This window comes from Marinobacterium zhoushanense, assembly GCF_014641945.1.
Taxonomy (GTDB): domain Bacteria; phylum Pseudomonadota; class Gammaproteobacteria; order Pseudomonadales; family Balneatricaceae; genus Marinobacterium_D; species Marinobacterium_D zhoushanense.
On record NZ_BMIJ01000004.1, the window covers coordinates 374,174 to 431,844 of the forward strand.

The window sequence follows — 57,671 nt, forward strand, 5'->3', positions numbered from 1 at the left end:
GGGCGATGCCCGGGTCGGCCAGATGCTCACCGCCCACCCCGGCATCGCCAAGGTCTCCTTCACCGGCGAATGCGGCACCGGCAAGAAGGTAATGGAAGCCAGTGCGAAAACCCTGAAGTCGGTGACCATGGAGCTGGGCGGCAAATCACCGCTGATCGTGTTCGACGATGCCGACCTGACCAACGCCGTGTCCGGCGCCATGCTGGCCAACTTCTATACCCAGGGCGAGGTGTGCACCAACGGCACCCGGGTGTTCGTGCATGAGTCGCTCTACGACGCCTTCCTTGAGCAGCTGGCCGAACGCACCGCGAAACTGAAGATCGGCGACCCGATGGATATGCAGACCCAGGTCGGCGCGCTGATCTCCGAAGCCCACCTGGACAAGGTGCTCGGCTATATCGACGCGGCCAAGGCCGCCGGCGCCCGCCTGCTCTGCGGTGGCCAGCGCGTGACCGAGGGCGACCTGGGCAAGGGCAACTTCGTCGCCCCCACTGTGTTCGCCGACTGCACCGACGACATGCCGCAGGTGCGCGAGGAGATCTTCGGTCCGGTGATGTCGGTGCTGAAGTTCAGCTCCGAGGAGGAGGTACTCAAGCGCGCCAATGATACCGACTACGGTCTGGCCGCGGGCCTGTTTACCCGCGACCTGAGCCGGGCACACCGGGTGATCGCCCAGCTGCAGGCGGGGATCTGCTGGATCAACACCTGGGGCGCCTCCCCCGCCGAGATGCCGGTAGGCGGCTACAAGCTGTCCGGTATCGGCCGTGAGAACGGCGCCGAGACCCTAGCCCACTACACCCAGACCAAGGCGGTGTATGTGGAACTCGGCGACATCGAGTCGCCCTACGATTAACCCTTAAAGCCGATCAGAGCAATGCAACAGAGTTTTGACTACATCATCGTTGGCGCCGGTTCCGCCGGTTGTGTGTTGGCGGATCGCCTGAGTGCCGATGGACACAACAGCGTGCTATTGCTGGAAGCGGGCGGCTCCGATCGCAACATTTTGATCCAGATGCCGACAGCCCTCTCCTACCCGATGAGCATGCCGCGCTATGCCTGGCAGTTCGAATCCGAGCCGGAGCCCGGCCTGGATAACCGCCGCCTGCATTGTCCGCGCGGCAAGGTGCTTGGCGGCAGCTCCTCAATCAATGGCATGGTCTACGTGCGCGGCCACGGCTGCGACTTCAACGAATGGGCCGAACAGGGCGCCGACGGCTGGAGTTACAAAAACTGCCTGCCCTACTTCAGGCGCGCCGAGACCTGGTCCGGCGGTGCCGACGCCTATCGTGGCGGCGATGGCCCTCTGGCCACCTGCAACGGCAACGAGATGTCGCTGAACCCGCTGTACCAGGCGTTCATCGATGCCGGTGAGCAGGCCGGTTATCCGAAAACCTGGGATTACAACGGTTTCCAGCAGGAGGGTTTCGGCCCGATGCATATGACCGTCGATGACGGGGTACGCGCCTCCACCAGCCATGCTTACCTGCGCCGAGCACTTAAACGCGACAACCTGAGCCTGATAAAAGGCGTGATGACCCGTCGTGTGCTGCTGGATGACGGCCGCGCTACCGCCGTCGAGTTCGACCACAAAGGTCATCGTTTGACGGTAACCGCCAACAAGGAGGTGATCCTCAGTGCCGGCTCCATCGGCTCGCCGCAGTTGCTGCAGCTCTCCGGCATCGGACCGGCCGAGGTTCTGAACCAGGCGGGTGTCGAGATCAAGCATGAGCTGCCCGGCGTGGGCGAGAACCTGCAGGATCACCTGGAGGTTTATTTCCAGTACCGCTGCCAACAGCCGATCACGCTGAACGGCAAACTGGACCTGATCAGCAAGGGGCTGATCGGCACCCGCTGGATCCTGCGCCGGGATGGCCTGGGCGCCACCAATCACTTCGAGTCCTGCGGCTTCATCCGCTCCCGGGCCGGGCTGAAGTGGCCCAATATCCAGTACCACTTCCTGCCTGCGGCGATGCGTTACGACGGCAAGAAGGCGTTCGACGGTCACGGTTTCCAGGTCCATGTGGGCCCGAACAAACCGGAGAGCCGCGGTACGGTGCACATCACCAGCGCCAACCCCAATACACCACCGGAGATCCGTTTCAACTACCTGAGCACCGAGCAGGATGTGCAGGACTGGCGCGACTGCATCCGCCTGACCCGCGAGATTCTCAATCAACCGGCGCTGGATGGCTACCGTGGCGAGGAGATCCAGCCCGGCGCCAGCATACAAACGGACGAGGAGATCGACGCCTGGGTACGCCAGAACGTGGAGAGCGCCTACCACCCCTCCTGCTCCTGCAAGATGGGCGCGGCTGACGACCCGATGGCGGTGGTCGATCCTGAGTGCAGGGTGCGCGGACTTGAGGGCCTACGCGTGGTGGATTCGTCGATCTTCCCCACTATCACCAATGGCAACCTGAACGCACCGACGATCATGGTCGCGGAGCGGGCAGCCGATCTGATCCTCGGCCGCACACCGGAGGTCAGTGAAAGTGCCGAGATCTGGATCGATCCGCAGTGGCAGACCCGCCAACGTCCAGAGCAACCGAAAAGAATTTACGACAATGAGTAGCGCCGCTCCCCGCATGAAAAAAACGCATCCATGCGCCCGCGGCACCGCGTACAAGCTTTACATGAAAGCGCCTGAAGCTGGCACGCCTTACAAACCCAGGCAGTGACAGCGTCTTCCGCCCGCTCAGCCGAGCCGCGCTAGCCCGGCTGACCAGGCGGTGACTGGCCCCATGAAAACGGGCTTCGCTACGAGCAGAAGCCCTACCAGTAACCCAAGGAGAATGGATAGATGAACACCAAGAACCTGAGCCGAATCACCCTAAGCACCCTGCTGGGTGCCAGCCTGAGCTTCTCTGCGCTGAGCCAGGCAGACGAGTGCTCCACCGTACGCTTCTCCGATGTCGGCTGGACCGACATCACGGCCACTACCGCGATCACCAGCGAAGTCCTTCAGGGACTGGGCTACAAAACCAAGACCCAACTGCTCTCCGTACCGGTCACCTATAGTTCCCTGGCCAATGGCGATATCGACATATTCCTCGGCAACTGGATGCCGACCATGGAGGGCGATATTGCCAAATACCGCGACAACGGCACCGTGGAAACACTGGGGGCAAACCTTGAGGGCGCCAAATACACTCTGGCGGTGCCCAAGTATGTCTACGACGCCGGCGTCCACTCCTTTGCCGATATTGCCAAGCATGCCGACGAGTTTGCCGGAAAGATCTACGGCATCGAGCCGGGTAACGATGGCAACCGTCTGATCCAGGATATGATCGACACCGATGCCTTCGGCCTGAAGGCGTTCGAAATCGTCGAGTCCAGCGAAGCGGGTATGATGTCACAGGTAAAGCGCGCCGTGCGCCGCGACCAGTGGATAGTGTTCCTCGGCTGGGAACCACATCCGATGAATGCCAACTTCGAACTTGCCTATCTGGAGGGCGGTGACGACTACTTCGGCCCCAACTACGGTGGCGCCACCGTATACACCAACGTGCGCAAGGGCTACACCGATGCCTGCCCGAACGTGGGCACGCTGCTCAACAACCTGAAATTCAGCCTGGCAATGGAGAATCAGGTGATGGGGGCCATTCTGGACGATGGCAAACAGCCGGACGCCGCCGCCAAAGAGTGGCTGCAAGCCAACCCCGCGGTACTCGACGCCTGGCTTGAAGGGGTCACTACCATCGACGGCAAGAGCGGCCTGACGGCGGTGAAAAGCCACCTGAATCTCTAATCCCAAAAAGGTAGTTATATTATGGATTGGTTAACCGACCATAAGATACCGCTGGGCAGATGGATGGAGTCGTTTGTCGATTGGTTGACGCTGAATGCGGCCGGGTTCTTCGACGCGATCTCCTTTTCACTGGAGTGGGTGATTCTGTCACTGGTCGATCTGTTTCTCTGGTTCCCTGCCTGGTTCATTATCGCCTTCGTTGCGGCACTGGCCTGGGGGCTGCACCGGAAAGTCCCGTTGGCGGTGTTCAGCGCGGTTGCCCTGCTGCTGATCCTGAACCTGGGTTACTGGACCGAGATGATCGAAACGCTGGTACTGGTACTCACCGCCACGGCGCTATCGATCCTGTTCGGCATACCGCTGGGGATCCTCGCCGCCCATCGGCGCTGGGTCTATACCTTGCTGCGGCCGATCCTGGACCTGATGCAGACCATCCCCACCTTCGTCTACCTGATCCCGACGCTAGTGCTGTTCGGCCTCGGTGTGGTACCGGGGCTGATCTCCACCATCATCTTTGCCATCGCTGCGCCGATCCGCCTGACCTATCTGGGTATCAGCCGGGTACCGGAGGAGCTGATCGAGGCTGGCAAAGCGTTCGGCGCCAGCCCTGGCAAACTGCTGTTCAAGGTGGAGCTTCCAGCTGCGATGCCCAGCATCATGGCCGGCGTCACCCAGTGCATCATGCTGTCGCTGTCGATGGTGGTAATCGCCGCACTGGTCGGTGCCGACGGCCTCGGCAAACCGGTAATACGCGCTCTGAACACCGTCAACATCTCTCAGGGCTTCGAAGCGGGCCTGGCAATCGTCCTGGTGGCGATCATTTTGGACCGCATATGCAAGAAACCGGGCAGCTCGGAGGAGGTCTGACATGGCAGCAGTCGACATCAAAAACCTGGACGTGGTATTCGGCCGGAACCAGAAACAAACACTGGCTCTGATGGACAGGGGGCTGTCGCGGCAGGAGATTCTGGACCAGACCGGAGACGTGGTCGGCGTTCAGGGCGCCTCGCTGAGCGTAAAACAGGGCGAGATATGCGTTCTGATGGGCCTCTCCGGTTCCGGAAAATCTAGCCTGCTACGCGCCGTCAACGGCCTAAACCGGATCTCGCGCGGCAGCCTCGAGGTGCAGGATGGCGAGCGCATGGTTGACCTGGCTCACTGCGATGCAGCAACGCTGCGCCACCTGCGCAGTCAGCGTATCTCCATGGTGTTCCAGAAGTTCGCACTGATGCCCTGGCTCAGCGTGCTCGATAACGTGGCCTTCGGGCTTGAGATGCAAAACGTGGGTAAGCGCGAGCGGCGCCAGCGCGCCATAGAGAAGCTGGAGATGGTGGGCCTCGCCGACTGGCACGACAAGCAGCCCCATGAGCTCTCCGGCGGCATGCAGCAGCGCGTGGGCCTGGCCCGCGCCTTCGCCATGGACAGCGACATCCTGCTGATGGACGAGCCGTTCTCGGCGCTGGACCCGTTGATCCGTTCCCAGCTCCAGGATGAGCTGATCGCGCTGCAGCGCAAGCTCAACAAGACGATCCTGTTCGTCAGCCACGACCTGGACGAAGCGCTGAAGATCGGCACCCATATCGCGATCATGGAGTCGGCGCGCATCATCCAGCACGGCAAGCCGGAGGATATCGTGCTCAACCCCAGCACCGCGTACGTGCAGGATTTTGTCGCCCATACCAACCCGCTCAACGTACTGCGCGGACGCTCACTGATGACCGGCATCGGCGCGCTGCAACTGGAGGGGGCAAGCCTGTTGCTTAACGCCCATGACCAGAGCCGTATCGAGCTGGACAACGGCAAACCGGTGTCGGCGCACCGCGGTGGACAGCGACTCGATCTGCTGGAGTGGCAGGAGGGACAGCCTTTGGACGCGGTGGGCGACAACATGGTGGTGATCACCAGCCCCGAGGTCTCGATGCGCAGCGCCATCGAGCTGCGCTATCGCAGCGGCCTGCCGGTGCTGCTGCGCGAAGGTGGACAGCTGGTCGGCATTCTGTCGGACCGGGACTTCTACCACGCCCTGCTGGGCAAACACTTCACCCAGGAACCGGCACACGCCGAAGTCGCCTGAGCCAGCTCATTTCCGAGCAGAAGAAGCAAAAAAGGCCGATCCAGTAATGGATCGGCCTTTTTTGCTGGCAGTGTAAACCGGCAATAGCTTCCGCCTACGTCAGCCCCTCCCAGTACTATAAACACACTACTTCCTCCTAGAGACAGCGCCTTAAGCACAGGCAAGGTCGCTGACAGCAAATCCCCCAAAGCGCTTTACCTATATACCTTGGTGTTGCGCCAGCTGTTCGAAAGCGACGCAGCGCCGGAGTATGAAAATCCCTGAGCAGCAGCCAGCAACTTCCACTGCTTGCCGGGCGGATTACAAACGATCCTGTACGATCCGGCCACATAATAATCACAACAAGGAGTTTGCCTATATGCGCACCCGACTAACCCCGCTATGCAAACAGGTGTACACGCTGACGACTATCGCCACGATCACGACAGCAACTCTGGCTGCCAGTGTTCAGGCCGAGACCCTGCCCGGCAACGGCAACGGCAACAGGGTCACCCCAATCTTCTCGAATGTTGCCGAAGAGCGCTTCCGCGGCGAAGTGGCGATCGCTGGCCTGACAGAACTGGGTTACGACGTAACTGACCCCAAAGAGACCGACTATGCCAACATGATGGCATCGCTCTCCTCCGGTGCAGCCGACTTCAACGTACATCTCTGGGACAGACTGCACGATAACTTCTACCAGCAAGCGGGTGGCGAGGGTACGCTACTCAAGGCCGGCAGCGTTATTCCCGGGGTACTGCAGGGCTACCTGATCGACAAGAAAACCGCCGAGCAATATGGCATCAGCTCTCTGCAAGACCTCAAGCAACCCGAGATCGCTAAGCTGTTCGACAATGATGGCGATGGCAAGGCGGACCTGACCGGATGCAACCCCGGCTGGGGATGCGAGCAGGTGATCAATCACCACCTCAAGGCGTACGGTCTCGAGGATAGCGTCACCCACCACCGTGGCCCCTACTTCGAACTGATGGCCGACACCATTGCGCGCTATCACGAAGGCCAACCGGTGCTCTACTACACCTGGGTACCGCAATGGATCGCCGGCGTGCTGGTTGAAGGCAAAGATGTCCTGTGGCTTGAGGTTCCATTCACCAGTCTGCCGGATGGCAACAATGATGTGCTGACCAGCTACAAGGGCAAAAACCTCGGCTTTGCGGTCGATGAAGTGATGTCCGTGGTAAACCTGAACTTCGCCAAAACGCACTCACCAGCGATGATCTTCCTGTCCCAGCTTCAGATCTCGGCCGGCGACGAAAGCAGCCAGAACCTGAAGATGAAAAATGGCGAGGATTCGATCGACGATATCAAGCGCCATGCCCAGGAGTGGGTCTCGGCACACCGTGACCAGTTTGACGCCTGGCTGAACCGGGCACGCGCCGGAAAGTAACGTAAGTGCTGAAACAAAAAAGCCGATCCTCACGGATCGGCTTTTTTATCTCTGCAATCTGCAGCTGGAATCAGAACTCTACCACCACATTGCCCTTGGGCACGCTGCAGCAGGAGAGAAAGTAACCTTCCGCTTCATCCTCTTCGGTGATACCGCCGTTATGCGATGTCTCCACCTCACCCTCAAGGCGCTTCACCTTGCAGGTACCGCAGATACCCATACCACAAGCCTTGGGAATGTGCAGCCCCAGTTTGGCGGCTGCGGCGTGAACAGTCTCGCCCGGAGCGATACGCACACTTTTGCCGGTAAGCGCGAACTCGACGTTCATCATATCGGCAACTTCCAGCGCTTCCGCCTCTTCCGCCGCAGTCTCCGCATCCTGCATCGCCTGCTCTTCGTCCGCCACCGGAGTAGCGCCGAACGACTCCTCGTGGTAACGACTCATATCGAAGCCCGCATCCTTAAGGATGTGCTTGACCGCATTCATGTACGGCGTCGGGCCACAGCAGAAGATCTCACGCTCCATGAAGTCCGGCGCCATAAGATCAAGCATGGTACGGTTCAGATATCCCCGGAAACCTGCCCAGACCTCACCCAGATCATCACTGTGCTCGCAGACGATATGCATCTTGAACTCAGGTATCCGAGAGAAGATATGCTCCAACTCGCGGTGGTAGATAATGTCTTTTGGCGAACGAGCACTGTGGACAAACTCCACATCCACAGCAGCATTGGTGTCGAACAGCCAGCGAACCATGGACATCACCGGTGTGATCCCCACGCCGCCGGACAGCATCAGCACTTTGTCGGAGGGATGATCGGTGATGTTGAACTGCCCAACCGGTCCATGCACCGCCAGCTCAGCCCCCTCGACCATATTGTCGTGCAGCCAGTTGGACACAACACCGCCCGGTGCGCGCTTGACGGTAATAGAGAAGCTGTAGGGCACCGAGGGTGAACTGGATATGGTATAGGAGCGGAAGATCTGCTCGCCTTCGATCTCCAACTCCAGAGTCACGAACTGACCGGGTTTGAAGAAGAACATGATCGGCTGCTCGGCCATGAAGCAGAAGGTCTTAACGTCCCAGGTCTCCTGAATCGCCTTGACGCAACGCACCATATGGCGACCATTACGCCAGACCTGGGTGGTCACCGGTACTGATGTCTCGCTACCGACTGTAGAAACGCTCTGATTGTTCATGGCTGGCACTTCCAAAAAACGTATGTTGGGTTTGTGATCCTCGGGTGGGATCTCGTTAGGGCGAATTGTCAGTTCAACCCTCTGCAACCACTTACCTATTCGCGACTCCGAATTGTCTTAAAATAACCAAAATTGACTATATTTGGCATACCTAGTCTTAAACAGAATTGGTCGATGTCGTGAATAGAAAAACCGATAACCCTACTCGAAGGCAGGATTAGCTCCAGACACCACCCCGACCCCAAACAGCCAAAGGGTCAAGGGTATCGGGTCGTTAAGGAAAGCAGCGCCCATAGCGGGCGTAAACCCCACATCTTTTTCGAGATACACAGATGACACAGAACGATCTGCTTAACCTCAACTACTCCAGCCTAGAACAGGCTCGCGAGGAGATGACCGGATTGCTGAAGGAGCGCAACCGCGATTACTCACTGCCGCAGCCTCTCTATAACGACCCGCACATGTTCCGTCTCGATATGGAAGAGATCTTCCAGAAAGAGTGGCTGTTCGTCGGCATGTCCAGCGAAATCCCCTCCAAGGGTGACTACTTCACCGTCGAGGTCGGCCAGAACCCGGTCCTGGTGGTACGTGGTGCCGACGGCAGCATCAACGCCTTCCACAACAGCTGCCGCCACCGCGGTTCGCGTATCTGCTCAGAGCACCGCGGCAAAGTCGCCAACCTGGTTTGCCCGTACCATCAGTGGACCTACGACACCAAGGGTAACCTGCTGTTCGCCGGTACCGAGATGGGCGACGGCTTCGACAAGCAGCAACACGGCCTGAAAAAGGCACACTGCAAGGTCGGCGGCGGTTTCATCTATGTCTGCCTGGCCAAAGAGGTGCCGGAAGGCGACTTCGACGAGTTCCTGGCGACCCTGGACGAGTACATGGAGCCGTATGACGTTGAGAACACCAAGCTCGCCGTCGAATCCAACATGTACGAGAAAGCCAACTGGAAACTGGTAATCGAGAACAACCGCGAGTGCTACCACTGCGAAGGCAACCACCCGGAGCTGCTCAACACCCTGCTGGAGTGGGACGATACCAACGACCCGCGTGCACCGCAGTCCTTCCTCGACTACTACGCCCGTCAGGCTGCCGAGTGGGATGCTGAAGGGATTCCGCACAAGCACAAGAGCTTCGGCGTGCGTAACCGCATTGTGCGTATGCCGCTGAAGGAAGGCACCCAGGTGATGACCATCGACGGCGAGCAGGGCTGCAACAAGCTGCTGGGTCGTATCAAGAACCGCCACCTCGGTTCCATGCGTATCCTGCACCTGCCGAACTCCTGGAACCACATGCAGAGCGATCACTTCATCGTGTTCCGCGTACTGCCGATCTCCGCTCAGGAGTCCCTGGTGACCACCAAGTGGTTTGTACACAAGGATGCCGTTGAAGGCGTGGACTACAACCCTGAGCGGCTGCGCCAGGTGTGGGACGCCACCAACGATCAGGACCGCGTACTGGGCGAAGAAAACCAGCTCGGCATCAACTCCGTCGCTTACGAGCCGGGCCCCTACTCCAAGACCTATGAGTTCGGGGTTATCAACTTCCTGGATTGGTACACCGATACCGCTCTGAAGAACCTGGGTTAATCGCCAGTGAACTGAAAAAGGCTGCCGAAAGGCGGCCTTTTTTTTATTCAATCCCGTTCGCTTACGAAGCCGTCGCTGGAAAAATTCCGTCAAGCAACTGGTGGTCTGCGGTAACATATCTATTCGGTTAATATGAAGAGCGACGCGCTTTCCGTCGATCGGCAATACTGACTATATCGGGGCTGCAATCGATCCATGATTCCAAATCAGCTGCAAACCTTTCTCGCAGTCGTCAAGAACGGCAACTTTTCCGCGGCTGCGCGACAGCTCGGCGTCTCATCGGCTGCGGTCAGCAAGTCGGTCGCTCAACTCGAGAAAAACCTTGAGGTGCGCCTGTTTCATCGCACCACACATTCGTTGACGCTGACGGAAGATGGCCACGACCTGCACAAACGCACCGGCCCTCTCGTCGAGCAACTCGAGGACCAGATCCGCCTAAGTACCGATAAGCAGAAATCACCTCGTGGCCGCCTGAGGGTGAACCTGCCGGAGACCTTCGGTCGTTCAGTCGTGCTACCGCTGCTCCCATCGTTCATTGAGAAGTATCCCGATATCCAACTGGATCTGAGCTTTGAAGACCGACTCGGAGACCTCGTCAAGGAGGGCGCGGACGTTGGCATTGGGGTCATGCTGAGCCCGGACAGCACGGTAATCGCACGCGAATTTTACCGGATTCAGCCCATGCTGGTGGCCAGCAAGAGCTATATTGAGCGCCACGGCGCTCCTAATACACCGGAAGAGCTGTCACAGTACAACTGTATCGCTTTTCGCTCCTCTACCACCGGGCGAATCAAGCCCTGGAACTTCAAGATCGGCGGTGAGCATATACAGGTCGAGCCGCAAGGCAACCTGATTGTGAATGACCTTTCGGCGGGCATGCGAGCGGTCGAGATGGACCTGGGGATCGCGATGATCGGTGCCGGCCACGCTCAGACGCTGAGAGATACCGGCAATATCAAGCGCATGCTGCAAGCGTACGAGCCGGACCCCATACAGGTATTGATCTATTACTCGTCACGCTATTATCTGCCCGCAAAAACACGGCTCTTCATCGATCACCTGATGGAGCACGCTCATGATGACCGAACCCTCAACCTGGATGAGTGGACCCGCAGTCTATAAAGAAGCCCGCCAGATGGCGGGCCACTCAAGGGGCACAGCTGCTACCTCAAGACTGCTTCAGGGCATCGACCCAGTTGCCGGGAAACGCTCCATACACCTCGGCATAGGCATTAAGCCATTCGGTTTGTACACCGACCAGCGCATCCTCAGATTCAAGCAGATCCCGTTGTGCATCGAGGAATTCGATATAGGGCAACACACCCTCCTCGTATCGGGCCTGCGCCTGTTCGAACGCCTGCCGGGCAAACTGATGGCGGCGACCTGTCTGCTCCAGCCGTTGAGTCCTGGCAGCCCAGGTCTGAATTGAGCGGTCGGCCTGGTTCAGTACCGTCAGAAGTGTCTGCTCATACTCGGCCAGTACCGCCTGCTCCTCGAACTGCGCGGCGTTCAGCCCGGCTTTAAGAGCTGACAGGTTCAGCAGCGACCACTGCAGACGCGGTGCAACGCCCAGCTGTTCGCGGGCATCGCCAAGATCGAGACTGGATGCGCTCAGCCAGCCGATGACGCCCGACACACTGATATCGGGATAGAGCGCGGCCTTGGCCCCGTCCGACAGCGCCATCGCCTGTTCAACGCGCGCCTGGGCCTGGAGTAGCTCGGGTGAGCGCATCAATGCATGGGAGGGATCATTGAAAACAGGTGACAGAGAATCAGCCGTTGGCAGTGCCACACTCAGCAACTGCAGCTGCAGCTGATCCGAGGTCAGCCCTACCAGGGTGGCCAGTGTTTCCCGGTAACCCGCCGCGGCCTCCTCCAGCAGCGGCCGTCTGGCCAGATACTCATGTTGCAGCGCCTGAGCGCGGTACAGCTCCAGCGGCGTCGCCACGCCCTCTTCATACCTGAGCCTCAACGTGGCGACAGACTCCTGCAGCGAACTCAACTGTTGCTCGAGTACACCCAGTTGGCGTTGGGTACCGGAAAGCTGGGTATAGGTTTTAACCACGCCGTTCACCACTTCGGCCAGCACTGCCTCGTGACTGTACTGCTGGTAGTTCAACTGCGCCTCCGCCCGAGCGATGGCGGCTCGGATACGGCCGAACAGATCGAGCTGCCAATCGGCAGAGAGGCCCAGCGAGACACTCTCCTGTCGCCTAACCTCTAGACCCGAGCCGGCAGTCTGCTCTCGCGACAGGTTCAGGTTGCCGCTGAGACCGCCTTGAGGACGACGCTGGTCACGCGCCACATCCAGCCGCGCCATCTGGGCATCCAGCCGCAATGCGGCCGCCGCCAAATCCTGGTTGCTTTGCAGGGCACGCTCGACCAGACGGTCGAGCTGGGCATCGTTCAGCGCTTCCCACCAGCGCAGCTCGGCATGAGCGCCCTGAGCGCCGGGTTGAATAGCGACCGAACTCAGTCGATTCAGCGTATCGCTATCCGGTTGCGGAAGGGCACCATGAGGTGCCGTCACGGAACATCCCGCCAGCACCACCAGCAGCATTGCCACACCGGCGCTTTTTAACGCACCGCGCTTTCCGTTACGTTCAGACACGAATGCCCTCCTCCTCAATCAACTCCGCTTCCATTGAGGAATGCGGTTTACGTTCCAGCGCGGTCATCGCCATATAGAACACCGGCGTGAATAGTAGACCAAACAGCGTGACGCCGATCATGCCTGAGAACACCGCGATCCCCATGGCGTGGCGCATCTCGGCGCCGGCGCCGGTCGCCAGCACCAGCGGTACGACACCGGCGGTAAAAGCGATGGAGGTCATCAGTATCGGACGTAATCTCAGGCGACAGGCCTGGAGAATGGCGTCTAGCCTCGAGGTGCCGCTATGCCGCCGATCGCGGGCGAACTCGACCATCAAAATAGCGTTTTTACTCGCCAGGGCGACCAATACGATAAGGGCGATGCGGGTGAAGATGTTGTTATCACCCGATGTCAGCCAGACCCCGGCCAGCGCCGACAGGATGGTCATCGGCACGATCAGGATGATCGCCAGTGGCAGCGTCAGACTTTCGTACTGGGCAGCCAGCACCATGAACACCAATAGCACCACCAGCGGGAAGATGTAGACCATGGTGTTGCCGGCCAGGATCTGCTGGTAGGTCACCTCGGTCCACTCGAACGCCATGCCGTCATCCAGCTGTTCATTGAGTATTCGCTCAATCGCTTCCCGCGCCTGATCGGAGCTGTACCCGGGTGCAGGGGTACCGTTCAGCTCGGCACTGGGATAGGCGTTATAGTGCATGACGCGGTCCGGTCCGATGGTTGGCTCCACCGTCAGCACTGAGCCCAGCGGCACCATATCACCAGCGGCATTACGTACTTTGAGTCGCAGGATCTGCTCCGGGTCGACACGGTAGTTGGCGTCGGCCTGGGCGTTGACCTGGTAGGTCTTGCCGAACAGGTTAAAGTCGTTGACATAGAGCGAGCCCAGATAGATCTGCAGCGTCTCGAACACCTGATCCAGCGGGATCCCCTGGATCATCGCCTGCTCCCGGTCGATATCGATATCCATCTGCGGCACCTGGATGCGGAAGCTGGAGTAGAGTCCGACCAGAGCAGGATCCTGCTGTGCAGCCCCGATTACCTTCTGCAGATTGTCGAACAGCGCATTGAATCCAAGGCTGCCACGATCTTCGATCTGCAATTTGAAACCGCCGGTGGTGCCCAGCCCAAGGATCGGTGGCGGCGGAAAGACGGCGACAAATGCCTCATCGATACCGGCAAAACGGCCATTCAACTGGCCGGCTATCGCATTGGCGGACAGCGCCGGATCCTTACGCTGATCAAAGCTGTCCAACGTCACAAACACGATGCCGCTGTTGGAGCTGTTAGTGAAACCGTTCACGGACAGACCTGGGAAAGACACGGTCTGGTTCACCCCCGGTGTGTCGAGTGCGATCTGCTCCATCTCGCGTACCACCGCCTCGGTACGATCCAGGCTCGATGCATCCGGCAACTGCGCGATAGCCACCAGATACTGCTTATCCTGCAGCGGAATAAAGCCACCGGGGACCGCATCGAACAGCTTTACGGTGCTGCCCAACAGCCCCAGGTAGACGATACCAACCACGAAGCCGAGGCGAATCAGGCGTTTTACCACCTTCTCATACAGCACCCCGCTGCGATCGAACAGGCGGTTGAAGGGTTTGAACAGCCACCGACCGAACAGCGCATTCATCAGCCGTGTCGGCAGGTCCGGCTTGGCGTCGTGCCCCCGCAGCAGCAGGGCCGATAGTGCCGGCGAGAGCGTCAACGAGTTGAACGCCGAGATCAGTGTCGAGATGGTGATGGTCAGCGCAAATTGCTTATAGAACTGACCGCTCAGGCCCTGAATAAAGGCGGTCGGGATGAATACTGCACAGAGCACCAGCGCAATGGCGATAATCGGACCGGTAACCTCGGTCATCGCCTGCTTTGTCGCCGCCATCGGTGACAGGCCGTTACCGATGTTGCGTTCTACGTTCTCCACCACAACGATGGCATCATCCACGACAATACCGATCGCCAGTACCAGTCCGAACAGCGACAGGGTATTGATCGATACGCCTAGCCACTGCATCACGGCAAAGGTACCGATCAGTGACACGGGCACAGCGATCAGCGGGATGATCGATGCGCGCCAGGTCTGCAGAAACAGAATCACCACGATGACGACCAGGGCGATCGCCTCAAGCAGGGTATCGATTACCGCTTCAATGGAGCCGCGCACAAACACGGTGGGATCGTACGCGATCTCGTAGGATACACCTTCCGGGAAGCGCTGCGACAGCTCTTCCATGGTGGCACGCACCTGGTTGGACAGTTCGATGGCATTGGCACCGGGACGCTGGAAGATCGGGATCGCCACCGCAGTGCTTCCGTTCAACAAGGCGCGCAACGAGTAGCTGTCCTCGCCCAGATCGATTCGTGCCACATCACGCAGGCGCGTGATGGCGCCATTGGAATCCACCTGCACCACGATATTGCCGAACTCGTCCGGACTTTGCAGGCGGCCTTTCACGTTGAGCAGAATCTGGAACTGGCTGTCGCTGCCGACCGGCTGAGCGCCCAGGCTGCCGGCCGCAACCTGCCGGTTTTGCGAGCGTACTGCACTCACCACATCGCCGGGGGTCAGATGGCGCGAGGCCAGCGCATCGGGTTGCAGCCATAGGCGCATGGAGTACTTACCGCCGCCAAACAGGCGCACGTCGCCCACGCCGGGCAGGCGCGCCAGCTGGTCCTTGATATAGATATCGGCGTAGTTAGACAGGTAGCTGATCTCACGATCGCCTTTCGGCGAGTACAGATGCACCACCATGGTCAAGTTGGGCGAGGATTTCTCCGCCACCACGCCTAGGCGCTGCACATCCTCCGGCAGACGCGGCAAGGCACTGGCAACCCGGTTCTGCACTTGCACCTGGGCCCGATCCAGATCGGTACCCAGGGCAAAGGTCAGGGTCAGCGTCATGCGCCCATCCGTGGTGGCCTGGGAGAACATGTACAGCATGTTCTCGATGCCGTTCATCTCCTGTTCGAGCGGCGCCGCGACGGTCTGCGCGATGACGTCGGGGTTGGCCCCGGGATAATTGGCGGTCACCACGACTGTCGGCGGCACCACCTCGGGGTACTCGCTGACCGGCAGCTGGAACAGGGATATGGCGCCCCCCACCAGGATCAGCAGTGACAGCATCGCGGCAAAGATCGGACGCTGGATAAAGAAATGACTGAGTTTCATCTGTGTCGATACCTGCTTATGCCGACGGCTCCGCCGCCTGCACTGCCTCAAGAAGGGTCAGGCCCTGTTGTTCAATAACCACATCCCGCGGTGTCACCGGCATCCCCGGCCCAACCCGGGCCGGTCCGTTTACGGCGATACGGTCCCCCGGGTTCAGGCCGGACTCAATCACCCGCAACGCTCCGGCCCGATCCCCCAGCTCGACCCGACGATACTCGAGCACGCTGTCGGCGTTGACGACGAGGACGAAGCGGTTTTTCAGATCGGTACCCACGGCTCGGTCCGGCACCATGACGCGAGGCCGTGCCTCACTTGCGGTCAGGGAGATACGGGCAAACGCGCCTGGTCGCAGAATGCGACCATCGGCATCGAAGGCCGCGCGCACGCGCAAAGTACCGGTCTGGGCGCTGATCCGATTGTCGATGAAATCGATCCGTCCCGAGTAGCTCTGATCGTCATTCCCGGCCAGCTGCAGCCGAGCCTGGGTGTGCCCTGATGCATCCACCCCGTTGAAGGCGCTGTTCCAGGTACGTTCGTCCACATCGAAGTAGGCATAGAGCCGGTCGGTAGCGACCAGCCTGGTCAGCACGCTCTGCCCCGCCTGTACATTGTTACCGGCAGTGATGAACGCATTCGAGGCGGTACCGGTGATTGGCGCGCGGACATCGGTAAACTCCAGATTCAGGCGTGCCGCTTCCAGGGCCGCCCCTACCGACGCCAGTTCCGCCTGACGCTGGCTGGCCAGGAAAATCCGCGACTCCGCCTGCTCCTCGGACATGGCATTACGCCCCTGCAGACGGCGCGCCCTTTGGGCTTCGGACTGTGCCTGCTGCAGTGCCGCCCGTGCTCGAGTCAACTCAGCCTCAAGACGGCGAACCTCGGCATCGAAGGGGCGCGGGTCGATACGGAACAGAATATCGTCCTGCTCGACCACGCTGCCCTCGGTGAATTCGACCGACTCGATCACACCGGAGACACGTGGCCTCAGCTCGATCTGCTGCGGCGATTCCAGGCGGGTGGTAAAGGTGTACTCCGGGCTATACCGGGCATAGAGCACCTGCGCCACATCGACGGGCTGGGCGCTGGGTGGTGGTGCTGCGGCAGCGGTGGAATCGGCTTCCGCCGTGCAGCCCGCTAACGCTGCTGAAAAAAGCAAGAAAAAGAGTATACGAAGGTGCATACGCCTCACTCCGGTGTTGGGTAATGGATGGATATTGTTAGAATTCGAGGGGGATATGCGACGTAGTATCTAACTGCGGGCTTAAACCTTGTACTGGGTAACAGGTTTAATCGGTTTCAAATATTAGTTAACACCAGAAGGGAGGGGGAACAGCGGTGTAATGATCAGCCCTTGTCAGATCGCCTTTCCAGCTCATAGTTACCGATACGGGCCTCGGGGTGATGTCCCTCGATCAGCTGGAGAATCTCCTCTTCGCGCTCGCGGCTGACATCGATCATCATCAGCAGCTGACCGGATTCGATCTCCTGCGCTAACTCATCGAGTTGCGGAGTGCCCGCGGACACGCCGATCATCGCGCTGGCCCAGGCACCAAAACCCGCACCGAACAGCCCCAGGCCCAGCAGTGCGCCGCCGCCAAGCGCCAGCCCCGCCGGCGGGAAGGTGACCGCAAGTACGCCCGCCAACAGACCGGCCGACCCGCCGAGAATGGCACCGCGTTCAAGTGCCGGAATCAGATCGGACGATTGCGCCAGACCTGCTTCATGCAGGTGAGCCTCCTCCAGCAAGTGGTGGTCCTTACCCACAACGTAGATCTGTTTTTCTTCGATGTTCGCATCCCTGAGCTCATTGACGATCTTGCTGGCACTTTCGATCCCCGGTACCAGAAAAAAGAGACGTTTCATAATCGGCTCGCGTTGCTTTCGGGCGTACTCGCCCAGTGTCTAAAGTATAGGCAGCGTGCAAGAACGCGATCATGAATATCCTTCTGCTAGAGAGGCCGAGGTCATCTCCTGCCAGAACGCCCGTGCCAGTTCACTCAGCGGTATATCGCGCAACCGGATCAGATAGATCGGCACCCGGCTGCGAGAGTTGAAGTTGTCCACCTCCAGCGCCACCAGTTGACCGTTGTTCAGCTCCGCCTCGACCATATGCTCCGGCATCCGTGCCCAGCCCAGGCCCGCTACCAGCAGTGCCCTCTTCATCTGATAATCGCCAACATACCAACGCTGCCCAGCGGGAAGCACGTTGATATGATCGAACGGCGCCAGCGATCCAGTATCGCTGATCAGGATATGCGGCCGGTTGCGCAGCTCGGCCTGGGGAATGATCCGCTCGCCACAATCAAGCAGAGAGCCCGGCAGAAAGTCCGGCGCCGCAACAGTCACCATGCCGATATCGCCGATACCGACCAGCTCGAACCGCTCATCGAGACCAACACGGGGGCCGATGGCCAGGTCCGTCTTCTCCCGGAGCAGCCGCTCAGGCAGGCCGGACAGGTGCTGGGTATCGATCTTCAGGCGCATCTGCGGATAGCGGTTGCAGAAACGCCTGACCGCATCGAGCCAGAGCGGATCGGCACACATGGCACTGAGCGTAAGGCTCAAGACCGGCGCTTCGCCAAGGGCCAACCTGTGACCCAGGTTCTCCAACTCCTGCACCTCACCCAGCAACCGCCTGGCCTGACGATAGAACGCCCTGCCCTCGTCTGTCAGCGTCGGGCGATACCTCTCCCGGTTGAACAGCCGAAAGCCGAACGTCTCCTCCAGCGCCCGCACCGCGGCACTCACCGTCGACTGGGTCTTGAACACCCTCTCCGCCGCACCTCTGAAACTGCCCTGCTCCACCACGGCAACAAAGGCCCGCAGCTGTTCATTGGTCATGAGCGCTCTCCACATGATCGATTTAAACGATCATTATAGAGCAAATATATCATTATCTTACGATCAGCCACCGGAGTAACCTTGCCGCATCGGTCAACAGTGTCGGGCGGGAAGCACCCTCCCCCCGCCAGGAACAACCCCGTACAACCGCATGACGTAAGGAAAACCCGCTTTGGATCCAACACTCTGGTGTGTTCTTGCGGCCGGACTGGTAACCGGCTTTTCTAAATTTTCAGTGGGAGGCATGGGCCTGCTGATCCTGCCGCTGCTGATGATCGCCCTGCCCGGCCCCGAGGCGCTGGGCGTGCTCATCCCGATGTACATCGTCACCGACCTGATGGCGGTCGCGCTTTATCGCCACAACATCAACTGGAAAGTGGTCGTCGAGCTGCTGCCCGCTTCACTAGTCGGCCTCCTGCTCGGCACCTGGCTGCTGTCCGGTATCGACACCCGTATCTTTACGCCACTGCTTGGCGGTCTGATCCTGTTCATACTCGGCCTCGGTCTCTGGCTCGACCACCGCCCCGCCGAGCTGATGCGCCACCCCCTGGCCACCAGCTTGACCGGCCTGGCAGGTGGCTTCATCAGCCTGATCGCCAACGCTGCAGGGCCGCTGTTCAGCCTCTACCTGCTGCAGCAGCGACTGCCGAAAGCGGCCTACATCAGCACCCGCGCCTGGACCTTTATGCTGATCAACGCCGCCAAGCTGCCGCTGGTCGGCTCCATCGGCCTGATCACATCCGACAGCCTGCGTCTGAGCCTGTATGGCCTGCCCGCGATGGCCCTGGGCGCCGCCATTGGATACTGGCTGCTGCGTCGGCTGCAACTGGCCCAGTTCAAGTGGCTGATCCGTTTCATGGCCGGTATCGCGGCGATCAAGCTGTTCGCGTTCAGCTGAGCGGTCGCGGGAGTCATGGCGCTACTGCCGATGCGTTTCCTACCCAAGGCCGGTCGTGTCCAACCTCTCCTGTCCGAACGCCTTGCGCCAGGCGCTTGGGCTGATGCGATGATGTTGCCTGAAATGCTGTCGGAACGAGGTCGCGGTCTGAAATCCCACCCGCTCCGCGATCTGCTCGACGGAAAGAGAGGTGGTTTCCAGCAGTTCGCGGCTGCGCTGTATACGCTCGTTCACCAGCCATTTGACCAGTGTCGTGCCGGTCGCCTTGTGAAATTGGCGCGTGAAGGTGCGTCTGCTCATGCCCGCGCGGGCGGCAAGCGTGTCGATGCGATGCAACTGCGACAAGTGTTCACGCATATAATCTAGCAGGCGGCTGATATGCGCATCCTGAGTGGAGACAGCCACTGGCTGCTCGATAAACTGCGCCTGTCCCCCTTCCCGGTGCGGCGGAATCACCATGATGCGGGCCACCTTGTTGGCAATCTGCGCACCGTAATACTCACGCACCAGATGCAGACAACAGTCCATTCCCGCTCCGGTGCCCGCCGAGGTGATCAGGCGATCCTCCTCCATATACAGCGCATTGGTGTCCAGCTTGACCCGGGGAAAGCGGCGGCCGAAATCCTGTTCGGCCAGCCAGTGCGTGGAGGCTCGCCTGCCATCCAGCAGACCTGAATAGGCCAGAGCATAGGCGCCGTAACAGAGCCCCACCACATGTGCTCCGCGTCGGTGCGCGCGTACCAGCGCCTCGGACAGCTCAGGCGTCGGAGGCTCGTCCAGATCGTGCCAACCCGACACCACCAGAATATCCGCGCTGTCCAGCAGCTCCAGCCCGCCGTCGGGGTTGACCGTTATCGCCCGTTCGGCCTCGACCGCCTCGCCCTCGGCGGTCACGATCAGCAGCTCGAACAGTCGCCGACCGGGCAAGCCGATATTGAACACCATGTACGGAACCGAGAAGTGAAAGGGGCTGAATCCGGGGAACAGCACCAAACCGACTATCGGCACGGCCATCACGATTCTCCTGCACGCGTTTTCCGCCATTCTGGCATGATGGCCCGATTATTTCGAATAATGTCATTCAGGCCAATTTCTCGCCTCCCGCTGCTCCTCTAAAGTGTCACTCAAATCAACCGGCACACAACACGAGGCACACGATATGAAAGCGGCACTGCTCGTAATCGATATCCAGAACGACTACTTTCCCGGAGGAGCTTTCGAGCTGGAGAACGCCGAATCCGCTCTGCGGGGAGCAGTGGAGGCGATCAGGCAGGCGAAGCAGGAGGACTGGCTGGTTATCGGCATTCAACACCTCAGCCCGGCGGGCGCTGCGTTCTTTGCGCCTGATACCGAGGGCGCTAAGGTGCACCCGGAGATAGACGCCGCGCTCGACCGCGCGCCGCTGGTGATCAAACACCAGGCCGACAGCTTCTTTGAAACCGATCTTGAGCAGATGCTGCGCGAAGCCGGTGTTACCGACCTCTACCTCACCGGCATGATGACCCAGCACTGCATCACACACACCGCCCTGTCACCACAAGCTGGTGGTATAAACATGCACATAATCGCCAAAGGCTGCGCCGCCCCCACCCAGGGGCTGAGCGACCTGGCGCTACGAGGGCTGAGCACGCGCTGCACAGTCGTTTAATGCTGGCGACTATCCAGAGCCACCCCCATCGCCTTCAACTGGTTCGCCAGCGCCGGGTTTCGGGTCTGACGCCAGCGCTGGTACAGCGCCATGATTTCGGTGGCGCTGTATTGCCGATACCGGCGACAGATACGGGCGACCAGTTCGAGCATCTGGGCAAAGCTGTCGGCCAGTTCGGCAAACACATGACGAAGCTCCAGTGCATGGCTGGCCAGGTAGTCGTACGCGCCGCCGCCCATGCCGACAAAGTAGTCGCGCTGGATCCCTTTACGTGCGTAATGCTCCGGAAACAGTGCCCCCAAAAACAGCGCCTGATCGCCAAGCTGACGCAGTAACAGGCAGCGCTCCCGCTCATGGGCACACTCCTGCGCATCGCCATACAGCAGCGCCAGAGGGCGGATCCCCAAGTCACCGTCCTGATAACTGAACAGCGCATCGTTGCGGCTGAACCGTCCCAGCAGGTTTCCCAGGTACCAACGGGTTTCTTCATTGGGGTGGGAAGCGGATTCTTCGAGAAGTTGTTCGCGAAAGTACTCTTCCAGTCCGTTCAGACCGGCTCTTTGCACCCTGGGCATAGGTCGACTCTCCTGTGTCCAATCACCTCTTTAACCTAGCAAAAAAATGCCGTTCAGGCAGATCTCTTGAACGTTGAAAAAAATTCTAGTTGCCCCCCTTGAAAGCGGTTCACCGTGCACATATTTGATAGCTGCGGACGCGATAAGGCGTTCCTTTATTTCTTTTTATTACCTGTATATCAGTAGGTTACATAAGGAGGAAATTTTCGTATGAGCATTCGACCTCTTCATGATCGTTTAGTGGTCAAGCGCCTGGCGGCCGAGACCACCACCAAGGGAGGCATCGTGATACCCGATAGCTCTGCGGAAAAGCCGAGCCAGGGCGAAGTGGTCGCCGTTGGCGAGGGCGCTCTGCTGGAAAATGGCGAACGTCGTCAACTGGATGTCAAAGTCGGTGATCGTGTGCTGTTCACCAAGTATTCGGGTACCGAAGTCAAACTCGATGGCGAGACGCTGCTGGTGATGCGTGAGTCAGACGTACTCGCCGTGATCGAAAACACCCAGTCAGAGGAGAAAGCAGCATGAGTGCCAAAGCGGTTAAATTTTCCAACAACGCCCGTGAGCGGATGCTCGCCGGGGTCAATATTCTGGCCGATGCGGTGAAAGTCACCCTGGGACCCAAGGGGCGCAACGTGGTACTCGACAAGAGCTTCGGTGCCCCACGCGTGACCAAGGACGGGGTATCGGTCGCCAAGGAGATCACGCTGAAGGACAAGTTCGAGAACATGGGCGCGCAGATGGTGAAGGAGGTGGCCTCCAAGACCGCCGATATCGCCGGTGACGGCACCACCACTGCCACTGTACTGGCCCAGGCGATCGTCCGCGAAGGCCACACGGCGATCGCCGCCGGCATGAACCCGATGGACCTCAAGCGCGGTATCGACGCCACGCTCAAGGCCGCGGTCGAGGAGCTGCAAGCACTGGCGACCCCCTGTGCCGACAGCAAGTCGATCGGCCAGGTGGCCACGGTATCCGCCAACTGGAACGAGGATATCGGCGAGATTCTGGCCAAGGCAATGGACAGGGTCGGCCGTGACGGCGTGATCACCGTCGAAGAGGGCAAGTCGCTGGAGAATGAGCTGGAAGTGGTCGAAGGTATGCAGTTCGACCGCGGCTACCTCTCCCCCTACTTCGTCACCAGCCAGGAGAAGATGCAGGTCGAGTTCGAGAGCCCCTACATCCTGCTGTTCGACAAGAAGATCTCCAACATCCGCGAGTTGCTGCCCACCCTGGAGGCCGTGGCCAAGGCCGGCAAGCCGCTGCTGATCATCGCCGAGGATATCGAAGGCGAAGCCCTCGCCACGCTGGTGGTGAACAACCTGCGCGGCATTCTGAAAGCTGCTGCGGTCAAGGCACCGGGTTTCGGCGACCGCCGCAAGGCGATGCTGGAGGATATCGCCATCCTGACCGGCGGCACCGTGATCTCCGAAGAGGTCGGCCTGTCGCTGGAGAGCGTAACCCTGGATCAACTCGGTAGCGCCAAACGCGTAGTGATCAGCAAGGAGAACACCACCATCGTCGATGGCGCCGGAGCCAAGGACGCGATCGACGGCCGCGTACAGCAGATCCGTCAACAGATCGAGACCACCACATCCGACTACGACCGCGAGAAACTGCAGGAGCGCGTCGCCAAACTGGCCGGCGGCGTGGCCGTAATAAAGGTCGGCGCCGCCACCGAAGTCGAGATGAAGGAGAAGAAGGACCTGGTGGACGACGCCCTGCACGCCACCCGCGCCGCCGTCGAAGAGGGTATCGTTGCCGGAGGCGGTGTGGCCCTGGTGCGCACCGCCGCCAAGCTGGCCGAGAAGAAGGTGGCCACCGCCAACAGCGATCAGGAGGTCGGTGTCCGCATCGCCCTGCGCGCCATGGAGGAGCCACTGCGCCAGATCGTCAGCAACGCGGGCGGCGAAGCCAGCGTTGTGCTCAACAAGGTGCGCTGCGGCGAGGGCAACTACGGCTACAACGCCCAGACCGGAGAATACGGCGACATGCTCGAGATGGGTATCATCGACCCGGCCAAGGTGACCCGCTCTGCCCTGCAGAACGCGGTTTCCATTGCCGGCCTGATGCTGACCACCGAAGCGATGGTCGCCGAGTTGCCGGAAGACAATAAAGCAGCCGCACCCGGCGCAGGCATGGAGGACTGGGGTTAATTCCCCTTCAACCATTGGGCCGGGAGGTTCGCCTCCCTGCCCTCAAAACCGACGCCGATCAGTGCACGCTGCGATCGCCCCAGATCTCTTTCAACCGGCTGTCACGACCACAGTTCCAGCGATAGAACTTATAGCGAAGCGGGCTCTTCTTGTAGAAGTCCTGGTGGTAACTCTCATCCCCCTTGATCGGGTAGAAGGTCGACGCTTCCACAATGGGCGTCACGACTCTCTGATCGGGAAACCGCTGCTCCACCTCCCGCTTGGACCGCTCGGCGATGGTCCGCTCCTGCTCGTTGGCCACGAAGATCGCAGTTCGATAACTCGGCCCCTTGTCACAGAACTGACCGCGATCATCGAAGGGATCGATATTGACCCAGAAATGATCCAACAGCTCGGCATAACTGATCTTGTTCGGATCATAGGTGATCTCGACCGCTTCGACATGTCCCTCATGGTTGCCGTTATAGGTCGGATTCTTCAGACTGCCGCCGGTAAAGCCTGAGACCACATCCGTCACCCCCTCCAGTTTCTCGAAATCGGCTTCCATACACCAGAAACAGCCTCCGGCCAAAACCGCCTTATCCGCCAAAAGACCAGGGGATCCGAACAGAAAGCCAATTAATATCAAAAAGTTGAGAAAATACTTCATAACCTTTCCTCCGCTATTAGACGGTATAGCGCATCATGGGGACGCTGTCAGACGATAGGCAGGGAATTAGCCAGGTGCAGTTTCAAGGGCCCAGCCCGCCACTGAAAGAAAGAGTTTCGGCTCGGCTGAGACTTGCCAATGCGCCTGTTTTGCCACAGTCTACTCCGTACTCCCCAGGGTCAACCAAGCCCCAATATAAAAGAGACAGGCCTGAACGGGAGATCACGAAAGGTATAATCGGCACAAACATCAAAACACTAATATTGTCGGAATAAAGCTTTGTTTATAGGAAAACTTTCCCGTTTAACCGCTGCCACCCCTAGAGCAATACGGTTATATGAATCCTTGGGGTTAATTAAGGTAGGACGTAGTGGAAAATACCGCTTTTATGATGAAAGCCATGTGGAGTTCATTCAGATAATTAAAGATGCCCAGAGCCTGGGCATCACGCTGTCTGAGCTGAAAGAGCTTAAGCGAGGCAAAAACGAGCTCGACTGGGTGGCCGTGAGTCAGCTGCTGGCAGAGAAACGCTCACAAGTTCTGCGTGATATCGGTACCCTGAAGCAGCATCTGGCTCGTATTGAGCGTTATCAAACTATCATCTCTGACTGCGCTGATCGGGGCTCCTCTAACTGTAGATAGCCGATTGACTCTTACCCTTAGGTAAGGGTTTACATTGCGGGCGTACCAGTTATGGAGTCCACAGGATGAAGCGAATTCTTATCATTAACGCCAACCCAAAGTCCGCCAGCCTTGGTAAGGTCATGGCAGAGCGGTATGCCAACAGAGCGAGGGAGAAGCATCAGATTGAGCTGATCAATATCGGTGATATGCAGTTCAATCTTAATTTAGAAGAGGGTTACGATAAAACAACTGAACTAGAGGACGATCTTCAGGATTTCCAGCAAAAACTTAAATGGTCGCAGCATATCGTCATTATCACGCCAGTATGGTGGGGTGGCATGCCAGCCAAGCTTAAGGGCGTATTTGATCGAGTACTACTGCCGGGATATGCTTTTAAATACCATGAAGGCAAATCCATCCCAGAAAAACTGCTTACCGGCCGTACGTCAGAACTTATCATTACTCTCGACACCCCCACGATCTGGTATCGCTGGATTCAGGGCAATCCAATATATCACCAGCTAAAACGTACAATCTTCGATTTCATTGGCATCAAAAACAAAGCAACCCACTATTTCGGGCCGGTCATAAGCGCGGATGAAAAGCAAAGAGAACGTTGGCTGAACAGGGTGGAAAAACTGGCAAATTGAAAGGGAAAAGCCCAGGATCTACCAGCTACCGCAGCTTTGATACGAGCTCTGCTTTGGACAACATGAGACAGCCATCGTATCGCCGATAGCAGCCACAGCAAAGAACCCAACCAAGCCCCGAGTATCCGGGGCTTGTCACCTTAATGCACGCCAGCCTGCAACTGTTTTCCTGCCAGTCTCGCCGCAGGATGCAGCTCCTCGCCCCCCTGTTCGAGGTAGTCGAACAACTGGTCCTTCATGCGGCGGGACCAAAACTTTTTCACATGGCTGGCGACCACGGAGGCCACTTCAGATTCGTCGCCGGCACTGATGTTGTTGAGGGCGATCTGGTTGATCATTTTGATCAGATGTTCCTGTTCACTCTGAAACATGCTTGCTCTCACTAAACTTGAGTTCTTGTTCTGCTTCGCTACGGGTGTAGATCACATGGCGACCGGGGCGGGCAAAGCCGATCAGGTTCATACCCGAACTTGAGGCATGCTCTACCGCCAGTGCCGTGGGTGCGGATACGGCTACCAGAGTCGAGATACCCGCGGAGTTACATTTATTGACCATCTCGTAGCTGGCACGGCTGGAGATCAACACGAAGCTTTCGCTGTTGTCCGGATAGCTTTCTCGGTCGGCAGCACGGGCGCCGATCAGCTTATCCAGCGCGTTGTGTCGGCCCACATCCTCTCGCAACAACAGGATATGACCTTCAAGATCGCACAGTGCCGCACCATGCACCGCGCCGGTTACCGACTGCAGCGGCTGGTTCGCTTTCAGTTGGCCGAGCGCGGTTTCGATCGCCTGGCCATCGGGCAGCGCCACTGCCGCTACCGGCTTGGGCATATCCACCGCCTGCTGCAGGGATTCGGCGCCGCACAAACCACAGCCGGTACGACCGACCAAGTTGCGGCGATGCTCCTTGAGCTTGACGAAGCATTCGCTGGCGATCTCGATATGCAGTTCGATCCCCAACGTTCGATGTTCCGCCTCTATGCCGTATAGCTGCTCCGGGCGCTCGATGATCCCTTCGGTCAGACTGAAGCCGAGAGCAAAATCCTCTAGGTCCGTAGGGCTGGCCATCATCACTACGTGAGAGAGCCCGTTGTAGACCAGTGCCACCGCAACCTCTTCCGCGAGCTGGTCCCGGGCCGTTTCCGGCCCGGACTCCGCTTCGCCGTCGTGACGACGCTGTACCTGAAAGACCTTATGGCCCCTCTGCCCGCTCACTAGCGATCTTCCGCAACCGGGTTGGCTTCGTTGAGGAACTTCTGCTGACGACGGTTGTTGTCCTGGAAGCTCTTCTGCCACTCGGAGGGTTGGCTCACCTTCTCCACCTGCACCGCGGTCACCTTGTACTCCGGACAGTTGGTCGCCCAGTCGGAGTTGTCCGTGGTGATCACGTTGGCACCACTGCCCGGATGGTGGAAGGTGGTATACACCACACCCGGCTGCATACGCTCGCTGACACGGGCACGCAGTACGGTCTGGCCAGCGCGGCTGGTAACGCCGAGCCAGTCGCCATCACTGATACCGCGCTCTTCAGCATCGTGCGGGTGGACTTCCAGTATGTCTTCGTCATGCCAGACCTGGTTGTCGGTACGACGCGTCTGAGCACCAACGTTGTACTGGCTGAGAATACGACCTGTAGTCAGCAACAACGGGAAGCGGCGGTTTGCACGCTCGGTAGTAGCCACAAACTCGGTGATGGCGAACTGTGCCTTGCCGATCGGGAAGCTCTCTACATGCATGATCGGCATACCGACCGGGTTCTCGGCGTTGCAGGGCCACTGCAGGCTGCCATGCTGCTCCAGCTTGTCGTAGCTGACACCAGCAAAGCTTGGAGTCAGGGCAGCGATCTCATCCATGATCTCGGACGGATGGCTGTAGGTCATCGGATAACCCAGAGCGTTGGACAGCTCGACGGTGACCTCCCAATCCTCCTTGCCGGCGATCGGCGGCATCACCTTACGCACGCGGTTGATACGGCGCTCGGCGTTGGTGAAGGTGCCGTTCTTCTCCAGGAAGGTGGAACCCGGCAGCAGCACGTGGGCGAACTTGGCCGTCTCGTTGAGGAAGATATCCTGCACGATCAGGCAGTCGAGAGAGCGTAGCGCCTCCTCAACATGCTGAGTGTTGGGATCGGACTGCGCGATATCCTCGCCCTGTACGTACATGGCACGGAAATGACCGGAGATGGCAGCGTCGAACATGTTGGGGATACGCAGTCCCGGTTCGTCGTCGATTTTGACGCCCCAGGCCGCTTCGAAACGTCCGCGGGCAACGGCATCGGAGACGTGCTGGTAGCCCGGCAGTTCGTGCGGGAAGGAGCCCATATCGCAGGAACCCTGCACGTTGTTCTGACCGCGCAACGGGTTTACGCCGACACCGTCGCGACCGATGTTGCCGGTCGCCAGCGCCAGGTTGGCGATACCCATCACCATGGTGGAGCCCTGGCTGTGTTCGGTGACCCCCAGTCCGTAGTAGATCGCCGCGTTCGGTGCCTTGGCGTAGGCACGGGCAGCAGCACGGACCTGGTCGGCCGCCACGCCGGTGATCGCTTCCACCGCTTCCGGTGCATGACGCTCATCGGCGATAAACGCGCGCCACTTGGCGTAGGCATCGGACTCGCAACGCTGAGCGATAAAGTCACTGTCTTCCAGCCCTTCGCTGACGATGACATGGGCCAGCGCGTTGACCATGGCGACGTTGGTGCCCGGCCGTAGCGGCAGGTGCATGGCATCGCCCATGTGCGGGGTATCGAGCAGGTCGATGTGACGCGGGTCAGCCACGATCAGACTGGCGCCCTCACGCAGGCGGCGGCGCAGCAGCGAGCCAAATACCGGATGGGCATCGGTGGGGTTGGCACCGATCACCAGCACGCAGTCGGCCTTCATCACCGAGTCGAAGGTCTGGGTACCGGCAGACTCACCCAGAGTCTGTTTCAGACCGTAACCGGTGGGGCTGTGGCAGACGCGGGCACAGGTATCGGTATTGTTGTTACCGAATGCGGTACGGATCAGCTTCTGCACCAGGTAGGTCTCTTCGTTGGTGCAGCGTGACGAGGTGATACCGCCGATGCTCTCGCGACCGTGCTCCGCCTGGATCTCCTTCAGACGCTTGGCCGCAAAGCCGATCGCCTCCTCCCAGCTCACCTCTTTCCAGGGCTGGTCGATGGAATCGCGGATCATCGGTACGCGGATGCGGTCCTTGTGGGTAGCGTAGCCGAAGGCGAAGCGCCCCTTGACGCAGGAGTGACCGTGGTTCGCCTCACCGCCCTTGTAAGGCACCATGCGCACCACCTTGTCGCCCTTCATCTCGGCCTTGAACGAGCAGCCGACGCCGCAGTATGCGCAGGTGGTAACCACGCTATGCTCCGGCTGACCCATCTCGATGACGGAGTTCTCCATCAGCGTGGCAGTCGGGCAGGCCTGGACACAGGCACCGCAAGAGACGCACTCGGAGTCGAGGAAGTCTTCATCCTGACCGGCAGCAACCTTGGAATCGAAACCGCGACCATCGATGGTCAGTGCGAAGGTGCCCTGCACTTCGGAACAAGCGCGGACGCAGCGGGAACAGACGATGCACTTGCTGGGATCGAAGGTGAAATAGGGGTTGGAGGTGTCCTTCTCCGCATCCAGATGGTTCTCGCCGTCGAAGCCGTAACGCACTTCGCGCAGGCCCACGGCACCGGCCATGTCCTGCAGTTCGCAGTTGCCGTTGGCCGGGCAGGTCAGGCAGTCCAGCGGATGGTCGGAGATGTACAGCTCCATGATGTTGCGACGCAGCTTGGCCAGCTTGTCGTTCTGGGTGATGACCTTCATGCCCTGCTCAGCAGGGGTGGTGCAGGACGCAGGCAAGCCGCGGCGGCCTTCGATCTGCACCGCGCAGATGCGGCAGGAGCCGAAGGCATCCAGGTTATCGGTGGCACAGAGCTTGGGGATATTGATATCGGCCAGCGCCGCGGCACGCATCACCGAGGTGCCCTCCGGCACGCTGATTTCGACGCCGTCGATCTCCAGCGTAACCAGGTTCTCGCTCAGCGACGCAGGGGTACCGTAATCCTTGTTCGGGTCATAGTGCTGCAACATGATCAGACCTCCTCCGCCAGCGCCGGAGCGTTGGACGCGTTTTTCACAAAGTCTTCGCCGAAGTGCTTCATCGCACTCTGCACCGGGAAGGGCGTCATGCCGCCCATGGCACATAGCGAGCCATCGACCATGGTCGCGCACAGGTCGCTGAGCAGCTCCAGGTTGGCTTCGACATTTTCTCCGGCACGGATGCGGTCGATCACCTCGACACCGCGAGTGGACCCGATACGGCAGGGGGTACACTTACCGCAGGACTCGGCAACGCAGAACTCCATCGAGAAACGAGCCTGTTCGCCCATATCCACAGTATCGTCGAACATCACCACGCCGCCATGCCCGAGCACGGCACCGACCTTGGCGAACTCTTCGTAGTCCAGCGGGGTATCCCACTGACTCTCCGGCAGATAGGCGCCCAGCGGGCCGCCCACCTGTACCGCACGCAGCGGTCGGTCGTTATAGGTACCGCCGCCGAACTCAAACATCAGTTCACGCAGACTGGGGCCGAACGCCAGCTCTACCAGGCCGCCCTGCTTGACGTTACCGGCCAGCTGGAACGGCAAGGTACCGCGGGAGCGGCCCATGCCGCAGTCCGCGTAGGCCTTGGCACCCTGATCGAGGATAAACGGTACCGCCGCCAGCGACAGTACGTTGTTGACCACTGTCGGCTTGCCGAACAAACCTACGATAGCGGGAAGCGGCGGCTTGGCACGTACCAAGCCACGTTTGCCCTCCAGACTCTCCAGAAGCGAGGTCTCCTCACCGCAGATGTAGGCACCCGCGCCCATGCGCACTTCCAGATCGAAGCGGCAGCCGCTGCCCTGGATATCGTCACCCAGCAGGTTGTTGGCGTAAGCGGTTTCAATGGCGGCGTTCAGGTTCTGCTGTGCCAGCGGGTATTCGGAGCGCAGGTAGATATAACCCTGGGTCGCGCCGACGGCGAGACCGGCGATGGTCATGCCTTCGATCAGCATGAAGGGGTCACACTCCATCACCAGACGGTCAGCGAAGGTGCCGGAGTCTCCCTCGTCGGCATTGCAGACGATGTACTTCTGATCGGCAGGCGCATTGAGTACGGTCTGCCATTTTATACCGGTGGGGAACGCCGCGCCGCCACGGCCGCGCAGGCCGGACTCTTTCACCGCGTCAACAATCGCCTGCGGGCTCAGTGCCAGTGCGTTCTCCAGCCCCTTGTAACCGTCATGCGCCTTGTAATCCTCCAGCGACAGCGGATCGGTCACGCCGGCACGGGCGAAGGTCAGTCGCGTTTGACGCTTCAGATAGGGGATCTCTTCCACCAGACCGAGCGCCAGCGGATGCTCAACATCGCCCTTCCAGAACTCGGCGGCGAACAGCGAATCCAGATCGGCCTCTTTCACCGGACCGAAACCGTAACGCCCTTCCGGCGTATCCACCTCGATCAACGGTTCCAGCCAGTACAGACCACGAGTGCCGTTGCGGCGAATCTCCAGATCCTTACCCGACTCCTGCGCGAGCGCTTCGACAACGCGAGCGACTCGATCCGCCCCCAGCGCCTTGGCCGTGGTATCGGACGGTACGTGAATACGATAGGTCATCACTGCACCTCCACACGTTCGGTTTTCAGGCTCTCGACCAGCTCGTCGAAGCGCTGTGCATTGACGGCCGCATGAATTTCATCGCCGACGCGCACGGACGGGCCGCAGGCGCAGTTACCCAGGCAGTACACCGGCTCCAGCGTTACCGTGCGATCAGTCGTGGTCTGATGGTAGTCGACGCCCAATGCGGACTTGGCGTGCGCTTCGAGAGCCCGTGCCCCCCTCGCCTGGCAAGCTTCAGCACGGCAGATCTCCACTACATGACGGCCCGGCTGATGGGTGCGGAAGTGATGGTAAAAGCTGATTACCCCGTGAACCTCCGCCCGCGTCAATTTCAGCGCAGGCGCTATCAGCGCAACGGCCTCTTCGGGGATGTAAGAAAAGCGATCTTGGATGGCGTGCAGAATCGGCAGTAGCGCGCCCGGCTTTGACTTGAGCTGATCGATGATGGCTTGCGCAGCGGTTGGCTCCCAGCCTGCGACTCCCGGCATAGTCATTGTTATACCTCCCACCGCCAATATATGAACCATATTTCATATTTAGGCGGAAGTATTGCTCTTATAGTGGCGGTTAAATTACCATTCGGACGGGTAAATCAAAATATGAAAGAAAATGCCTATTCATAAAATCACAATCGTGCCGACCTGGTCTTTTCGAGACAATCAGGGTCGCACACTGGATCCCCAGCTGTTTGTCTTATTGCGACATATAGAGCGTGACGGCAAGCTCACCAGCGCCGCGTCGAAAGCCGGGATCTCCTACCGCCACGCCTGGAACCAGCTCAACAAGTGGGCCGAGTTTTTCGGTACACCGCTGGTGGAGTTGGAGAAAGGGCGCGGTGCTCGCCTCACGCCGTTGGGAGAGAAACTGCTCTGGGCCGAAAAGCGCGTAGTCGCCAGACTGGAACCCCAGCTCGACAACATCACCTCCGAGCTGAACATCGAACTTTCCCGACTCTTAGAGGGTAGTCGGCCAAGCCTGCGTCTGCATGCCAGCCATGGCTATGCGGTGGAACTGTTACCCCGCTTCACCGAGGGCTTCGATCTCGATCTGCAGTACAAACAGGGGCAGGATGCGCTGGCCGCCATGGCGCGCGAACAGTGCGATATCGCCGGATTCCATCTACCGGTGAGTGCGATCAGCGTCGAGATGCTGGGCTGGATCGAAAAACTGCTGAAGCCACGAGCCCACCGCATTATCCGCTTTATCACACGCCGCCAGGGGTTGATGATCAAACCGGGCAATCCGTTGGACATTCAGGGGATCGAGGATCTGTGCCGCGAGGATGTGCGCTTTATTAACCGCGAAGCCGGTTCCGGCACCCGCTCGCTGCTGGAGGAGCTGATGCGCCGCGCCGAGCTTGATAGCGGCAGTTGCCTGGAAAGCACCGGTATGGAGTTCACCCACTCAGCAGTGGCCGCCCACATAGCGGCGGGCATGGCCGATACCGGGTTCGGTGTGCAGGCAGCCGCCAGCCAGTTCGGCCTCGACTTCATCCCACTGGCTGAAGAGCGTTACCTGCTCGCCTGCCATCAACGCACGCTGGAGATGCCGGCAATGCAGACATTGCTGGCATCTCTTCGCGGAAACGCCTTCCAGCAGGCGGTCGACGCCCTGCCCGGTTATGACAGCAGCCATTGCGGCGAGCTGATCACACTGGATGAGCTACTCTGCGATTCGTAACACCGGCTTCAGACGAAGCCCAGCAGTCGCGGCAGGAACAGCGACAGCTCCGGCACAAAGGTGGTAACCATCATCACCGGCAGACCGACGAAGGCCATCAGGCCGAGCGCCGGCATCACCGTCTTGTGGATCGATACCTTTCCAATGCGGCACGCCATGTAGAGTATGGGCGCCACTGGCGGACTGTTGGCGCCGATCACCACGGAGCATGCAACGATCGACGCAAAATGCACCGGATGGACACCGCTTTCCACCATCAGCGGCAGGAACAGGGGCGCCACGACAACGGTTACCGACACGTCATCCATGATCATGCCCGCCACGATGAGGAAGATATTCACCGCGATCAGGATCAGCAACGGGTTCTGGATCAGGGTACTGACCAGCTCGGTCAGATCCTGAGGGATCCGCTCGGATGCCAGGATACGGCCGATCATAAAGCTAAACAGCAGGATCAGGATCACGGTACCGGTGGTCTCCGCCGCCGCTACCACACTGCGTGCAAAAGTGCCCAGATTCAGATCTTTATAGATGAAGAATCCGATCATCATCGCCGCAAAGGCCGCAACGGCCGCCGCTTCGGTCGGGGTGAAGACACCACCGTAGATACCGCCAAGGATAATGATCGGCAGCGACAGTGCCGGGAAAGCACGAACGGTGGCCTTGCCTTTGCCCGGTAACTGCTCAAGCCCGTCGTTGGCGGAGCTGCTCAGCTCATGGAAGAAGCGCCCGACACTGAAGCGGTTGGCGATAATCAGACCGAGAATCAGCAGAATCGCCGGACCAACCGACGCCGCGAAACAAGCTGCCACCGACTGACGGGTCACCACGGCAAACAGAATCATGGTGATCGACGGCGGGATCAGTATCCCCAGCAGAGAGGAGATGCCGAGCAGCGCCGAAGAGTAGCTGCGCGGGTACCCACGCTGCTCCAGCGGACCGATCATGATGGTGCCGATCGAGGCCACGGCCGCAGTAGCGGTACCTGCAATCGCACCGAAAATACCGGATGCCATGACCATCGACGCGCCCATACCACCGCGGCGTTTACCGATCATCACCTCGATGAAATCAACCAGGCGGCGGGCAATCCCCCCGCTCTGCATCAGGTAACCGGTAAGCACAAATAGCGGAAGGGCTATCAATATCACCGAATCCACAGAGCGGTAACCCTGCAGCATCAATGTGTTCAGGTTGGCGTCATAGGCGAACACCATATAGGCCAGCACGCCGGCAAAAGACCAGGCTACGGGGACGCCGATAATCATCAGCAACATCAACAAGCCAATCGCGATCAGCCCTTCCATGCCAGCGCCTCCTCTTTCTTAAGCTGCTTGATCCCGGCAATAGCACATACGACATCACGCAATGAGTAGCAGCTGCAGCCGACGGCAGCCAGCATGATCGATGCCTGAGGCAACCAGAGCGGTATCCCCATACCCGGTGTCGATTGCGGGCGTCTCATCCCCCAGGCCAGCATCCGGTAGGCAAGTACGACAAAGAAAATACAGATCACAAAGGTAATCAATGAAATCAACGCCTTGTGCATCAATTTCAAACGCCGATCCGATATCTGCAGTTCAACGAAATCCACCACAAGGTGTTCATTACGGCGGCTGGCGATCAGGCCACCCAGCATATAGAGCCACATACCGAACAGCATGATCAGCTCCAGCAGCCCTACCACCGACCAACCAAACACATAACGCGCCAGCACCAGGAAGAGCATCAGCCCAACCACAAGCATGCTGGATACAAACGCGGCCGCTTCCAGCAACCATCCGACACGGCGATCCAGCCCGGAAAAGAGTCTGCCGACCATCTTCTTCAGCCTCAAAACGGATCGACCCGCAAAGCGGGCCGATCAAGTTAAAACAGGGTGTTGTCAGATTACAGCGGAGAAGCGTTGGTGCGGATGGTGTCCATGATCTCGGAACCGATCTCCTGATCCATCTGCGGCCAAACCTTTTCACGGGCGGCTTTAGCAAACTCGCGGACCTGCTCGTCGCTGGGCTCGAAGTACTTCATGCCCGCTTTCTGAGCTTCGGCAATGTAGTGCTCGTCCTGCTCCTTGGCGGCCTTGAACTGATCGCTCATGATCTCGATAGCCGCATCGCTGACGATCTTCTTCTCGTCGTCGCTCATGCTATCCCAAGCGTCCAGGTTCGCAGACAGTACGCCGGTCATGAAGAAGTGCTTGGTTTGCACGTAGTAATCCAGCGAGTCACGGAAGTACTCGTAGTCCCAATAGATTACGTTACCCGCTTCGCCATCAACCACGCCGGTCTGCAGTGCGGTGTACACCTCACCCCAATCGATGGCAGCGGTCTGGTAACCCAGTGCCTGCATGGTCTGCGGTGCGGGGAACACGGTCATGGTACGCACCTTGAGACCTTCTGCATCGGCGATATTCATGGCGTACTTGCCACGGGTCGCCACACCATTGAAACCTTCCGGCCAGGGGCCGAAGAACTTCAGACCGATATCCTGGTAGATACCGCCCAGCAAATTATTGACCCAACCGCCCGGGCTGTACGCATTCAGCGCTTCATCCCAGGACAGGGTCATGTAGGGTGTGTAGATTACACCGATGCGCTTGTCGTATGAGGTCATCGGCCAGTTCAGCATCAGGTCTACGTCGCCGGCCACGTGCAGGTCGAACACCTCCTGCTGACCGCCCAGCTCGTTCTGGTAATAGACACGGGTTTCAATTGCGCCACCCGATTTTTGCTCAATCAGTTCGCCCCATTTTTTCAGCGCATCGCCAGCCGGCGAGCCTTGGGTACCGGAATCGGTGGCCAGTTTCAGTGTCAGCGCCTGAGCACTTGCACTCATAAGACACGCGGTTGTCGCAGTGGCTGCAAGCAGGGACTTCATTGTGACCCGGATGCTTTTCATCTCGTAGTTACCTCTCTTTTCAAGTGTTTTCCACTTGTTATCGTTTATGTGCGATGCAGCCACGGCCGTCCGCTATAAGCGAGACGACACAGGGCAACATCATACCCCCGAACTTCGCCTCCAGTTCTGAGGCCAGACGCTCGAAAGCGGCCGCCTCTTCACCGGACGCGTCGCTGAGCCACTCTTCAAGCTCAGTTTTCACCAGCGCCTCGTCAGCTCCGACCGGCAAGGCCAGCCCCAGCTCACGCAGACGACCCGCGAAATCTTCGAGATCAAATAGCTCAGCAATCATCATTTTCTGATCCCCCAGTAACGGCTTATATCAGCGGTGCAAATGAACTTCCGACTTCAGGCCGAGGTAGATGCTGAAGCACATCAGTATCAATACAGCGGTGAACGGAAGACCAGTAGTAATGGCACCGGCCTGCAGCGCGACCAGCGCTTCGGATCCGCCACCGACCAGCAGCGTTCCGGCGATGATGCCGACCAAGGTGGCCCAGAACATACGTTGCGGCATCGGCGCATCGGTCTTGCCACCGGCAGTGATGCTGTCGATTACCAGTGAGCCGGAGTCAGCCGAGGTGATGAAGAACACCAGCACCAACACGATACCCACGATAGAAAGGAGACCGGTCAGCGGCAGGTTTTCAAACATCTGGAACATCGCCTGGGACACATCACCAATGCCGTTGGCCAGCTGGCCGACACCATTAGCAGCCTGCTCCATGGCGGTACCGCCCATGACAGCCATCCAAACCACGGTAACCAGCGTCGGGACCAGCAGCACAGCAGTGATGAACTCGCGTACGGTACGACCACGTGAGATACGGGCGATGAACATACCTACGAACGGTGACCAGGAGATCCACCAAGCCCAGTAGAACACGGTCCAGCCGTGGAACCAGGTACCGTCTTCACGTCCAATCCAGTTGGAGAGCGGAATGATGTTCTCGGCGTAAGCGCCAACGATGGTGCCTGCAGTCTTGAAGATCGCCAAAGTCGGGCCAACCACGATAATCAGTGCAATCAGGCCTGCAGCGATCAGCATGTTGATGTTGGAAAGCAGTTTCACACCGCCGTCCAGGCCACGCGCGACGGAGAACAGTGCCACACAGGTAACCACGACGATCACCGCCACCTGAGTTGAGATATCGTTGGCGATACCGAACAGGTAGTTAAGACCACCGGCTGCCTGCTGCGCGCCCAGTCCGAGCGAAGTAGCCAGACCGAAAATAGTCGCCAGTACAGCGAGGATATCGACCAGATGGCCCAGTACACCCCAGGTGTGCCGCCCCAAAATCGGGTAGAAAGCGGAGCGAAGGGTCAGCGGCAATCCTTTGTTGTAGGAGAAGAATGCCAGCGCCAGAGCAACGACACCGTAGATCGCCCAAGGGTGCAGTCCCCAGTGGAACATGGTGGCACCCAGTGCCATGTCAGCACCTTCCGGCGTCCGTGCGGCTGCATTCAAGGGCGTGCCGTACCAGTCGGTGTAGTACGCCACAGGCTCGGCCACACTCCAGAACATCAGACCGATACCCATGCCGGCGGCAAACAGCATCGAGAACCAGGAAAGTGTGGAGAATTCTGCCTTGGCGTTGACGCCACCCAAGCGGACACGGCCGACCGGCAAGACGACCAGCGCCAGGCAGAAAATAACGAATATGTTACCCCCTACCATGAACAGCCAATCGAAGTGTTCTATCGACCAGCCGCGGGCACCTGTCAGCGCTTCTTTGGCGCCTGCCGGGAACAGCAGCGTGCCAATAATAAACAACAGGATCAGTCCGGCACTGATGCCGAACACGGGGTTATGAACATCCATGCCAAGTATGTTGACGTTGTCCTGACCGACCTGGTAGTCGGTATCGTACTCGTCGGTAATCACCGCGGCTTCCGCCACGGATGGATCAGATTTTACACCTTTCATTAAGCTCTCCTTTGAACTGTCTGGTCTAACAGCACAGGCCTCCGATGAGGAGTCTGTTTTTTTTATTGTTTCCTGGCAGGAACGGATGCTGGGGGATCAGTCCTTAGCGGAAGCGAGAGGAACTTCCAGCCCATTTATTTGGGCTTTCCGAGCGCAGCCAAGCGTGCCAATCCATACTACGAATACGGGAATAGACCGCTGTCCTTCTTGCGACAGCTCAGAGGGTAAATACGGCGGGATTGCGACATGGCGGGAATGACTTATCTATTTGCGTCATCCGCGTAAATCCAGCAGCAACGGTTTTAGATTCAAGATTTACAGGCAAAATCGATAATGGCGGATGACTATCGTGTTAGCGCAACTCATGACGCAACACAGGTGTAACGACCCTATATCCTGATACAATATCTGTCTTTACTTGGTTACACTGTTATCAGATCAGCTGTTCGGAACAAGCGCATACAGTTTTTCGCTTATACAACATCATTCTTGTAAACGACCGGCAAAATTAACCCTTACCAAAATATAGAACCCGTTATGCTTACTCATATGAAAGGATTTCTTAAGCGCCCCCTTAGCCTGGCCATTATGACCAACCTATCGGTCACCGCAGCCCAGGCCGCTATCACTACCAATTTCGATGTAACGGCAGCTGATGCCACTTTTCAGACCATCGAAATCAACCAAGCAATCAACGGATGGCGTAACGCGGGCACAGCCAGTGACCCCACCGCCTATACCTATACCTATATCGCGATCAACTTCACCACAGATGCGGACGGCAGTTACACCTTTGGACAAAACGCCTACGCGATCGATACGACAATGGCGGTGTATTACAACGGTAGTTTCGACTTGGACAGCCTTGTCGATGCGGATGCTTATGATGATGACGGATCAGACTCGAGCAAGACATGTGGAGGTTTTAACTGTCCGGAAGTTACTGCCAACCTAACCGCGGGCCAAGTCAATACGCTGGTCATTTCCACCTATAACCCGGCAACCGGCGGTAGTCTCACCCTGCCTATCTCGGCATATGCCACCGGCGCAGGAAACGTGATCTTCACCGTTTACGTACCGACCAGCACTTCAGTTACGTCAAGTACCGAGACTCTTAGAAATACACCGGCTTACAGCGCTGCCGTTATCCTCGATGCAAATGCTGATCTCCTCAGCCTGTTTGATGGTCTTTCAACCGACGCCGAGATTTCAGATGCCGCCTCACAGACGCTCCCCCTGCTAACAGGGGCAGGTTACATGGCCGCCCGCACCACTCTTTACGGCATCAATGGCGCAGTCAGTGCCCGTCAGGACGCCAACCTGGGCCTATCCTCTGGCGATGCAATGCTCAGCGACCAGCATTTCTGGATCAAACCCTTTGGTACCTGGACCGAGCAGGATGACCGTAACGGTGTATCCGGCTACGACGCCAACACTGGTGGTCTGGTGCTGGGTCTGGACAGCTCGATCAACGACCTGACCCGCCTGGGTGTTGCGTTTGCCTATGCCAGCACCAACGTGGACAGCAACTCCAGCGTTGCACCACAGAGCCTGGATATCGACAGCTACCAGCTGATCGGTTACGGTTCCCGCGCGCTGAACGAGAACACCGACCTGACCTTCCAGGCTGACTTCGGTCAGAACCAGAACCAGGGTAAGCGCGTTATCGCTTTCACCAGCAGCGTGGCTGACTCCGACTACGACAGCTACACTGCTCACCTGGGCGCTGGCGTTTCCCACACCTACGCCATCAACGATGCCAACCGCGCTATTGCCACCGCTAAAGCGGACTACACCTGGATCAAGGATGAGTCATACACCGAATCCGGTGCGGGCCTTTTGAACCTGGATGTGGAGAGCAACACCACCGAAGCACTGGTAGCCGGTTTTGAGGGTCAGCTGATCCACACGCTGAACCCGACAACCGAGCTGAACGCCAAGCTGGGCGTGGGCTACGACCTGATCAACGAGCAGGCCAGCATCACCTCCGCCTTTGCCGGAGCGCCGAGTGCCCAGTTCACCACCGAAGGACTTGATCCAAACCCGTGGATCGGTAATGTCGGTTTCGGTCTGTTGCACACTGCCGATAACGGTGCCGAAATCAGCGCCAACTACGATGCCGAGTACCGCTCCGACTACCTGAGCCAGACCGCCTCCATCAAGGTACGCCTCGCGTTTTAAGAGATCGCGATACGCTTTAAACTCAAGGTCGTGGGTTTTCGCCCACGGCCTTTTTTACTTTTTCATATTCAAAGTACACAGATGCATCTACTGATACGGCGCGCAATCCCAATACTGTCAGCAGCGGTCATCCTAAGCGGCTGTACTGCATTGCCCACGCCGCAACAGCGGATCGATAATGCCAGTCACATTGCAAGCCGGCAGGGATGGGTTCCGTTTTCGGTGAGGACCGGGAATTTAACGCTATCGGGGTATGCACCCGAAAAGCCTGCCTTAAATGGACAGCTCAGAGTCTATATCGAAGGCGATGGGCTCGCCTGGATCAGCCGTAGTCGTCCATCACCCAACCCGACACCCGTTAATCCAGTCGCGCTTAACCTGGCGCTGGCCGATCCAGGTAAAAATGCGATCTATTTAGGCAGACCCTGCCAATATCAGTCGCGATCTGATTGCCCTTCCCGATATTGGCTGGAGCGCCGTTTTTCAGCTGAAGTTATCCAGAGCTATGAGCAGGCGCTGGACCAGCTAAAACAACGATATGCCGTTGAATCATATACGCTCATCGGTTTTTCAGGCGGCGGCGCTATAGCCGCTCTGCTAGCCGCCAAGCGAACGGATGTCAGCTTTTTGATTACCGTTGCCGGCAATCTGGATACCCAATACTGGACGAAGCACCACCACATATCACCGCTTGAAGGATCGCTTAACCCTAGAGATTCAGTCCCCCAGCTAGCGCGAGTTAAGCAATGGCACTTCGTCGGCAGCAACGACCGGATAATTCCACCGTCGATGATCCTGCAGTTTATCGACCGATTTCCCAAGCTCTCGAAACCAACAATACGGGTCGTTCCTGGCTACGACCACCATTGCTGCTGGACAGATCACTGGCCGGATCAACTCGCCGAAACCGAACAGCTCGACCGAAAGCCAGATAAAAAAAGCCCCCGGGTTGCGGGGGCAGAAGGATTAGAACCGTGAATGCTCCGGGGTGCGCCGGAGACTTGAAGAACAACCGGTGCCGAAAGGTGGTCCGGCGCCGGTCTTAACACAGGGGATATATTCCGCAGTTGGCGTACAGAGGTGAGGCTGTCTGGCGTCGTTTGGAATATGTGTCCATTGTGGACCGAGCAAAGATCAGCCACCTGCTCATGATCGCCCCGCACGGTTCCAAGAACGACACGGGGCAAAGGCGCGTTTTAACGCAGTACGCCCTCTTCCAGGAGCAGGTCAAACACCGCCTGAGCCATCTCGCTGGCGGGCTTGTCACGCAGCACCTTACCGCCGTCACCGGTCGATTTCGCGGTCGCCGCCTTGAAGCGGTCGGCTGCGGTTTTCGCCTTGACCACCTTGAGACGCTTCGGACGTTTGCGCGCGGGCGCCTCGGTCCAACCGGCCTTAACCTCGTCATTCACCGCGACACCGATATCCTCGCTATCCATCAGCGCACGGCTACCGGGTCCAAAAGCACTCTGACGGGGTGCAGCTGCGGCCATATCAACACTGGCGACGAACGGCAGCGGTACGCGCAGCGCACGACGCTGACCACGCGGCAGCGCCTGCAGCAGATTCGCCTCGCCGTTATCGATGCTGACGATCTCGGCTATTCGCGTGACCACCGGCAGACCCAACGCCTCGCCAAGCAGATAAGGCGTCATACCGGATGACTCTCCACTCTCGGCACGAACGCCGGTCAGAATGATGTCCGGCTTCTGCTGCTTGAGGTACTGGCTCAACGCCGGCACCACATCAGCAGTTTCGCCCTGCTGCAAGATACGCAACTTCTTCAGTCCCATACCGGCATACGCGCGCAGGGAGTCCGCCTGCGGATCACCCGCATGCAGCACTTCCATACCCTGAGGAGACAGGGTCATGGCCATCTCTACAGCACGGGCATCCTGCTCGGCGCGCCGGGCGCGACCGGAACCGGGGTGCTTGCCGATGGAGATCAGTGCTGTGATTCGCAGATTTGTTTTCCGAGTATCAGGCTGCATTCTCTACTACCTCCTGACGATAAGCGCTGGCCAGTCGGATCAGCTCCGCCAGCACTTCGCTACTGTCACCGATAACGCTGAGTGCGGCACGCTTGACCATGTCACAGCCGATATCGGTATTGATGGCGATCACCTTGTCGCACTGGCCGATACCCTGCATGTGCTGGATCGCACCGGAGATACCCACCGCCACGTAAACGCGTGCCGTAACCCAGGTACCGGTCGCACCAACCTGACGGAAACGCGGCATATGGCCGTCGTCCACCGCCACACGACTGGCCCCCTCGGTTGCACCGAGCGCCTCGGCGGCTTGATGGAACTGAGCCCAGTCGCGGACACCGTTACCGGCAGAAAGGATGAACTCGGCTTCTGCCAGCGGGATCGCATTCGGGTCGACAGCCACCTGACCACAATCGCGAATCGACGCGCTGCCTGCCACCGTACCGGACAGTTCGACCGGAAGTACTTCGTGACGCGTTTCGTCGATCTGGTCTGCGCACTCCTCTGCCAACAGCAGCAGGCGCGGTGTCTGGCGCGTGAGATCGCTGGTACCGCCGGCACCACGGCAGATGGTCTGCTCGACACTGACCTGCCAGGCCTGGGTCGCCGGGCGTTCGCCGATACGAGCCGCGAGACGACAGCCCAACTCGAAGCCGGCGGCGACGCTATCCGGCAGCAGCCAGTAGCGCGGCGCGTACTCTTTTTCGATCTGAGCCAGAGCCGCAACGCGCAGCTCCGGCGAATAGCCCTCGTACTCATCGCCCTGCAATTGCAGCAAGCGATCCACGCCGGCCTTATCGAACGCCTCTTCGCGGTGCTCACCGAACACGATGGTCAGCACGGCGCCATTACCGCCGATCTCGCCGATCAACTTGTGAGCCTGACCGATCACGTCCTTATCGTGACCGTTGAGACGACCACCGACCATATCGGGCACTACCGCGATGTAGTAGTCCGGGTTTTCCACGCGGTGCAGCGGCAGCTCTACCTCTTTCGCCGCACCGGCGGCGCGACGACCACCGCCACTCACCGGTCCGCTGGCATTCATACGGTCGATACGCTTGATACCGTTGGGGCCGATAAAGCCAACCGCATGGGGGTTACGGCGAATCAGGCCGGAGGGTCCACGGGTTTCGGCCGGGCTCGCCTGCATCGCCTGGTGCAGCGGATGCAGCCGGTTGCGAGCGATCCACTCGGCGCGCGGATCACGGCGGATAATATCCTCACTCATCAGGAGACCTCCTCAGCCAGCTGCTTTTTTGCCGCTTTACCCTGACCGGACACGCTGGATTTTGCCGGCGCAACCTCTTCGATCAGCGCTTCCGCCACAAGCTCCGCGATATCCTTGACCTCAGCCCTGGGTTCCACGACACCCTCAAGCATCGCAGTACACTGCTGACAGCCTACCGCCACCAGCTCGGCTCCGACTTCACGGACCTCGTCCATGCGCATATCGGCAATACGGCGCTCACCCGGAATATCGGTGATCGGCGCACCGCCACCGCCGCCACAGCAACGGGAACGGAAGCCGGAGCGCTGCATCTCGGCCAGCTCGATACCCAGCTCTTTCAGCAGCTCGCGCGGTGAGTCGTACTCGCCGTTGTAGCGACCCAGGTAGCAGGGATCGTGATAGGTCACGGTACCGCCCTTGAATTCGCTCAGGTTGAGCAGTTCCGCCTTGACCAGCTCATTGATGAAGGTGGTGTGATGCAGCACCTCGTAAGCCGGTTTCTGACCCGCCGGATAGAGATCCGGGTATTCGTTCTTCAAGCAGTGGAAGGCGTGCGGATCGGTGGTCACGATGCGGTTGAACTTGTACTGGCTCAGTGCGGCAATATTGCGCTTGGCCAGGCTCTGGAAGGTCGCATCGTCGCCCAGACGACGGGCTACATCACCGGAATCGCGCTCCTCGTCGCCAAGCACAGCGAAGTCCACATTGGCGGCCTTGAGCACTTTCACGAACGCACGCAGGATACGTTGACTGCGCATATCGAAGGCGCCGTCGGAAACCCAGAACAGCACGTCGACCTCTTTCACGTCCTTCATGACGCGCAGATTCTGGTCGGCCGCCCAGTTCATCCGACTACCCGGATTGAAACCACTGGGGTTGTCGGTGGCGATCAGGTTTTCCAGTACCTCGGCACCCTTGTTCGGCGTGCTGCCCTTCTCCAGAGTCAGGAAGCGACGCATGTCGACGATCGCATCCACGTGCTCGATCATCATCGGACACTCCTCGACACAGGCGCGACAGGTGGTGCAGGACCAGAGTGTATCCGGGTTTACCAGACCTTCGGTGATCGACAGGTTCGGACCACCGACGGCGAAGCCTACATCCTTGCCAGGATAGGGACTGCCGGCAAACTTGGCGTCCGAACCACCAGCCAGACCCACCACCATATCCTGGATCAGCTTCTTCGGGTTCAGCGGCTGGCCGGCCGCAAACGCCGGACACATCGCCTCGCATTTACCGCACTGCACACAGGCATCGAAGCCGAGCAGCTGGTTCCATTTGAAATCGGTAGGCTTCTCAACACCCAGCTTCGCAGCATTCAGGTCGACCGGTTTGAGACCAGTTGAGCGGCCACCGCCAAAGCGCTCCGGACGACGGTGAAACGCCAGATGCAGAGCACCGGCGAAGGCGTGCTTCATTGGACCGCCCCAGGCCATGCCGAACACCAGCTCGCCCAGGCCCCAGACGATGCCGGCCGCCAGCACGACAGCCAGCACCCAACCGCCGAAGTCCGCAGGCAGTACTCCGGCAGCCGGCAGGGTGGCGATGAAGAAGCTGACGGCGAACATCAGCAGACTCTTGGGCAGGCGCATCCACGGCCCTTTCGACAGGCGTGCAGGCGGATTGCGACGACGCTTCCAGACAAAGAAGCTGCCGACAAACATCAGCACCAGAGCGCCGAGCAGCGCATAGCTGAGCCAGCGGCTTTCAATACCAAACAGGTGCACAGCCAGGATCAGCACCATCGACAGCACAAAGCCGCCGGCGGTCGCCACATGGGTCTTGGACATGTACTTGTCACGTTCTACTACGTGGTGCAGATCCACCAGGTAGCGGCGCGGCATCGCCATCAGGCCGGACAGGAGATTGACCTTTTCCGGCTGACCTGCGCGCCACAGGCTGATCCGCTTGAGCATACCGGCCACAGCCAGCAGCAGCGCTGCGGAGATCAGAATGGGGAGTAACCAATCGAGGATCATGATGAGCCCTCTCGAATTAACCTAGGCATGTACGTGGCAGCGATATCCGACGGCGGCGAGCAGGTGGTTGCGGGCTGACCCTCGCCGGCATGGATGCCGGCGCGGAGCCCCCAGGGATGGGTTCACGGCGTGTCAGCACGTGACCACCTGCTTGTCGCCTAACCGTCGAAGCTGCCGACCGGTGCTTACAGATCCTTACACAACCGCAGCGCGTCGTAGATCGCCGCATGAGTGTTGCGCTGGGACACACAATCACCCAGACGCCACAGAATCATGCCATCGCCCTGCTCACTCAGGATCGGCTGCGGCTTGATGTCAAACAACGCTTCGTTGTCGATCTGACCCTTGTTACGTGATTCGGCCTTCAGCTCGTAGTACAGCGCTTCGTTCGGACGGATGCCGTTTTCGACCACGATCTGGTCGACAACGCGCTCTTCCCTCTGACCGGTGTACTCGTTCTCCAGTACGGCTACCAGCTTGTCACCTTCGCGGTAGACCTTCTCCAGCATGAGGTCAGAGGTCATGATCACCTCTTTCTCATACAGGCTGCGGTAGTAGGTCGGGAAGGTAGTACCGCCGATGCCGACACCCGGCTTGATATCGTCGGTAACCAGCTCAACCATGGAGCCCTTGGAGGAGAGGTAGTCGGCCGCAGACATACCGGAGAACTCACAGATAGTGTCGTAGATCAGAACGTTTTTGCCCGGCTCGACAACGCCATTGATCACATCCCAGCTGGAAACAACCAGACCTTCAGCGGCGCCCCAGTGCGGGTTCTGCTCCAGGAACGGGGTACCGCCAGTGGCCAGAACGCAGACATCCGGCTTCAGATCACGGATCATATCGGCATTGGCCGCAGTGCCCAGACGGATATCCACGCCCAGGCGCTCAAGCTCCATGGCCATCCAGCGGGTAATACCGGCCATCTGGTCACGCTGAGGCGCTTTCGCCGCGATAGTGATCTGACCACCCAGCTCTTCGGCTTTCTCGATCAGGGTAACGTTGTGACCGCGCTCGGCTGCCACACGGGCCGCTTCCATACCGCCAGGACCGCCGCCGACGACGACGACCTTGCGGATCGGACCAGTGGTTTTCTCGATGATGTGCGGCAGTCCCATGTACTCACGGGAGGTTGCGGCGTTCTGAATGCAGAGTACGTCCAGACCCATGTACTGACGGTCGATACAGTAGTTGGCACCGACACACTGACGGATCTGGTCGACCTGGTTCATCTTGATCTTGGCGATGAAGTGCGGGTCAGCAATGTGAGCACGGGTCATACCGACAAAGTCGACGTAACCGGCTTCCAGGATACGCTTGGCCTGGTTCGGGTCCTTGATGTTCTGCGCGTGGATAACCGGAACGGAGACCACCTCTTTAATGCCCGCCGCCAGGTGCAGGAACGGCTCCGGCGGGTAGCTCATGTTCGGGATAACGTTGGCCAGGGTGTTGTGAGTATCACAGCCGGAGCCGACCACGCCGAAGTAGTCGATCAGACCGGTAGCATCGTAGTACGCCGCGATCTGCTTCATGTCGTCGTGGTTCAGACCGTCCGGATGGAACTCGTCACCGGTAATACGCATACCGACCACGAAGTCCGGACCCACCGCTTCACGCACGGCCTTGGCTACTTCCAGACCGAAACGCATGCGGTTTTCGAAGGTGCCGCCCCACTGGTCTGTACGCTTGTTAACGCGCGGAGACCAGAACTGGTCGATCATGTGCTGGTGCACAGCTGACAGCTCGACGCCGTCGAGACCGCCCGCTTTGGCACGCACGGCCGCTTTCGCGAAGTCGCCAATGACGCGCCAGATCTCTTCCTCTTCGATGGTCTTGCAGGTCGCGCGGTGTACCGGCTCACGGATGCCTGACGGCGACATCAGGTTCGGCCAGTTCTCACCGTCCCAACGGGAGCGGCGACCCATGTGGGTGATCTGGATCATGATCTTGCCGCCATGCTTGTGCACGGCATCGGCCAGATTCTGGAAATGGGGGATGATGCGATCGGTGGACAGGTTCACCGAGCTCCACCAGCTCTGCGGGCTGTCGATGGAGACCACGCTGGAGCCGCCGCAGATACAGAGGCCACAGCCACCCTTGGCCTTCTCTTCGTAATACTTGACGTAACGGTCGGTGGTCATACCGCCATCGGTGGCATACACCTCGGCATGAGCGGTACTGACGATACGGTTACGGATGGTCAGCTTGTTGATGTTCAACGGCTGGAACAGTGCATCGAACTGCGACATGGTTCACCCCAATTTCGCTAAGGGCCTGCACCGACTGTCGACGGCGCAGGTTTTCTCTGTTTTTTGTTGTACGCTGATCAGCTCAGCGGACGTACCTCGAAAATGCCGTAATCACAGCCCTCTTCGGCCGCACTCTGCGTCTGCTCAGCGACGGTGCGTACCGGATAACCCAGGCTCTCGGCGATCTGATCCATGGCGCCGGCAAACCAGCCGGTGAACATGTAATCGACCTTGCGGTTCACCTTGCCGTACTGGTATACGAACGCGGAGTTCTCCAGACGTACGCGGGCGGTACCCTTCTCCAGATCCAGCTGCTCGGTGATGAAGAAGCCCCAGCCACGTTGAGACAGGCGCTTCATGTAGTGGTGCCACACATCCGCGCCAGAGATACCGTGCGCTTCGGCTTCCTTTTCACACCAGTAATAGGCGGACTTGTAGCCGGCCTTGTAGAGGATCTCAGCATAGCGCTCAGCGCCGATCTCTTCCTCGATACCCATGTGATTGTTGACGAAGAAGTGACGCGGCACATACAGCATCGGCAGTGCATCGGTGGTCCATACGCCGGTTTCGTCGTCTACGAGGATCGGCATTTCAGGTGCATGAGTACCCATTATTTCCAACTCCAAATCGAATTCTGTTTGTTAATACGGGGATTACTCACCCCAGACATCGGCCAAAACGCGGACCCAGTTCTCACCCATGATCTTGCGCACCTGGGTTTCGCTGAAGCCGTTACGCAGCAATGCATCGGTCAGGTTCGGAAATTCGCCCAGGGTGCGGATACCTTCCGGGTTGACGATCTTGCCGAACTGCGTCAGGCGACGGGCATAACCCTTATCGTGGGTGAGCCACTCGAAGAACGGCTGACCGTGACCCTGGGTGAAGTCGGTGCCGATACCGATCTGGTCTTCGCCGACAATGTTGAAGACGTACTGAATCGCTTCCACATAATCTTCGATGGTGGAGTTGATACCGTTCTTCAGGAAGGGAGCGAACATGGTTACGCCAACAAAGCCGCCGTGATCGGCAATGAACTTCAGCTCTTCATCGGACTTATTGCGCGGGTGCTCTTTCAGACCGGACGGCAAGCAGTGGGAGTAGCAGACCGGCTTCTTCGACTCGAGAATCACCTCCTCCGAGGTTTTCGCCCCAACGTGGGACAGGTCACACATGATGCCGACCTTGTTCATCTCGGCGACGATCTCGCGACCGAAACCGGACAGACCGCCGTCGCGCTCGTAGCAACCGGTACCGATCAGGTTCTGGGTGTTGTAGCACATCTGCACCACGCCCACACCGAGATCCTTGAACGTCTGCACGTAACCGAGCTGATCCTCGAACGCATGAGCATTCTGGAAGCCCATGATGATCCCGGTCTTGCCCTCAGCCTTAGCGCGGCGGATATCGTCGGTATGACGCACTTTGAGGACCAGATCGGAGTTCTGCTCAATCAGGCCGTTCATCTCGACAATGTTGTTAACCGTAGCCTGGAAACCTTCCCACACCGATACGGTGCAGTTTGCCGCCGTCAAGCCACCACGACGCATATCTTCAAACAGCTCACGATCCCACTTCGCGATTACCAGTCCGTCGATAACGATGGCGTCTTCATGCAATTGTGCTGAGTTCATCTCTCCACCTATTCATAGGGTGATCTATTCAGGGGTCAGAATAGGGGTAAAGATCGAGCGGAATTGTTCTAAAAGCGTCACCCGGCTGGCGTAAAGCGTAGCGATTCGCGACCTGACAACATTTTTTTCTTAGCCAATAAAAACGCCGCCACTCCCGAAGGCGTGGCGGCGTCGATGGAGCGCTGACGAGACGATTACTGCAAGGTAACAGAGCCGTAGGTAGGCTCGAACTGCGCCTCACTCAGCGCATGCATGGCCAGTGCATTTGCGGCGGTTCCTGCCTTCTGATTGAGCCCTGGCAACGCCGTGGTCACCAGAGGGGTCACCGTCTGGGAACGATCCTGGCTGCGCATACCGCTACGCTCCTCACGCGGCGGAATACCGATGTGCTCGCGATAGCATTTGCTGAAGTGAGGCGTGGAAACAAAACCACAGGCCGCCGCAATCTCGATGATCGACATGGAGGTCTGCTTCAACAACTGACGGGCCCGGAACAGACGCAGCTTCAGATAATACTTGGACGGCGAACACTGCAGATACTTCTGGAACAGGCGCTCCAACTGGCGACGGGACAACCCGACGTAGGACGCCAGCTCATCCAGCTCGATCGCCTCTTCGATATTCGCCTCCATCAGCGCCACCGCCTCGACCAGTTTCGGCTGGGTGGTGCCCAGCACATGTCGCAGCGGGATACGTTGATAATCGGACTCGTTGCGCACGCGGTCGCAGATGAACATCTCGGAGATACCGGCGGTCAGCTGGTAGCCGAAATCGCGCTTGATCATATTCAGCATCATATCCAGCGGCACGGTTCCGCCACTGCTGGTCATGCGGTCGCGATCGATAACGAACAGATGATTGGTGCAACGCACCTTGGGATAAGCCTCCTGCAGAGACGCGATACACTCCCAGTGCGCGCTGCAGTCATAACCATCCAGCAAGCCGGCTTCCGCCAGCAGATAAGGGCCGGTACACACGCCACCGACAAGGATGTGCTTGCGTGCCAGGGACTGCAACCAGGAAACCTGGCGACGGCTGAAGTTGCGCGTAATATTGACACCGCCCACTACGATAATCGTATCCAGAGCCGGCGCGTCGGCCATAGAGCTGTCCGGAGTGATGCGAATGCCGTCGCTGGCCATGACCTGCTCACCATCTTCACTGATGGTGTGCCAGTTATACAGCTCACGCCCGCTGAGTTGATTGGCCATACGCAGCGGCTCTACCGCTGATGCCAGGGCAATCATGGTGAAGTTGTTCAGCAGCAGAAAACCGATGTTACGAGTTTTGGTTTTGACGGCGGAACCCTGAACGGAAGTGTTGTTCTCAGACATTTGCACGAACCCCATTTAGTCTATGCGGGGCACTAGCAACAGCTGTGCCTTTTATATTTATATTTGGACTTGCCTGAGCCCTGATGTCGCAATTAGGCATGTGGATGCCGGAACTGGTCCAAACACCCTCAAGCCCACGTCATTCGTGGCTTAAGAGACCCACGAACTATAGTTGAAACGACATAAAAAGCGACCCCTTGATGTCGTTTTCTGCATCTTTTTTTTACACACCCGCACCAATTCGGGTACCCCGGTTTTGGTACGGGTATAACGATCGGTAAAATCCGTTTACCAATCAACACTCAACGGCGTTAACACCCACCGCAACGGTGGTCACGTCGATGGCGTTTACCGCCAATCCGCCACGCGAGGTCTCCTTGTATTTGTCCTGCATGTCGCGACCGGTATCGCGCATGGTGCGGATAACCTTGTCCAACGAGACAAAATGCTCACCATCACCGCGTAACGCCATCTGCGTCGCATTGATCGCCTTCATCGCGGCAATTGCATTACGCTCGATACAGGGCACCTGCACCAGGCCCGCCACCGGGTCACAGGTCAGACCGAGATTGTGCTCCAGCGCGATCTCTGCGGCATTTTCCACCTGCGCCGGGGTTCCACCTAGCACTTCGGTCAACCCGGCTGCGGCCATGGCGCAGGCCGAGCCCACCTCGCCCTGACAGCCCACTTCGGCTCCGGAAATAGATGCATTCTTCTTACACAAGGCGCCGATGGCAGCTGCTGCCAACAGGAAATTGACAACGTCCTCGTCAGTCGCCTGCTCATTGAAGCGCATGTAATACATCAGCACCGCGGGCACGATACCGGCTGCACCATTAGTGGGCGCCGTTACCATGCGCCCACCGGCCGCATTCTCCTCGTTGACTGCCAGCGCATAGAGGTTAACCCAATCCATCGCCCTCAACGTGGTACTGATCACGTTACCGGCAGAGGCCTGCTGCAACGAACGATAGAGCGACGGGGCACGGCGGCGTACTTTCAGACCACCCGGCAGAATCCCTTCGTTCTCCAGACCGTTGGCAACGCACTCCTGCATCACTTTCCAGATGCTGTCGGCACCGGCACGGATCTCGCTCTCGCTGCGCCACACCTTCTCGTTCTTCAGCATCAGTTCGCTGATCCGCATACCGTGCTGCTTACACAGATCAAGCAGCTCCACGGCGCTGTTGAAGTCGTAAGGCAGCTCCACCTGGGGTACCAGGTGCGCGGTTGCTGTAGCCTCACTCTCGTCGAGCACGAAACCGCCACCGATAGAGTAAAAGGTGTTCTGATACAGCTCGCCGATATCGCTGAACGCAGTTAACCGCATGGCGTTGGGGTGATAGGGCAGCACTTCGTCGATGAACAGCATGTCGCGATTCCAATCGAATTCGATGCCCTCGCCACCGGCCAGCGACAGGTATTCGGTCTCCCATACCGCTTTGACCGCCGGTTCGATGCGACGTGGATCGATGCTGTCCGGCGCTTCGCCCATCAATCCCATGATCGTTGCCTTATCGGTACCGTGTCCGACACCGGTCGCACTCAGGGAGCCAAACAGCTCAACCTGGACGCGCTTTACCGCCGGGCGCATTCCCCGCTCCTGAAGCTGCTGCACGAAGGTTAACGCCGCACGCATAGGTCCGACGGTATGAGAACTGGAGGGGCCAACCCCGATCTTGAAAAGATCAAAAACACTGATACTCATGACTCACTCCGAGGCGCTCTGCCTTCAACTGAGGAAATAGCAAGCGCTCATTATCGGAGGGGTTCCGTGGCGTCACATGTCACACAACGACGTCGGCGGACACAGGATCGACCGAATACAAGCATCTGATCACACCAAGAGGACTGCTCACCGTATCACGAGCCGCCACCGTTATTGGGCGGGAGCAAAGGCAACCATAAAAGGTCACTGCCATATATAAAGGAGGTGCTGTCCTGCGCACTATCAACACGTCTCAATCCGACATTTCAGTGTCTCTATGAGATATGTTCCTCACCCGCTCGAAGCGTAGGGTGTTGTGACGCTCCTTGCTTCGTGGGAGCGCCATGTTATGCATAACAAAAAAAGATGGAGAGCACCCCATGAGTAACTCAAGCAACCGCGGTGTCGTCTACAAAGAACCGGGCAAGGTCGCGGTCGAGTCTATCCCCTACCCCGAACTGGCGATCGGCAACCGCAAGTGCGACCACGGCGTCATTCTCAAGGTCGTCACCACCAATATCTGCGGCTCGGATCAGCACATGGTGCGTGGACGCACAACGGCCCCCTCTGGCCTCGTTCTGGGTCACGAGATCACTGGCCTGGTCATCGAAGCCGGCCGTGACGTGGAGTTCATCAAGGTCGGCGACCTGGTTTCCGTACCGTTCAACATCGCCTGCGGCCGCTGCCGCAACTGTAAAGAAGGCAAGACCGGTATCTGCCTGAACGTAAACCCGGCTCGTCCTGGCGCAGCATACGGTTACGTCGATATGGGCGGCTGGGTCGGCGGTCAGACTGAATACGTCATGGTCCCCTACGCCGACTTCAACCTGCTGAAGTTCCCCGACGCCGACCAGGCGATGGAGAAGATCCAGGATCTGACTCTGCTCTCCGATATTTTCCCCACCGGCTTCCACGGTTGCGTCACTGCCGGTGTCGGCCCTGGCTCCACCGTCTACATCGCCGGTGCAGGCCCTGTCGGTCTGGCAGCCGCCGCATCCGCACACCTGCTGGGCGCCGCCTGTGTCATCGTCGGTGATATGAACGAAGATCGCCTGAAGCAGGCGCGCAGCTTCGGTTGCGAGACCATCGACCTGACCCAGGAAGGCGATATGGCCGACAAGCTGGAAGCGATCCTGGGCGAGCGCGAAGTAGACGCCTTCGTCGACTGCGTAGGTTTCGAAGCCCACGCCTGCGGCTGCAACCACGGTAAGGAAGCGCCTGCTACCGTACTCAACTCTGCCATGCAGATGACCCGCGCCGGCGGTCAGATCGGTATTCCGGGCCTGTACGTTACTGAAGATCCGGGTGCCGTAGACGACGCGGCCAAGCATGGCGCGCTGAGCATGCGTTTCGGTCTGGGCTGGGCGAAATCCCACTCTCTGCATACCGGTCAGTGCCCGGTGATGAAGTACCACCGTCCGCTGATGCAGGCCATCCTGTTCAACAAGATCAAGATTGCCGACGCCGTCAACGTGAAGATGATCTCTCTGGACGAAGCACCGCAGGGCTACGCCGACTTCGACGGTGGCGCCGCGATGAAATTCGTTATCGATCCGCATGGATCGGCTGCCTGACCTTAGCTCCACAGTGCCACCATCCGGTGGCACCCCCCCCTTCCCACCTCTTGCCCAACACCAAACTAACGCTGCCATTCAGCCCTATCGTCGTTATGCCGGGGAATTTTTAGCGCAAATCAGAATCGAACGCCTGTCACTGAGAAGCGCAGGAGCTATACTCAGGGCCTCCCGACTGCCGCTAGAACACCCGACCAGGATCCAACGATGGATGTGATTGAGTACATTAGAGAGAAAGAGCGTTCGCTCAGGAGCCGAATTAACGGTTTTGATCTCAAAGGCAACCCGGACGGCCATCTTCGTCAGCTGACCTATTTCATCAGTCACTCTCTCAACAACACCCTGAACAACTCCTGGGTATCGAGAATCAAGTTGTTCTCAGAGATAGAGGAAGAGCAGGACCTGCAGGGCGTGAAGAACCCGAAGGTGATCGCCTTCTATCGTGACTGGCATAGCCGAATCGGCAAAGAGGTGTTTGTTGGTGACTGGATGACGGTCGATCAGGCCCGTATCGACAGTTTCGCGTCGGTGACCGGTGATCAGCAGTGGATCCATACGGATCCGGAACGTGCCCGAAACGAGTCCCCCTTCGGCGATACCATCGCTCACGGCTTTCTCATCCTGTCGCTGTTGCCGCATCTGACCGATACGGTAAATCCGGAAAAGCCACCCTACCCGGAAGCGCGTATGGTGGTGAACTGCGGGTTGGACCAGGTACGTTTTCCGCACCCGGTAAAAAGCGGCAGCCGTATACGCGCTCGCACCACTTTGAAATCGCTTAGCGCCGGCAAACGTAGCGTGGAGATGGTCAATCGGATTGAAGTAGAGGCGGAGGGCTCGAGCCGCTTCGTCTGCGTCGCCGACAGTCTGTTGCGGCTCTATTTCTAAATCCAAGGTTATGCAGAAAAGCCTGCACGGATCCGTACCGGCTTCCCAACACGGATCAGGCGTAGCGCGCGATCGACAGCCCTTCCCGGCTGATATCGGGTGTACGCTCGCTGATCACATCAGCGACATACTTCGACGAACCCAGTGACATGGTCCAACCCAGGGTACCGTGGCCTGTATTCAGGAACAGGTTGGACAGCGTGGTTTCCCCCAGGATCGGCGTGCCGTCTGGTGTCATCGGGCGCAAACCGGTCCAAAACTCGGCCCGCTCCAGGTCACCACCGCCAGGGAACAGGTCGCTGACCACGAACTCCACGTTGCGGCGACGCTTCTCGGCAAGCTCCTTGTTATAGGACGCGATCTCTGCGGTACCGCCGACACGGATACGATTGCCCAGGCGGGTCACGGCCACCTTGTAGGTTTCATCCATCACGGTCGAGGTGGGCGCCTTGTCCGCATCGATAATCGGAACGGTTAGCGAGTAGCCCTTGATCGGGTAGACCGGCGCCTGGATACCGATACTGGCCAGTAGCGGCGTCGAATAGCTGCCCAATGCGACCAGGTAGTGATCCGCCCTCATCTTGCCCCTGGAGGTGGACACACTGACGACCTTGCCAGCTTCGGTGTTCAGGCCCAGGATCTCGGTCTTCATGATGAACTTGACGCCCAGCTTCTTGCACTCGGCGGCCAGCTTGTTGGTGAACTGAAAGCAGTCGCCGGTTTCATCGCCGGGCAGGCGCAAGCCGCCGACGAGCTTCTGTTTCACCTGCGCCAGCGCCGGTTCGTACTCGACACACTGATCGACATTCAGCGCCTGGTACGGCACACCGCATTCATCGAGAATCGCCATATCCTGTCTGGAGGCTTCGACCTGTTTCTCACTGCGGAACAGCTGGGTCAGCCCTAAGGCGCGGTTGTCGTACTCGATACCGATCTCGGCGCGCAGCGCCTTCAAACAGTCACGGCTGTATTCGGACACGCGCAGCATCCGCTCCTTATTGCGGTGGTATGCCTTTTCGTTGCAGTTCGCCAACATCTTGCCCATCCAGCCCAGCGTCTGCAGATCCAGCTCCCTGCCGTTGATCATCAACGGCGCGAGGTCCTGCATCATCCACTTGATCGCTTTCAGCGGTACGCCAGGTGCAGCCCAGGGAGTTGAGTACCCCGGTGAGATCTGTCCGGCGTTGGCGTAGCTGGTCTCCAGCGCAACGTCCACCTGACGGTCGATCACCGTCACCTCGTGTCCGGCCTTGGCCAGATACCACGCACTCGTTACGCCGACGACACCCGCCCCCATTACCAGAACCGTCATGATGCACCTCAATAAAGACTGTTGATTTTATTATTTTATGATCAACTGCTTTATGTGTTTTTTACAGTATTTAATAACCATATTTTTAATATATTAAAGTTATATTCTTTGTTTTTCTGAATTATTACGATATTTAATGCTGCATGAAATTCCTTATCATTAGTAACCGAACCAAACGCCTCGTCGCAGGCCACTTCAAGCGTAGTGAAAGTCACTGGCAGTCAACGGCGTAGGCCGGCGAAAGCTGTCATAGGATCTCAAATAAACGTCAACTGGAGAGAGCATCATGTCCATAGAACGCATCCACTCAACCGATCGCATGAGCCGAATCGTCAAACATAACGGCACCGTCTACCTATGCGGTCAGACCGCTGGTCAAGCGGAGTGGGATATCGCCGAACAAACCCGTCAGTGCCTGGCCAAGATCGACGCGCTGTTAAGCGAAGCGGGGAGCGATAAGGAATCGCTGCTTTCGGTCACCATCTATATTCGCGACATGAAAGATTTCGCTGCAATGAATGCGGTGTGGGATGCCTGGGTTGCCGAGCTGCCGAAACCGGCACGTGCCTGTGTCGAAGCGCGCATGGCTCGTCCGGAGATACTGGTGGAGATGTCCGTTATCGCCGCTCTGGCCTGATCCCCTACCATTCAACCCGGCTGTTGCAAGGCGCTACGCAGACACCAGCCCCCTCCTGCGGGCGCCTAGCTAAGGATCTGTTCAACCTGCACGACCTCAGGCAGTAAGCCCGCCTACCCGGGCCTACAGTCAGTAGACGCAGACGAATTTGGATGGGAGACTCGCCATGAACATCTATTCTGAACGTCGCCGTTTGGCTGGCGTTCCTTACCCGCGCATTTGGCATTCTCTGGTCCCATAGCCATTGTGCACATCATGAATGGGGCTGGGCCACAGACGAGGAGCTTGAGGTTACCGGTGTAATCGTCGACGTACGCCTGGACAACCCCCACGGAGAGGTCACGCTGGATGTGAACGGAGAGCAGTGGATGATCGAGGTCGGGCAGCCCTGGTGAAACGATCGCGCCGGCCTCATAGATGAGCTCCTGCTGCCACCAGACGACGCCGCATTTTGGCTGTCGCAAAGCCTGCCATCGATTCCTCTCCGTCTCTCGGCACTCCTCTCACTACTGATATGGATAGCGGTACTGACGCTGGGACGGCTGATTGGCTATTTTTAGACGACTGGCAATAGCCAACACTATCCAGCAACATGGCGGGAACAGCAGAACCGAGGACGCCCCAACCCTATGCAGCCGAAACAGATAGGCCTGGCCTACGATCAGATCACCCAGCTCTGGACCCGGCCAGAATTCAACCAGGCAAACGGTATCCACCAGCATGAACGCGCCATCGCCTTTACCAACATGCGCGGTGCTGCACTGGATGTGGGTTGCGGCTGCAACGGCCGGATAGAGCAACTGCTGCTGGAAAAAGGCTTCACACCGGAGGGGGTCGATATCTCTGCACGCATGATCGAGCAGATGAGAGCGCGCTTCCCGAGCCTGACCTTTCACCACGCCGATATCTGCACCTGGCCCCTGCCCCGGCAGTACGACTTTATCAGCGCCTGGGACAGCCTGTGGCACC

49 protein-coding genes (1 of these 49 cut by a window edge) are annotated in these 57,671 nt (G+C 58.7%); 21 read left to right on the plus strand and 28 right to left on the minus strand.

What is annotated here, in order from left to right; translation table 11 throughout:
- From IEX40_RS11470 to proX, 6 genes are all read left to right on the plus strand, one after another.
- The coding region (locus IEX40_RS11470) for an aldehyde dehydrogenase family protein (protein WP_188748318.1) at positions 1-853 on the plus strand (853 nt) is incomplete at its 5' end.
- 21 nt (positions 854-874) lie between these two features.
- Positions 875-2,572, plus strand: coding sequence for a choline dehydrogenase (gene betA, locus IEX40_RS11475; RefSeq protein WP_188748320.1), 1,698 nt, complete (start codon positions 875-877; stop codon positions 2,570-2,572).
- A gap of 228 nt (positions 2,573-2,800) precedes the next feature.
- Positions 2,801-3,748, plus strand: coding sequence for a choline ABC transporter substrate-binding protein (locus IEX40_RS11480; RefSeq protein WP_188748322.1), 948 nt, complete (start codon positions 2,801-2,803; stop codon positions 3,746-3,748).
- Between the two features lie 21 nt (positions 3,749-3,769).
- Complete coding sequence (choW, locus tag IEX40_RS11485; protein ID WP_188748324.1) at positions 3,770-4,615, plus strand: choline ABC transporter permease subunit; 846 nt, start codon at positions 3,770-3,772, stop codon at positions 4,613-4,615.
- Between the two features lies 1 nt (position 4,616).
- Positions 4,617-5,822, plus strand: a complete 1,206-nt coding sequence (gene choV / locus IEX40_RS11490) for a choline ABC transporter ATP-binding protein (protein WP_188748326.1) — start codon at positions 4,617-4,619, stop codon at positions 5,820-5,822.
- Positions 5,823-6,180: 358 nt separating this feature from the next.
- A complete protein-coding gene (proX, locus tag IEX40_RS11495) occupies positions 6,181-7,209 on the plus strand; it encodes a glycine betaine/L-proline ABC transporter substrate-binding protein ProX (protein WP_188748328.1) in 1,029 nt (342 codons plus the stop codon).
- A gap of 70 nt (positions 7,210-7,279) precedes the next feature.
- Here the strand turns inward: proX and gbcB are convergent, their stop codons facing one another.
- Positions 7,280-8,410 (minus strand): glycine betaine monooxygenase reductase subunit, encoded by a 1,131-nt coding sequence (gbcB, locus tag IEX40_RS11500; RefSeq protein ID WP_188748330.1) that lies wholly within the window; start codon positions 8,408-8,410, stop codon positions 7,280-7,282.
- Between the two features lie 332 nt (positions 8,411-8,742).
- On the opposite strand from gbcB, the gene gbca reads away from it, so the two are divergent.
- Both gbca and IEX40_RS11510 read left to right on the plus strand, forming a co-directional pair.
- The gene (gene gbca / locus IEX40_RS11505) at positions 8,743-10,005 is read left to right on the plus strand and encodes a glycine betaine monooxygenase oxygenase subunit (protein ID WP_188748332.1); all 1,263 of its coding nucleotides are present in this window, start codon (positions 8,743-8,745) and stop codon (positions 10,003-10,005) included.
- A gap of 195 nt (positions 10,006-10,200) precedes the next feature.
- Positions 10,201-11,127: a LysR family transcriptional regulator gene (locus IEX40_RS11510; RefSeq protein WP_188748334.1), complete on the plus strand. Its 927-nt coding sequence runs from the start codon at positions 10,201-10,203 to the stop codon at positions 11,125-11,127.
- Positions 11,128-11,173: 46 nt separating this feature from the next.
- Here the strand turns inward: IEX40_RS11510 and IEX40_RS11515 are convergent, their stop codons facing one another.
- The 5 genes from IEX40_RS11515 to IEX40_RS11535 form a co-directional block, all read right to left on the minus strand.
- Positions 11,174-12,616, minus strand: coding sequence for an efflux transporter outer membrane subunit (locus IEX40_RS11515; protein ID WP_188748336.1), 1,443 nt, complete (start codon positions 12,614-12,616; stop codon positions 11,174-11,176).
- Complete coding sequence (locus tag IEX40_RS11520; RefSeq protein WP_188748338.1) at positions 12,609-15,791, minus strand: efflux RND transporter permease subunit; 3,183 nt, start codon at positions 15,789-15,791, stop codon at positions 12,609-12,611. The genes IEX40_RS11515 and IEX40_RS11520 overlap by 8 nt, the downstream gene beginning before the upstream one ends.
- Before the next feature lie 16 nt (positions 15,792-15,807).
- Positions 15,808-16,971: an efflux RND transporter periplasmic adaptor subunit gene (locus IEX40_RS11525; protein WP_188748340.1), complete on the minus strand. Its 1,164-nt coding sequence runs from the start codon at positions 16,969-16,971 to the stop codon at positions 15,808-15,810.
- A gap of 164 nt (positions 16,972-17,135) precedes the next feature.
- Positions 17,136-17,654, minus strand: coding sequence for a DUF1269 domain-containing protein (locus tag IEX40_RS11530; RefSeq protein WP_188748342.1), 519 nt, complete (start codon positions 17,652-17,654; stop codon positions 17,136-17,138).
- Between the two features lie 69 nt (positions 17,655-17,723).
- The gene (locus IEX40_RS11535) at positions 17,724-18,632 is read right to left on the minus strand and encodes a LysR family transcriptional regulator (protein ID WP_188748344.1); all 909 of its coding nucleotides are present in this window, start codon (positions 18,630-18,632) and stop codon (positions 17,724-17,726) included.
- Positions 18,633-18,804: 172 nt separating this feature from the next.
- Here IEX40_RS11535 and IEX40_RS11540 point away from each other — a divergent pair, with 172 nt between their 5' ends.
- Entirely contained in the window at positions 18,805-19,530 is a 726-nt protein-coding gene (locus tag IEX40_RS11540) for a sulfite exporter TauE/SafE family protein (RefSeq protein ID WP_188748345.1), read from the plus strand.
- 39 nt (positions 19,531-19,569) lie between these two features.
- On the opposite strand, the gene IEX40_RS11545 is transcribed toward IEX40_RS11540, so the two are convergent.
- Entirely contained in the window at positions 19,570-20,544 is a 975-nt protein-coding gene (locus IEX40_RS11545) for a GlxA family transcriptional regulator (protein WP_188748347.1), read from the minus strand.
- A gap of 145 nt (positions 20,545-20,689) precedes the next feature.
- Here IEX40_RS11545 and IEX40_RS11550 point away from each other — a divergent pair, with 145 nt between their 5' ends.
- A complete protein-coding gene (locus tag IEX40_RS11550; protein WP_188748349.1) occupies positions 20,690-21,178 on the plus strand; it encodes an isochorismatase family protein in 489 nt (162 codons plus the stop codon).
- Here IEX40_RS11550 and IEX40_RS11555 read toward each other — a convergent pair.
- On the minus strand, positions 21,175-21,753 hold the full coding sequence (locus IEX40_RS11555) for a hypothetical protein (RefSeq protein WP_188748352.1): 579 nt from the start codon (positions 21,751-21,753) through the stop codon (positions 21,175-21,177). The two genes, IEX40_RS11550 and IEX40_RS11555, sit on opposite strands and share 4 nt — an antisense overlap.
- Positions 21,754-21,963: 210 nt before the next feature.
- On the opposite strand from IEX40_RS11555, the gene groES reads away from it, so the two are divergent.
- Positions 21,964-22,278, plus strand: a complete 315-nt coding sequence (gene groES, locus IEX40_RS11560) for a co-chaperone GroES (protein ID WP_188748353.1) — start codon at positions 21,964-21,966, stop codon at positions 22,276-22,278.
- A complete protein-coding gene (gene groL, locus IEX40_RS11565; RefSeq protein ID WP_188748356.1) occupies positions 22,275-23,906 on the plus strand; it encodes a chaperonin GroEL in 1,632 nt (543 codons plus the stop codon). The genes groES and groL overlap by 4 nt, the downstream gene beginning before the upstream one ends.
- 58 nt (positions 23,907-23,964) lie before the next feature.
- Here groL and msrA read toward each other — a convergent pair whose 3' ends face one another.
- A complete protein-coding gene (gene msrA / locus IEX40_RS11570; protein ID WP_188748358.1) occupies positions 23,965-24,555 on the minus strand; it encodes a peptide-methionine (S)-S-oxide reductase MsrA in 591 nt (196 codons plus the stop codon).
- 279 nt (positions 24,556-24,834) lie between these two features.
- Between msrA and IEX40_RS11575 the strand changes: the two genes are divergently transcribed.
- On the plus strand, positions 24,835-25,197 hold the full coding sequence (locus tag IEX40_RS11575) for a MerR family transcriptional regulator (protein ID WP_188748360.1): 363 nt from the start codon (positions 24,835-24,837) through the stop codon (positions 25,195-25,197).
- A gap of 65 nt (positions 25,198-25,262) precedes the next feature.
- A complete protein-coding gene (locus IEX40_RS11580; protein ID WP_188748362.1) occupies positions 25,263-25,829 on the plus strand; it encodes an NAD(P)H-dependent oxidoreductase in 567 nt (188 codons plus the stop codon).
- Positions 25,830-25,969: 140 nt separating this feature from the next.
- Here the strand turns inward: IEX40_RS11580 and IEX40_RS11585 are convergent, their stop codons facing one another.
- From IEX40_RS11585 to IEX40_RS11605, 5 genes are read right to left on the minus strand one after another with little or no spacing between them, the layout of a single operon-like run.
- Entirely contained in the window at positions 25,970-26,200 is a 231-nt protein-coding gene (locus IEX40_RS11585; protein WP_188748364.1) for a formate dehydrogenase subunit delta, read from the minus strand.
- Positions 26,187-27,044, minus strand: a complete 858-nt coding sequence (fdhD, locus tag IEX40_RS11590; RefSeq protein ID WP_188748366.1) for a formate dehydrogenase accessory sulfurtransferase FdhD — start codon at positions 27,042-27,044, stop codon at positions 26,187-26,189. Before fdhD ends, IEX40_RS11585 begins: the two co-directional genes overlap by 14 nt.
- Positions 27,044-29,905, minus strand: a complete 2,862-nt coding sequence (gene fdhF / locus IEX40_RS11595; protein ID WP_188748368.1) for a formate dehydrogenase subunit alpha — start codon at positions 29,903-29,905, stop codon at positions 27,044-27,046. The genes fdhD and fdhF overlap by 1 nt, the downstream gene beginning before the upstream one ends.
- Before the next feature lie 2 nt (positions 29,906-29,907).
- Positions 29,908-31,479 (minus strand): formate dehydrogenase beta subunit, encoded by a 1,572-nt coding sequence (locus IEX40_RS11600; protein WP_188748370.1) that lies wholly within the window; start codon positions 31,477-31,479, stop codon positions 29,908-29,910.
- Positions 31,479-31,970, minus strand: coding sequence for a formate dehydrogenase subunit gamma (locus tag IEX40_RS11605; protein WP_188748672.1), 492 nt, complete (start codon positions 31,968-31,970; stop codon positions 31,479-31,481). The genes IEX40_RS11600 and IEX40_RS11605 overlap by 1 nt, the downstream gene beginning before the upstream one ends.
- Positions 31,971-32,091: 121 nt before the next feature.
- On the opposite strand from IEX40_RS11605, the gene IEX40_RS11610 reads away from it, so the two are divergent.
- The gene (locus IEX40_RS11610) at positions 32,092-33,162 is read left to right on the plus strand and encodes a substrate-binding domain-containing protein (protein ID WP_188748372.1); all 1,071 of its coding nucleotides are present in this window, start codon (positions 32,092-32,094) and stop codon (positions 33,160-33,162) included.
- A gap of 8 nt (positions 33,163-33,170) precedes the next feature.
- Here IEX40_RS11610 and IEX40_RS11615 read toward each other — a convergent pair whose 3' ends face one another.
- From IEX40_RS11615 to IEX40_RS11635, 5 genes are all read right to left on the minus strand, one after another.
- On the minus strand, positions 33,171-34,469 hold the full coding sequence (locus IEX40_RS11615) for a TRAP transporter large permease (protein WP_188748374.1): 1,299 nt from the start codon (positions 34,467-34,469) through the stop codon (positions 33,171-33,173).
- The gene (locus IEX40_RS11620; RefSeq protein ID WP_188748376.1) at positions 34,457-34,984 is read right to left on the minus strand and encodes a TRAP transporter small permease; all 528 of its coding nucleotides are present in this window, start codon (positions 34,982-34,984) and stop codon (positions 34,457-34,459) included. The genes IEX40_RS11615 and IEX40_RS11620 overlap by 13 nt, the downstream gene beginning before the upstream one ends.
- A gap of 68 nt (positions 34,985-35,052) precedes the next feature.
- On the minus strand, positions 35,053-35,997 hold the full coding sequence (gene dctP / locus IEX40_RS11625; RefSeq protein ID WP_229680723.1) for a TRAP transporter substrate-binding protein DctP: 945 nt from the start codon (positions 35,995-35,997) through the stop codon (positions 35,053-35,055).
- A gap of 100 nt (positions 35,998-36,097) precedes the next feature.
- Positions 36,098-36,355 (minus strand): hypothetical protein, encoded by a 258-nt coding sequence (locus IEX40_RS11630; protein ID WP_188748380.1) that lies wholly within the window; start codon positions 36,353-36,355, stop codon positions 36,098-36,100.
- 27 nt (positions 36,356-36,382) lie between these two features.
- Positions 36,383-37,987, minus strand: coding sequence for a BCCT family transporter (locus IEX40_RS11635; protein WP_188748382.1), 1,605 nt, complete (start codon positions 37,985-37,987; stop codon positions 36,383-36,385).
- 549 nt (positions 37,988-38,536) lie between these two features.
- Between IEX40_RS11635 and IEX40_RS11640 the strand changes: the two genes are divergently transcribed.
- Complete coding sequence (locus IEX40_RS11640; protein WP_188748384.1) at positions 38,537-40,168, plus strand: autotransporter family protein; 1,632 nt, start codon at positions 38,537-38,539, stop codon at positions 40,166-40,168.
- Between the two features lie 81 nt (positions 40,169-40,249).
- Positions 40,250-41,146: an alpha/beta hydrolase gene (locus IEX40_RS11645; RefSeq protein ID WP_188748386.1), complete on the plus strand. Its 897-nt coding sequence runs from the start codon at positions 40,250-40,252 to the stop codon at positions 41,144-41,146.
- Between the two features lie 218 nt (positions 41,147-41,364).
- Here the strand turns inward: IEX40_RS11645 and etfB are convergent, their stop codons facing one another.
- The 8 genes from etfB to IEX40_RS11685 form a co-directional block, all read right to left on the minus strand.
- On the minus strand, positions 41,365-42,159 hold the full coding sequence (gene etfB / locus IEX40_RS11650) for an electron transfer flavoprotein subunit beta (protein WP_188748389.1): 795 nt from the start codon (positions 42,157-42,159) through the stop codon (positions 41,365-41,367).
- Positions 42,149-43,390 (minus strand): electron transfer flavoprotein subunit alpha, encoded by a 1,242-nt coding sequence (gene etfA, locus IEX40_RS11655; protein WP_188748390.1) that lies wholly within the window; start codon positions 43,388-43,390, stop codon positions 42,149-42,151. The genes etfB and etfA overlap by 11 nt, the downstream gene beginning before the upstream one ends.
- Positions 43,390-45,366 carry a (Fe-S)-binding protein gene (locus tag IEX40_RS11660; RefSeq protein WP_188748674.1) on the minus strand — a complete coding sequence of 659 codons (1,977 nt, stop codon included), beginning with the start codon at positions 45,364-45,366 and terminating at the stop codon, positions 43,390-43,392. The genes etfA and IEX40_RS11660 overlap by 1 nt, the downstream gene beginning before the upstream one ends.
- 188 nt (positions 45,367-45,554) lie before the next feature.
- Positions 45,555-47,618 carry a dimethylglycine demethylation protein DgcA gene (gene dgcA, locus IEX40_RS11665; RefSeq protein WP_188748392.1) on the minus strand — a complete coding sequence of 688 codons (2,064 nt, stop codon included), beginning with the start codon at positions 47,616-47,618 and terminating at the stop codon, positions 45,555-45,557.
- Positions 47,619-47,695: 77 nt separating this feature from the next.
- Positions 47,696-48,229, minus strand: a complete 534-nt coding sequence (locus tag IEX40_RS11670; protein WP_188748394.1) for a 4-vinyl reductase — start codon at positions 48,227-48,229, stop codon at positions 47,696-47,698.
- 42 nt (positions 48,230-48,271) lie between these two features.
- On the minus strand, positions 48,272-49,249 hold the full coding sequence (locus IEX40_RS11675) for a dipeptidase (RefSeq protein WP_188748396.1): 978 nt from the start codon (positions 49,247-49,249) through the stop codon (positions 48,272-48,274).
- Between the two features lie 194 nt (positions 49,250-49,443).
- On the minus strand, positions 49,444-50,583 hold the full coding sequence (gene gbdR, locus IEX40_RS11680) for a choline metabolism transcriptional regulator GbdR (RefSeq protein WP_188748397.1): 1,140 nt from the start codon (positions 50,581-50,583) through the stop codon (positions 49,444-49,446).
- Positions 50,584-50,878: 295 nt separating this feature from the next.
- Positions 50,879-52,291 (minus strand): L-serine ammonia-lyase, encoded by a 1,413-nt coding sequence (locus tag IEX40_RS11685; RefSeq protein WP_188748400.1) that lies wholly within the window; start codon positions 52,289-52,291, stop codon positions 50,879-50,881.
- A 380-nt stretch (positions 52,292-52,671) separates the two neighbouring features.
- On the opposite strand from IEX40_RS11685, the gene fdhA reads away from it, so the two are divergent.
- Together fdhA and IEX40_RS11695 are read left to right on the plus strand one after the other, a co-directional pair.
- The gene (gene fdhA, locus IEX40_RS11690) at positions 52,672-53,865 is read left to right on the plus strand and encodes a formaldehyde dehydrogenase, glutathione-independent (protein WP_188748402.1); all 1,194 of its coding nucleotides are present in this window, start codon (positions 52,672-52,674) and stop codon (positions 53,863-53,865) included.
- Between the two features lie 207 nt (positions 53,866-54,072).
- Complete coding sequence (locus IEX40_RS11695) at positions 54,073-54,753, plus strand: MaoC family dehydratase (protein ID WP_188748404.1); 681 nt, start codon at positions 54,073-54,075, stop codon at positions 54,751-54,753.
- A gap of 55 nt (positions 54,754-54,808) precedes the next feature.
- Here the strand turns inward: IEX40_RS11695 and IEX40_RS11700 are convergent, their stop codons facing one another.
- The gene (locus IEX40_RS11700) at positions 54,809-56,065 is read right to left on the minus strand and encodes a D-amino acid dehydrogenase (RefSeq protein ID WP_188748406.1); all 1,257 of its coding nucleotides are present in this window, start codon (positions 56,063-56,065) and stop codon (positions 54,809-54,811) included.
- 286 nt (positions 56,066-56,351) lie between these two features.
- On the opposite strand from IEX40_RS11700, the gene IEX40_RS11705 reads away from it, so the two are divergent.
- Both IEX40_RS11705 and IEX40_RS11710 read left to right on the plus strand, forming a co-directional pair.
- A complete protein-coding gene (locus IEX40_RS11705; protein WP_188748407.1) occupies positions 56,352-56,702 on the plus strand; it encodes a RidA family protein in 351 nt (116 codons plus the stop codon).
- Between the two features lie 629 nt (positions 56,703-57,331).
- Positions 57,332-57,671, plus strand: the 5' portion of a protein-coding gene (locus IEX40_RS11710; protein WP_188748409.1) for a class I SAM-dependent methyltransferase. It continues 266 nt past the right edge of the window; the window shows 340 of its 606 coding nt (coding positions 1-340); it begins with the start codon at positions 57,332-57,334; its stop codon lies beyond the right edge, outside the window.

Excerpts from the sequence above, each read along its gene's own strand:
- groES (WP_188748353.1), top strand. The coding sequence starts at position 21,964 with ATGAGCATTCGACCTCTTCATGATCGTTTAGTGGTCAAGCGCCTGGCG.
- IEX40_RS11630 (WP_188748380.1), bottom strand. The coding sequence starts at position 36,355 with ATGATGATTGCTGAGCTATTTGATCTCGAAGATTTCGCGGGTCGTCTG.
- IEX40_RS11610 (WP_188748372.1), top strand. The coding sequence starts at position 32,092 with ATGCCTATTCATAAAATCACAATCGTGCCGACCTGGTCTTTTCGAGAC.
- IEX40_RS11530 (WP_188748342.1), bottom strand. The coding sequence starts at position 17,654 with ATGAAACGTCTCTTTTTTCTGGTACCGGGGATCGAAAGTGCCAGCAAG.
- msrA (WP_188748358.1), bottom strand. The coding sequence starts at position 24,555 with ATGAAGTATTTTCTCAACTTTTTGATATTAATTGGCTTTCTGTTCGGA.
- IEX40_RS11675 (WP_188748396.1), bottom strand. The coding sequence starts at position 49,249 with ATGAACTCAGCACAATTGCATGAAGACGCCATCGTTATCGACGGACTG.
- IEX40_RS11480 (WP_188748322.1), top strand. The coding sequence starts at position 2,801 with ATGAACACCAAGAACCTGAGCCGAATCACCCTAAGCACCCTGCTGGGT.
- IEX40_RS11620 (WP_188748376.1), bottom strand. The coding sequence starts at position 34,984 with ATGGTCGGCAGACTCTTTTCCGGGCTGGATCGCCGTGTCGGATGGTTG.
- choV (WP_188748326.1), top strand. The coding sequence starts at position 4,617 with ATGGCAGCAGTCGACATCAAAAACCTGGACGTGGTATTCGGCCGGAAC.
- IEX40_RS11580 (WP_188748362.1), top strand. The coding sequence starts at position 25,263 with ATGAAGCGAATTCTTATCATTAACGCCAACCCAAAGTCCGCCAGCCTT.
- etfB (WP_188748389.1), bottom strand. The coding sequence starts at position 42,159 with ATGCAGCCTGATACTCGGAAAACAAATCTGCGAATCACAGCACTGATC.
- IEX40_RS11635 (WP_188748382.1), bottom strand. The coding sequence starts at position 37,987 with ATGAAAGGTGTAAAATCTGATCCATCCGTGGCGGAAGCCGCGGTGATT.
- betA (WP_188748320.1), top strand. The coding sequence starts at position 875 with ATGCAACAGAGTTTTGACTACATCATCGTTGGCGCCGGTTCCGCCGGT.
- IEX40_RS11685 (WP_188748400.1), bottom strand. The coding sequence starts at position 52,291 with ATGAGTATCAGTGTTTTTGATCTTTTCAAGATCGGGGTTGGCCCCTCC.
- dctP (WP_229680723.1), bottom strand. The coding sequence starts at position 35,997 with ATGAGTGCAAGTGCTCAGGCGCTGACACTGAAACTGGCCACCGATTCC.
- dgcA (WP_188748392.1), bottom strand. The coding sequence starts at position 47,618 with ATGTCGCAGTTCGATGCACTGTTCCAGCCGTTGAACATCAACAAGCTG.
- IEX40_RS11525 (WP_188748340.1), bottom strand. The coding sequence starts at position 16,971 with ATGCACCTTCGTATACTCTTTTTCTTGCTTTTTTCAGCAGCGTTAGCG.
- IEX40_RS11585 (WP_188748364.1), bottom strand. The coding sequence starts at position 26,200 with ATGTTTCAGAGTGAACAGGAACATCTGATCAAAATGATCAACCAGATC.
- IEX40_RS11695 (WP_188748404.1), top strand. The coding sequence starts at position 54,073 with ATGGATGTGATTGAGTACATTAGAGAGAAAGAGCGTTCGCTCAGGAGC.
- IEX40_RS11645 (WP_188748386.1), top strand. The coding sequence starts at position 40,250 with ATGCATCTACTGATACGGCGCGCAATCCCAATACTGTCAGCAGCGGTC.
- IEX40_RS11535 (WP_188748344.1), bottom strand. The coding sequence starts at position 18,632 with ATGACCAATGAACAGCTGCGGGCCTTTGTTGCCGTGGTGGAGCAGGGC.
- IEX40_RS11545 (WP_188748347.1), bottom strand. The coding sequence starts at position 20,544 with ATGGCCGTGCCGATAGTCGGTTTGGTGCTGTTCCCCGGATTCAGCCCC.
- gbcB (WP_188748330.1), bottom strand. The coding sequence starts at position 8,410 with ATGAACAATCAGAGCGTTTCTACAGTCGGTAGCGAGACATCAGTACCG.
- fdhA (WP_188748402.1), top strand. The coding sequence starts at position 52,672 with ATGAGTAACTCAAGCAACCGCGGTGTCGTCTACAAAGAACCGGGCAAG.
- IEX40_RS11600 (WP_188748370.1), bottom strand. The coding sequence starts at position 31,479 with ATGACCTATCGTATTCACGTACCGTCCGATACCACGGCCAAGGCGCTG.
- fdhF (WP_188748368.1), bottom strand. The coding sequence starts at position 29,905 with ATGTTGCAGCACTATGACCCGAACAAGGATTACGGTACCCCTGCGTCG.
- choW (WP_188748324.1), top strand. The coding sequence starts at position 3,770 with ATGGATTGGTTAACCGACCATAAGATACCGCTGGGCAGATGGATGGAG.
- IEX40_RS11640 (WP_188748384.1), top strand. The coding sequence starts at position 38,537 with ATGAAAGGATTTCTTAAGCGCCCCCTTAGCCTGGCCATTATGACCAAC.
- gbdR (WP_188748397.1), bottom strand. The coding sequence starts at position 50,583 with ATGTCTGAGAACAACACTTCCGTTCAGGGTTCCGCCGTCAAAACCAAA.
- IEX40_RS11550 (WP_188748349.1), top strand. The coding sequence starts at position 20,690 with ATGAAAGCGGCACTGCTCGTAATCGATATCCAGAACGACTACTTTCCC.
- IEX40_RS11700 (WP_188748406.1), bottom strand. The coding sequence starts at position 56,065 with ATGACGGTTCTGGTAATGGGGGCGGGTGTCGTCGGCGTAACGAGTGCG.
- IEX40_RS11520 (WP_188748338.1), bottom strand. The coding sequence starts at position 15,791 with ATGAAACTCAGTCATTTCTTTATCCAGCGTCCGATCTTTGCCGCGATG.
- IEX40_RS11705 (WP_188748407.1), top strand. The coding sequence starts at position 56,352 with ATGTCCATAGAACGCATCCACTCAACCGATCGCATGAGCCGAATCGTC.
- groL (WP_188748356.1), top strand. The coding sequence starts at position 22,275 with ATGAGTGCCAAAGCGGTTAAATTTTCCAACAACGCCCGTGAGCGGATG.
- IEX40_RS11605 (WP_188748672.1), bottom strand. The coding sequence starts at position 31,970 with ATGCCGGGAGTCGCAGGCTGGGAGCCAACCGCTGCGCAAGCCATCATC.
- proX (WP_188748328.1), top strand. The coding sequence starts at position 6,181 with ATGCGCACCCGACTAACCCCGCTATGCAAACAGGTGTACACGCTGACG.
- IEX40_RS11510 (WP_188748334.1), top strand. The coding sequence starts at position 10,201 with ATGATTCCAAATCAGCTGCAAACCTTTCTCGCAGTCGTCAAGAACGGC.
- IEX40_RS11555 (WP_188748352.1), bottom strand. The coding sequence starts at position 21,753 with ATGCCCAGGGTGCAAAGAGCCGGTCTGAACGGACTGGAAGAGTACTTT.
- etfA (WP_188748390.1), bottom strand. The coding sequence starts at position 43,390 with ATGAGTGAGGATATTATCCGCCGTGATCCGCGCGCCGAGTGGATCGCT.
- gbca (WP_188748332.1), top strand. The coding sequence starts at position 8,743 with ATGACACAGAACGATCTGCTTAACCTCAACTACTCCAGCCTAGAACAG.
- IEX40_RS11615 (WP_188748374.1), bottom strand. The coding sequence starts at position 34,469 with ATGGAAGGGCTGATCGCGATTGGCTTGTTGATGTTGCTGATGATTATC.
- IEX40_RS11670 (WP_188748394.1), bottom strand. The coding sequence starts at position 48,229 with ATGGGTACTCATGCACCTGAAATGCCGATCCTCGTAGACGACGAAACC.